Source organism: Flavobacterium lindanitolerans (genome assembly GCF_002846575.1).
Classification (GTDB): Bacteria; Bacteroidota; Bacteroidia; order Flavobacteriales; family Flavobacteriaceae; genus Flavobacterium; species Flavobacterium lindanitolerans.
In genome coordinates this window covers 2,016,307-2,073,782 of sequence record NZ_PJND01000007.1, presented here as the reverse complement: position 1 = coordinate 2,073,782, position 57,476 = coordinate 2,016,307, and the positions used below count along the sequence as shown (strand labels likewise).

55 protein-coding genes and 5 tRNA genes (1 of these 60 running past the window's edge) are annotated in these 57,476 nt (G+C 37.8%); 25 read left to right on the top strand and 35 right to left on the bottom strand.

Annotated elements, in window-relative coordinates:
- The first annotated feature begins 255 nt into the window (after positions 1 to 255).
- Together B0G92_RS09245 and B0G92_RS09240 are read left to right on the top strand one after the other, a co-directional pair.
- Positions 256 to 1,272, top strand: coding sequence for a DUF3667 domain-containing protein (locus B0G92_RS09245; RefSeq protein WP_101471892.1), 1,017 nt, complete (start codon positions 256 to 258; stop codon positions 1,270 to 1,272).
- Between the two features lie 26 nt (positions 1,273 to 1,298).
- Positions 1,299 to 2,300, top strand: a complete 1,002-nt coding sequence (locus B0G92_RS09240; RefSeq protein ID WP_101472063.1) for a M28 family metallopeptidase — start codon at positions 1,299 to 1,301, stop codon at positions 2,298 to 2,300.
- 50 nt (positions 2,301 to 2,350) lie between these two features.
- Here B0G92_RS09240 and B0G92_RS09235 read toward each other — a convergent pair whose 3' ends face one another.
- The 6 genes from B0G92_RS09235 to B0G92_RS09210 all read right to left on the bottom strand — a co-directional run bounded on the left by B0G92_RS09235 (position 2,351) and on the right by B0G92_RS09210 (position 5,564).
- On the bottom strand, positions 2,351 to 2,680 hold the full coding sequence (locus tag B0G92_RS09235; RefSeq protein WP_056071062.1) for a YegP family protein: 330 nt from the start codon (positions 2,678 to 2,680) through the stop codon (positions 2,351 to 2,353).
- 121 nt (positions 2,681 to 2,801) lie between these two features.
- Positions 2,802 to 3,065 carry a hypothetical protein gene (locus tag B0G92_RS09230; RefSeq protein ID WP_056071059.1) on the bottom strand — a complete coding sequence of 88 codons (264 nt, stop codon included), beginning with the start codon at positions 3,063 to 3,065 and terminating at the stop codon, positions 2,802 to 2,804.
- A 114-nt stretch (positions 3,066 to 3,179) separates the two neighbouring features.
- A tRNA-His gene (locus B0G92_RS09225) sits at positions 3,180 to 3,255 on the bottom strand.
- A gap of 63 nt (positions 3,256 to 3,318) precedes the next feature.
- Positions 3,319 to 4,035 (bottom strand): bacillithiol biosynthesis deacetylase BshB1, encoded by a 717-nt coding sequence (bshB1, locus tag B0G92_RS09220; RefSeq protein ID WP_056071057.1) that lies wholly within the window; start codon positions 4,033 to 4,035, stop codon positions 3,319 to 3,321.
- Positions 4,036 to 4,077: 42 nt separating this feature from the next.
- Positions 4,078 to 5,139 carry an isochorismate synthase gene (locus B0G92_RS09215; protein ID WP_310793706.1) on the bottom strand — a complete coding sequence of 354 codons (1,062 nt, stop codon included), beginning with the start codon at positions 5,137 to 5,139 and terminating at the stop codon, positions 4,078 to 4,080.
- On the bottom strand, positions 5,136 to 5,564 hold the full coding sequence (locus tag B0G92_RS09210) for a hotdog fold thioesterase (RefSeq protein WP_056071051.1): 429 nt from the start codon (positions 5,562 to 5,564) through the stop codon (positions 5,136 to 5,138). The genes B0G92_RS09215 and B0G92_RS09210 overlap by 4 nt, the downstream gene beginning before the upstream one ends.
- 191 nt (positions 5,565 to 5,755) lie before the next feature.
- On the opposite strand from B0G92_RS09210, the gene B0G92_RS09205 reads away from it, so the two are divergent.
- The 3 genes from B0G92_RS09205 to purL all read left to right on the top strand — a co-directional run bounded on the left by B0G92_RS09205 (position 5,756) and on the right by purL (position 11,874).
- On the top strand, positions 5,756 to 7,300 hold the full coding sequence (locus tag B0G92_RS09205; RefSeq protein ID WP_101471890.1) for a hypothetical protein: 1,545 nt from the start codon (positions 5,756 to 5,758) through the stop codon (positions 7,298 to 7,300).
- Positions 7,301 to 7,385: 85 nt separating this feature from the next.
- Entirely contained in the window at positions 7,386 to 8,033 is a 648-nt protein-coding gene (locus B0G92_RS09200) for a DUF1579 domain-containing protein (protein ID WP_101471889.1), read from the top strand.
- 145 nt (positions 8,034 to 8,178) lie between these two features.
- A complete protein-coding gene (gene purL / locus B0G92_RS09195) occupies positions 8,179 to 11,874 on the top strand; it encodes a phosphoribosylformylglycinamidine synthase (RefSeq protein WP_101471888.1) in 3,696 nt (1,231 codons plus the stop codon).
- Positions 11,875 to 11,919: 45 nt separating this feature from the next.
- Here purL and B0G92_RS09190 read toward each other — a convergent pair whose 3' ends face one another.
- A complete protein-coding gene (locus B0G92_RS09190; RefSeq protein WP_143395011.1) occupies positions 11,920 to 12,207 on the bottom strand; it encodes a hypothetical protein in 288 nt (95 codons plus the stop codon).
- Between the two features lie 148 nt (positions 12,208 to 12,355).
- On the opposite strand from B0G92_RS09190, the gene B0G92_RS09185 reads away from it, so the two are divergent.
- Together B0G92_RS09185 and B0G92_RS09180 are read left to right on the top strand one after the other, a co-directional pair.
- Positions 12,356 to 12,745 carry a ribosomal maturation YjgA family protein gene (locus tag B0G92_RS09185; protein ID WP_101471886.1) on the top strand — a complete coding sequence of 130 codons (390 nt, stop codon included), beginning with the start codon at positions 12,356 to 12,358 and terminating at the stop codon, positions 12,743 to 12,745.
- 93 nt (positions 12,746 to 12,838) lie between these two features.
- Positions 12,839 to 13,762: an AraC family transcriptional regulator gene (locus tag B0G92_RS09180; protein WP_101471885.1), complete on the top strand. Its 924-nt coding sequence runs from the start codon at positions 12,839 to 12,841 to the stop codon at positions 13,760 to 13,762.
- Here B0G92_RS09180 and B0G92_RS09175 read toward each other — a convergent pair.
- The 3 genes from B0G92_RS09175 to B0G92_RS09165 form a co-directional block, all read right to left on the bottom strand.
- A complete protein-coding gene (locus B0G92_RS09175; protein ID WP_101471884.1) occupies positions 13,755 to 14,129 on the bottom strand; it encodes a DUF779 domain-containing protein in 375 nt (124 codons plus the stop codon). The two genes, B0G92_RS09180 and B0G92_RS09175, sit on opposite strands and share 8 nt — an antisense overlap.
- Positions 14,130 to 14,178: 49 nt before the next feature.
- Positions 14,179 to 15,240: a 2,3-butanediol dehydrogenase gene (locus B0G92_RS09170; RefSeq protein WP_101471883.1), complete on the bottom strand. Its 1,062-nt coding sequence runs from the start codon at positions 15,238 to 15,240 to the stop codon at positions 14,179 to 14,181.
- 67 nt (positions 15,241 to 15,307) lie between these two features.
- Positions 15,308 to 16,813 (bottom strand): aldehyde dehydrogenase family protein, encoded by a 1,506-nt coding sequence (locus B0G92_RS09165; RefSeq protein ID WP_101471882.1) that lies wholly within the window; start codon positions 16,811 to 16,813, stop codon positions 15,308 to 15,310.
- A 222-nt stretch (positions 16,814 to 17,035) separates the two neighbouring features.
- On the opposite strand from B0G92_RS09165, the gene B0G92_RS09160 reads away from it, so the two are divergent.
- Both B0G92_RS09160 and B0G92_RS09155 read left to right on the top strand, forming a co-directional pair.
- Positions 17,036 to 18,814 carry an AMP-dependent synthetase/ligase gene (locus tag B0G92_RS09160; RefSeq protein WP_101471881.1) on the top strand — a complete coding sequence of 593 codons (1,779 nt, stop codon included), beginning with the start codon at positions 17,036 to 17,038 and terminating at the stop codon, positions 18,812 to 18,814.
- 216 nt (positions 18,815 to 19,030) lie between these two features.
- Positions 19,031 to 19,480 carry a VOC family protein gene (locus tag B0G92_RS09155; RefSeq protein ID WP_101472062.1) on the top strand — a complete coding sequence of 150 codons (450 nt, stop codon included), beginning with the start codon at positions 19,031 to 19,033 and terminating at the stop codon, positions 19,478 to 19,480.
- Positions 19,481 to 19,542: 62 nt separating this feature from the next.
- Here the strand turns inward: B0G92_RS09155 and B0G92_RS09150 are convergent, their stop codons facing one another.
- From B0G92_RS09150 to B0G92_RS09120, 8 genes are all read right to left on the bottom strand, one after another.
- Complete coding sequence (locus B0G92_RS09150; RefSeq protein WP_101471880.1) at positions 19,543 to 20,091, bottom strand: 3'-5' exonuclease; 549 nt, start codon at positions 20,089 to 20,091, stop codon at positions 19,543 to 19,545.
- Positions 20,092 to 20,149: 58 nt separating this feature from the next.
- A complete protein-coding gene (locus tag B0G92_RS09145) occupies positions 20,150 to 22,390 on the bottom strand; it encodes a hypothetical protein (protein ID WP_101471879.1) in 2,241 nt (746 codons plus the stop codon).
- Positions 22,391 to 22,632: 242 nt separating this feature from the next.
- Positions 22,633 to 22,749 (bottom strand) — tRNA-OTHER (locus tag B0G92_RS16680).
- A gap of 172 nt (positions 22,750 to 22,921) precedes the next feature.
- Positions 22,922 to 23,242, bottom strand: coding sequence for a hypothetical protein (locus tag B0G92_RS09140; protein ID WP_056071011.1), 321 nt, complete (start codon positions 23,240 to 23,242; stop codon positions 22,922 to 22,924).
- Positions 23,243 to 23,347: 105 nt separating this feature from the next.
- Positions 23,348 to 23,420, bottom strand: a tRNA-Leu gene (locus B0G92_RS09135).
- A gap of 10 nt (positions 23,421 to 23,430) precedes the next feature.
- Positions 23,431 to 23,502, bottom strand: a tRNA-Pro gene (locus tag B0G92_RS09130).
- A 5-nt stretch (positions 23,503 to 23,507) separates the two neighbouring features.
- Positions 23,508 to 23,581: transfer RNA gene (locus tag B0G92_RS09125), tRNA-His, on the bottom strand.
- Between the two features lie 1,171 nt (positions 23,582 to 24,752).
- A complete protein-coding gene (locus tag B0G92_RS09120) occupies positions 24,753 to 26,174 on the bottom strand; it encodes an RtcB family protein (RefSeq protein ID WP_101472061.1) in 1,422 nt (473 codons plus the stop codon).
- A 229-nt stretch (positions 26,175 to 26,403) separates the two neighbouring features.
- Between B0G92_RS09120 and B0G92_RS09115 the strand changes: the two genes are divergently transcribed.
- From B0G92_RS09115 to B0G92_RS09100, 4 genes are all read left to right on the top strand, one after another.
- Positions 26,404 to 26,607, top strand: a complete 204-nt coding sequence (locus tag B0G92_RS09115) for an ArsR family transcriptional regulator (protein WP_101471878.1) — start codon at positions 26,404 to 26,406, stop codon at positions 26,605 to 26,607.
- A gap of 4 nt (positions 26,608 to 26,611) precedes the next feature.
- Entirely contained in the window at positions 26,612 to 26,974 is a 363-nt protein-coding gene (locus tag B0G92_RS09110) for a VOC family protein (protein WP_218971849.1), read from the top strand.
- A 385-nt stretch (positions 26,975 to 27,359) separates the two neighbouring features.
- A complete protein-coding gene (locus B0G92_RS09105) occupies positions 27,360 to 28,382 on the top strand; it encodes a helix-turn-helix transcriptional regulator (protein WP_101471877.1) in 1,023 nt (340 codons plus the stop codon).
- Between the two features lie 47 nt (positions 28,383 to 28,429).
- Positions 28,430 to 29,263 (top strand): helix-turn-helix domain-containing protein, encoded by an 834-nt coding sequence (locus B0G92_RS09100; RefSeq protein ID WP_101471876.1) that lies wholly within the window; start codon positions 28,430 to 28,432, stop codon positions 29,261 to 29,263.
- 91 nt (positions 29,264 to 29,354) lie between these two features.
- On the opposite strand, the gene B0G92_RS09095 is transcribed toward B0G92_RS09100, so the two are convergent.
- From B0G92_RS09095 to B0G92_RS09085, 3 genes are all read right to left on the bottom strand, one after another.
- Positions 29,355 to 29,849, bottom strand: a complete 495-nt coding sequence (locus B0G92_RS09095) for an SRPBCC family protein (RefSeq protein ID WP_101471875.1) — start codon at positions 29,847 to 29,849, stop codon at positions 29,355 to 29,357.
- Positions 29,850 to 30,022: 173 nt separating this feature from the next.
- Complete coding sequence (locus tag B0G92_RS09090; RefSeq protein ID WP_101471874.1) at positions 30,023 to 31,426, bottom strand: carcinine hydrolase/isopenicillin-N N-acyltransferase family protein; 1,404 nt, start codon at positions 31,424 to 31,426, stop codon at positions 30,023 to 30,025.
- Between the two features lie 74 nt (positions 31,427 to 31,500).
- Positions 31,501 to 32,607, bottom strand: coding sequence for a helix-turn-helix domain-containing protein (locus B0G92_RS09085; RefSeq protein WP_101471873.1), 1,107 nt, complete (start codon positions 32,605 to 32,607; stop codon positions 31,501 to 31,503).
- Positions 32,608 to 32,749: 142 nt separating this feature from the next.
- Here B0G92_RS09085 and B0G92_RS09080 point away from each other — a divergent pair, with 142 nt between their 5' ends.
- From B0G92_RS09080 to B0G92_RS09060, 5 genes are all read left to right on the top strand, one after another.
- Positions 32,750 to 34,321: a Na+/H+ antiporter gene (locus B0G92_RS09080; RefSeq protein WP_101471872.1), complete on the top strand. Its 1,572-nt coding sequence runs from the start codon at positions 32,750 to 32,752 to the stop codon at positions 34,319 to 34,321.
- Positions 34,322 to 34,537: 216 nt separating this feature from the next.
- Complete coding sequence (locus tag B0G92_RS09075; RefSeq protein WP_056070982.1) at positions 34,538 to 35,011, top strand: MarR family winged helix-turn-helix transcriptional regulator; 474 nt, start codon at positions 34,538 to 34,540, stop codon at positions 35,009 to 35,011.
- A gap of 9 nt (positions 35,012 to 35,020) precedes the next feature.
- Positions 35,021 to 37,411: a 3-hydroxyacyl-CoA dehydrogenase/enoyl-CoA hydratase family protein gene (locus B0G92_RS09070; protein ID WP_056070980.1), complete on the top strand. Its 2,391-nt coding sequence runs from the start codon at positions 35,021 to 35,023 to the stop codon at positions 37,409 to 37,411.
- Positions 37,412 to 37,433: 22 nt separating this feature from the next.
- A complete protein-coding gene (locus tag B0G92_RS09065) occupies positions 37,434 to 38,615 on the top strand; it encodes an acetyl-CoA C-acyltransferase (RefSeq protein ID WP_101471871.1) in 1,182 nt (393 codons plus the stop codon).
- A 210-nt stretch (positions 38,616 to 38,825) separates the two neighbouring features.
- Positions 38,826 to 40,631, top strand: coding sequence for an acyl-CoA dehydrogenase family protein (locus B0G92_RS09060; protein WP_101471870.1), 1,806 nt, complete (start codon positions 38,826 to 38,828; stop codon positions 40,629 to 40,631).
- Positions 40,632 to 40,707: 76 nt separating this feature from the next.
- Here the strand turns inward: B0G92_RS09060 and B0G92_RS16610 are convergent, their stop codons facing one another.
- From B0G92_RS16610 to B0G92_RS09050, 4 genes are all read right to left on the bottom strand, one after another.
- Positions 40,708 to 40,878, bottom strand: a complete 171-nt coding sequence (locus B0G92_RS16610; protein ID WP_121366417.1) for a lmo0937 family membrane protein — start codon at positions 40,876 to 40,878, stop codon at positions 40,708 to 40,710.
- Positions 40,879 to 40,924: 46 nt separating this feature from the next.
- Positions 40,925 to 41,086, bottom strand: a complete 162-nt coding sequence (locus B0G92_RS16605; RefSeq protein ID WP_121366416.1) for a lmo0937 family membrane protein — start codon at positions 41,084 to 41,086, stop codon at positions 40,925 to 40,927.
- A gap of 27 nt (positions 41,087 to 41,113) precedes the next feature.
- Positions 41,114 to 41,707: a DUF4142 domain-containing protein gene (locus B0G92_RS09055; protein WP_101471869.1), complete on the bottom strand. Its 594-nt coding sequence runs from the start codon at positions 41,705 to 41,707 to the stop codon at positions 41,114 to 41,116.
- Between the two features lie 127 nt (positions 41,708 to 41,834).
- Entirely contained in the window at positions 41,835 to 43,037 is a 1,203-nt protein-coding gene (locus tag B0G92_RS09050; protein WP_101471868.1) for an NAD(P)/FAD-dependent oxidoreductase, read from the bottom strand.
- 220 nt (positions 43,038 to 43,257) lie between these two features.
- Between B0G92_RS09050 and B0G92_RS09045 the strand changes: the two genes are divergently transcribed.
- Complete coding sequence (locus tag B0G92_RS09045) at positions 43,258 to 44,457, top strand: LETM1-related biofilm-associated protein (RefSeq protein WP_101471867.1); 1,200 nt, start codon at positions 43,258 to 43,260, stop codon at positions 44,455 to 44,457.
- 29 nt (positions 44,458 to 44,486) lie between these two features.
- On the opposite strand, the gene can is transcribed toward B0G92_RS09045, so the two are convergent.
- The 4 genes from can to B0G92_RS09025 form a co-directional block, all read right to left on the bottom strand.
- On the bottom strand, positions 44,487 to 45,122 hold the full coding sequence (gene can, locus B0G92_RS09040) for a carbonate dehydratase (RefSeq protein ID WP_101471866.1): 636 nt from the start codon (positions 45,120 to 45,122) through the stop codon (positions 44,487 to 44,489).
- 60 nt (positions 45,123 to 45,182) lie between these two features.
- Positions 45,183 to 46,856, bottom strand: a complete 1,674-nt coding sequence (locus tag B0G92_RS09035) for a SulP family inorganic anion transporter (RefSeq protein ID WP_101471865.1) — start codon at positions 46,854 to 46,856, stop codon at positions 45,183 to 45,185.
- Positions 46,857 to 46,940: 84 nt separating this feature from the next.
- The gene (locus B0G92_RS09030) at positions 46,941 to 47,234 is read right to left on the bottom strand and encodes a hypothetical protein (protein WP_101471864.1); all 294 of its coding nucleotides are present in this window, start codon (positions 47,232 to 47,234) and stop codon (positions 46,941 to 46,943) included.
- Positions 47,235 to 47,388: 154 nt separating this feature from the next.
- Positions 47,389 to 47,868, bottom strand: coding sequence for a Dps family protein (locus B0G92_RS09025; RefSeq protein WP_056070953.1), 480 nt, complete (start codon positions 47,866 to 47,868; stop codon positions 47,389 to 47,391).
- Between the two features lie 119 nt (positions 47,869 to 47,987).
- On the opposite strand from B0G92_RS09025, the gene B0G92_RS09020 reads away from it, so the two are divergent.
- Entirely contained in the window at positions 47,988 to 48,935 is a 948-nt protein-coding gene (locus B0G92_RS09020; RefSeq protein WP_056070950.1) for a hydrogen peroxide-inducible genes activator, read from the top strand.
- A gap of 39 nt (positions 48,936 to 48,974) precedes the next feature.
- Here B0G92_RS09020 and B0G92_RS16780 read toward each other — a convergent pair whose 3' ends face one another.
- From B0G92_RS16780 to B0G92_RS09000, 4 genes are all read right to left on the bottom strand, one after another.
- Positions 48,975 to 49,172, bottom strand: coding sequence for a hypothetical protein (locus B0G92_RS16780; RefSeq protein WP_056070947.1), 198 nt, complete (start codon positions 49,170 to 49,172; stop codon positions 48,975 to 48,977).
- A 153-nt stretch (positions 49,173 to 49,325) separates the two neighbouring features.
- Positions 49,326 to 49,985: a tRNA (5-methylaminomethyl-2-thiouridine)(34)-methyltransferase MnmC2 gene (gene mnmC2, locus B0G92_RS09010; protein WP_101471863.1), complete on the bottom strand. Its 660-nt coding sequence runs from the start codon at positions 49,983 to 49,985 to the stop codon at positions 49,326 to 49,328.
- Positions 49,986 to 50,003: 18 nt separating this feature from the next.
- Entirely contained in the window at positions 50,004 to 50,459 is a 456-nt protein-coding gene (locus B0G92_RS09005; protein ID WP_101471862.1) for a hypothetical protein, read from the bottom strand.
- Positions 50,459 to 51,097 carry a DUF4920 domain-containing protein gene (locus tag B0G92_RS09000; RefSeq protein ID WP_101471861.1) on the bottom strand — a complete coding sequence of 213 codons (639 nt, stop codon included), beginning with the start codon at positions 51,095 to 51,097 and terminating at the stop codon, positions 50,459 to 50,461. The genes B0G92_RS09005 and B0G92_RS09000 overlap by 1 nt, the downstream gene beginning before the upstream one ends.
- 290 nt (positions 51,098 to 51,387) lie before the next feature.
- Between B0G92_RS09000 and B0G92_RS08995 the strand changes: the two genes are divergently transcribed.
- Positions 51,388 to 52,455, top strand: a complete 1,068-nt coding sequence (locus tag B0G92_RS08995; protein WP_056070939.1) for a branched-chain amino acid aminotransferase — start codon at positions 51,388 to 51,390, stop codon at positions 52,453 to 52,455.
- 34 nt (positions 52,456 to 52,489) lie between these two features.
- On the opposite strand, the gene B0G92_RS08990 is transcribed toward B0G92_RS08995, so the two are convergent.
- Complete coding sequence (locus B0G92_RS08990; protein WP_101471860.1) at positions 52,490 to 52,873, bottom strand: pyrophosphohydrolase domain-containing protein; 384 nt, start codon at positions 52,871 to 52,873, stop codon at positions 52,490 to 52,492.
- Positions 52,874 to 52,953: 80 nt separating this feature from the next.
- Here B0G92_RS08990 and B0G92_RS08985 point away from each other — a divergent pair, with 80 nt between their 5' ends.
- A complete protein-coding gene (locus tag B0G92_RS08985) occupies positions 52,954 to 53,142 on the top strand; it encodes a hypothetical protein (protein ID WP_101471859.1) in 189 nt (62 codons plus the stop codon).
- 50 nt (positions 53,143 to 53,192) lie between these two features.
- Here the strand turns inward: B0G92_RS08985 and B0G92_RS08980 are convergent, their stop codons facing one another.
- The gene (locus B0G92_RS08980; protein WP_101471858.1) at positions 53,193 to 55,226 is read right to left on the bottom strand and encodes a dipeptidyl-peptidase 3 family protein; all 2,034 of its coding nucleotides are present in this window, start codon (positions 55,224 to 55,226) and stop codon (positions 53,193 to 53,195) included.
- A 130-nt stretch (positions 55,227 to 55,356) separates the two neighbouring features.
- Between B0G92_RS08980 and B0G92_RS08975 the strand changes: the two genes are divergently transcribed.
- From B0G92_RS08975 to B0G92_RS08965, 3 genes are all read left to right on the top strand, one after another.
- Complete coding sequence (locus B0G92_RS08975) at positions 55,357 to 56,508, top strand: SRPBCC family protein (protein ID WP_101471857.1); 1,152 nt, start codon at positions 55,357 to 55,359, stop codon at positions 56,506 to 56,508.
- Positions 56,509 to 56,620: 112 nt separating this feature from the next.
- Positions 56,621 to 57,163, top strand: coding sequence for an RNA polymerase sigma factor (locus B0G92_RS08970; protein WP_101472059.1), 543 nt, complete (start codon positions 56,621 to 56,623; stop codon positions 57,161 to 57,163).
- Positions 57,164 to 57,193: 30 nt separating this feature from the next.
- Positions 57,194 to 57,476 carry the 5' portion of a hypothetical protein gene (locus tag B0G92_RS08965; protein WP_056070923.1) on the top strand. 128 nt of this gene lie beyond the right edge of the window, so 283 of the gene's 411 nt are visible here — the first part of the coding sequence; the start codon lies at positions 57,194 to 57,196; its stop codon lies beyond the right edge, outside the window.

The following is a 57,476-nucleotide window of genomic DNA, read 5'->3' as shown; positions in this document are numbered from 1 at the left end:
ATTATAGTGTAATTTTATAGTTCAATTCATCCGAATATAAATTTCTGAATTGGCTATCAGTACATTTTGATAGAAAATAACACGAATTGCAATCACGTTAATTTAGAGTAGCTTGTAATTCATGTGCAAGGCTTTAGCATTGAGAAGATGTTGAAGCCTTGCTTTTTTTTGAAGTTTCTTAAAATCTTTCCCAAATGTTTTGGATTTTTTTATAGTTTTAGCTTCCATAAAAAACAGAAGCATTCATCTTAGAAAATGGGACACCAAAAACTACGGGAAAACAAAACCTGCCTGAACTGCAATTATGTAGTTGAAAATAAGTTCTGCCCTAATTGCGGACAGGAAAACACCGAAACAAGACAATCATTTCATTATCTGTTTACGCATTTTATAGAAGACCTTACCCATTATGACGGCAGCTTCTGGAAAACCATAAAAGGCCTCTTATTCAAGCCCGGTTATTTGACAAAAACTTATCTGGAAGGCAAAAGAAAAAAATTCGTACCTCCGGTAAAGCTTTATATTTTCATCAGTTTTGTAACCTTCTTCCTTCCTACGCTTTTGCCTGGCCCATCGCTTATAAAGTTTAATGAAAAGAAAGATGTCGAAAAACAAGAGGTAAAAACAACAAAGGAGGAAGTAAATAAAGAAAGTGAAAAGGGACTTAAAGAAATGAATGACGAGGTGGAAGAGGAACTTTCAGGAATAGACCTTCCTAACAGACCCCGCATCAAAAACCTCACACAGTTAGATTCCATTCAAAAAAACTCTCAAAAAGCAGAAAAGCTCTCAGACTTTGAATATAATGCCACTAAAAAAATCATAAAAATTCTAAAGAGCAAAAACAGGGCTGAACTTTGGAACAAGGCTATGGAATCCTTTGTCCATACACTTCCAAAAGTCTTGTTTTTATATATGCCGATATTTGCTTTTTTCCTTTGGCTGATGCACGACAAGAAAAAGTGGTATTATTTTGACAGTGGGGTGTTTACCCTGCATTATTTCTCATTCCTTTTGCTTGTTATAACGATTGGAATGCTTTTTAACTGGATTATGGACCTGATCCCGTATGGCAGCATCTTTTCCAACCTTTATAATCTTGCTGCCATGTTCTATATGTTTTTTTACTTTTTTAGAGCCCACAGCAACTTTTTTGGAGAACACAAAGCCATTTCAAGACTAAAGGGCTTTGTACTGTTTTTTATAAACATGCTCCTTATCAGTATTTTTTCAACAATACTATTTCTCTACAGCCTATGGAATTTACATTAAATTCGTATTTTTATAAAAATTTGAAGATGAAAAAAATGTTTGTTTCCGGTTTTATGCTTTCGTTATTCCTGGTTAGCTGTTCTTCAGTCAAGCCAACAAAATATATGGAAGCCATATCTGCTTCTGATTTAAAAACTAATCTCTATGTCATTGCAGGAGATGAAATGGAAGGCCGAAATACTGGCGAACCCGGTCAAAAAAAGGCTGGAAAATACCTGATTTCCCAATATGAAAAAATAGGTGTTTCCTATCCAAAAGGGGCCACCGACTTTTACCAAAAAGTTCCTGCGGCATTTATGTCACGGGCATTTAGTCCTAAACTAAACGATTCCGAAAATATCTGGGCGTTTATTGAAGGTTCTGAAAAACCGGATGAAATTTTGGTCATCTCTGCGCATTACGACCACGTAGGAATGAAAAACGGACAGGTGTATAATGGTGCTGACGATGACGGTTCCGGAACTGTTGCCTTGCTGGAGATTGCTAAAGCATTTATGTTGGCAAAGAAAGACGGACACGGGCCAAAACGCTCTATTCTATTTCTCCATGTAACCGGTGAAGAGCATGGATTACACGGTTCAAGATATTATGTCGAGCATCCGCTGTTTCCATTAAAAAATACAATTGCCGATTTGAATATCGATATGATAGGCCGTCGTGATGACAAACATAAAGACAACGGAAATTACGTTTATCTGATAGGTTCTGACCGTTTGAGTACAGACTTGCATAAGATATCAGAAAACGCAAATAAAGAATATACCAAGCTGGAATTAGACTATAAATACAACGACAGGAATGACCCGGAACGAATCTATTACCGTTCCGACCATTATAACTTTGCAAAAAATGGAATTCCGTCACTATTCTATTTCAACGGAGTTCATGAAGACTATCACAAAGCAACCGATACGCCGGACAAAATAGAATATGATCTGCTGCAAAAAAGGGCCCAACTCGTTTTCGTTACCGCCTGGGAATTAGCAAACCGAAAAGATAGACCTGTTATTGACAGGGATGGAAAATAAATAAAAAAAGCTCCGATATCGGAGCTTTTTTTATTTATTAAGTTTTACAACTACAAATCTTCTTTCACATCTGCGTCTGGCGCATTCTTTTTTACAGACTCGATTCCGTTATCGCGTCCTGAAGCAGAAGCATACATCTGGCTTGACCCAATAATCTGTCCGTTTGTAGCTTTTAGGTTAAAATATAATTTGCCATTTGAAGCTTCCTTTTTATCGAATTTAGAATCGTCCTGTGAATTTTTTCGTACTGATTCGATACCGTTCGTACATCCGGCTTTGCTTGAATAGCCTTCACTTGTCAATATGACTTCTCCGTTTCCGGCTTTCAGTACAAATTGAAACTCGTCATTTTTTCTTTTTGAAATCAAGAATGTCCCCATAAAATTTAATTTAAAAGTTATACTAATTTGAGCTTATGCAATTCCATAGAATAATAATAGCCAAAATATAACATTTTTATCAAATTTTATAACAATACCGGATTATTTTTTCTTAATAGAATCACGAATTGAGATTCTCGTTTTTTACAATCTGGATTTTTCCCAATTCCACACTGTCCGTTTCATCCTGAACAAGCAGTACTCCAAAAACATTGATTGGAATTTCAATTGTTTCTTCGTGTGAATGTTTTATCTCTTCAATCAAACTTTTATAATTGAGCGGATTCAGCACAATACAATCACCTTTATTGACTTTATGATTAAAAATATAATCCCGGATGGACTTGAAAGAAATCGGATTTCCTATAATTATTTGCTGTGACATGGTCTTTTTTCTCTCTAATTTAGAAAATAATGACCACAGACACAGCCAATTTAAGTTTTAATTAGCAAAGAGAAGAAATAAAAAAAGCCCTGGAAAATCCAGGGCTTTAAAAATGGGTGGCAGACCGGGTTCGAACCGGCGACCCTCGGCACCACAAACCGATACTCTAACCAGCTGAGCTACAACCACCATTTGTTTAACGAGTGCAAATATACTGCAAAAGTTGATTCCTGCAAACAAAAAGTTCAAAAAATTAAACTAAATCCCCTAAGCTATTGACTGCCAAATATCTTTCTACGGTAAATCCTTCTGCATATTCCGAGTTTATCAATCTTCCTAAATCCTGAGCACGGTATAAGATGCTATCTTTAAAGTTTTTTGTAGCTATTGGCGTGGAAGGCTCATTGGAATTTGGGTCATAAAACTGGGATTTGTACTCCATTAGAGAGGCTACTTTCTTATCCATGAAACCGCTGACATCAACCACAAAATCCGGTTTAAGATCTTTCCATTGGATGTAATGATATACCAGTTTAGGTCTCCAGGCGGCCTGGGCTATGCCATCAATTTCAGTTTCAATCTTAATCAGCCCGGATAAAAAGCAGGCATCAGAAACCAATTTGCTGCCTTTGCCATGGTCAATATGCCTGTCATCAATAGCATTACAGATTACGATTTCGGGCCTGTATTTTCGAATCATTTTAATGACTTGCATCTGATGGGCCTCATCATTGATAAAAAAACCGTCACGCATCTTAAGGTTTTCACGTATTTCAACCCCTAAAACAGCAGCGGCATTTTTTGCCTCTTCATCACGAATTTCAGCAGTGCCACGTGTTCCCAATTCTCCTCTGGTCAGGTCGACAATACCAACCTTCTTTCCTAACGAGACTTCTTTAGCAATAGTGGCACCACAGCCCAATTCAACATCATCGGGATGCGCACCAAAAAAAAGTATGTCTAATTTCATTGTTTGTGTTTGTTTGTTTTTTAAAAATACGAAGAATAATTATTACCCAAGGATATTCTTCAGCGTTAATGACTTATTCACAGTTTCTATAAATTCCTTCTCCGGAATACTATCTTTTGTAATCCCGCAGCCTATGTATAAATTGGCTTTTCCATTTTGCAGCTTCATACAACGGAGATTGACGAATAAGTCGGAATTCTCCGGTTTATCTTTTGCGAAATCCCGATTCAGTTCTCCTAAAAACCCTGAATAATACTCGCGGTTGTAACCTTCGTTTTCGAGTATAAATTTTTTGGAAGCTTCTTTTGGAAGTCCGCATACAGCCGGAGTTGGATGCAGCATTTTTATTATTTTTTCTAAATCCTGCCTGTCATGCAAACGTGCTTCGATATCAGTTTTGATATGTACAATATTTCCTGCCCTGAAAGTATAAGGTTTAGAACTGTTTTTTTCGGCTGCATAATCTTCAAGACCTTCAAGAATAAATTCCGTAACAAATTCCTGTTCTTTCTGTTCTTTAATTTCCCATTTTATTTCTCCTTCATGATACACCTGTGTTCCGGCAAGCGCCACAGTCTTGATACGGTCTCCCGAAGCTTTTAATAACTGCTCCGGAGTTGCTCCAAGCCACATACCTATCTCCGGATGGAAAAAACAATATTTAAAAGCTGTCGGATAAGCCGAAAGCAGTTTTTTAAACAACTCAAAAGGAGTGACATTTTCTAAAGAAACCGTTTCTTTACGTGACAGAACAACCTTTTTGAAATTGCCTTTGCAGATAGCATCTACCCCATTCTGAACCAACTGTTCAAAGTTTTCTTTGGCTGCAACATCTGCTCCAAAAACTGTATTGTTATTTTCAATTGCAATTCGGGTATATGCTTCCGTAAAGACATCCGATTTCTCTTTTGGTAACAGTACAAATTGCTCACCATGAAATGGGGCAAGTACAAATCCTTCTTCCTTAAAATCGGTTGTAAAGTGTAAAGAAGCATCCTTTTGAAAAATCCCGACAGCAACAGTTTCTCCGGGCTTGGAGTACAATGCGAAAGGAAGTCTGTTTTTGAACTGCTCTTCCGCTTTTTGGTATAATCCGGACATCATTTCTTTGTTCTTTCCAAAACAATATTGGTAATCTTGCATAGTGATATCAGCATATCATTTTCATCAGTTATCCTGATTTCCCAAAGATGTACCATACGTCCTTTATGGATAATTTTTGCCGTTCCGTATACCATACCCGCCCGTTTACTTTTGACATGGTTTGCTGAAATTTCAATACCGCGAACTTCATGAGTTTCCGGATTAATAAACATAAGTGAAGCCGCACTTCCTACACTTTCCGCAAGGGCAACAGAAGCACCGCCATGAAGTAGTCCCATTGGCTGGTGGACTCTTGGATTGACCGGCATCTGGGCTTTTAAATAACCTTCTCCGGCATCAATAAATTCTATTTCTAAAGTCTGCATCAGGGTATTTTCACACCATTTCTTGCAGTTTTCAAGCATTGTATTTCTATCGAAAGCCATTATTAAAATTTGTTTTTCCAAAATTAAGGAAATTAATACGGAACACAGCAGTCGATTATTGTCAGAAAAGTTAAAAGACACATACTAATTTTAACATTTTTGAGTTAACTGATGCAAGACATAACTCAATTTAAAAAAATTAACCTGTCTGACAAATCAGATTTTTACTATTTTTACCAAAATTCAAACCGATGCGCAATACCTTTATATTTTTATTCATAATTGCTGTTATTTCACTGACTTCTTGTCGAAAAGATTTTGATTTTGAGCCTAGCAGCGGTAATCTTGGATTTTCAAAAGATACGGTTTTTCTCGATACTGTTTTTACGAACATCGGCTCCAGTACTTATACCTTAAAAGTATACAACCGCAGTGATAAAGACATTAGCATCCCAACCATACAGCTTGCAAAAGGAATGAATTCAAAATACCGAATGATGGTAGACGGAATGCAGGGAACCGGAGGTAAAATTTTCAATAATGTAGAACTTCTGGCTAAAGACAGTTTGTTTATTTTCATAGAGACGACTATAGACTACAATGACTTTGCCAATCCGGATGCAGAATATCTTTATACAGACCAGATTCTATTTGACAACGGAACTAAACAGCAAAAAGTTCAATTGGTTACTTTGGTAAAAGATGCCATTTTTCTCTATCCTAACCGTGATAATGAAGGCAATTACGAGCAGATTCCTATTGGAGTCGATGAAGAAGGAAATCCTATAACAGGAAGAGGTTTTTTCCTTGATGATACTGAAAGACACTGGACTAAAGACAAACCTTATGTTATTTATGGCTATGCAGGTGTTCCAGCCAATGAAACGCTCACAATAGATCCAGGCACACGGGTGCATTTTCACTCCGGCTCTGCCCTGATTGCATATAATGGCAGTTCAATCAAAATAAATGGAAGCCAATCGTTTACAGACCAATTAGAAAACGAAGTTATTTTTGAAGGTGATCGGTTAGAACCGGCCTTTTCTGATTCACCAGGACAATGGCTGGCTATCTGGCTTACAAACGGAAGCACCGGACATGAATTTACTAACCTTACTATCAAAAATGCAACTGTGGGGATTCTGGTTTCCGGAAATTCAGGAATAAACAACCCTACTCCTGACTTAAAATTAAAGAATGTACAGATTTACAACTCATCTAATGCGGGAATTCTGGCACAAACAGGATATGTTGAGGGTGAAAATGTAGTTATCAATTGGGGTGGCTCTTCAAGCTTTGTAGGCAGCTATGGTGGAAAATATGACTTCAAACATTGTACATTCAATAACAACTGGTCGGGCTCCAGAAAGTACGCTGTTGCACTTGACAATTACATACAGGGAGCAACACCGGAAGTACAACCATTGGAAGCCAGCTTTAAGAACTGCATTATTTTCAGTTCCAACCAATCCGGATTGCTTCTCAATAAAAAAGAAGGTTCGGATAATTTCAATGCAACATTTACGAAGTGCCAAATCAAGCTTAGCAATTCTATCAATACGACCAATAATATCTATTCCTTTGTGAATGATAATACCAATATCATCCGAAATGGAAATCCGAACTTCCTGGACATCAACAAAAACAAGCTGATGATTGGCGAAGAATCAAGCGCAAATGGTTTTGGAGATCCTGGTGTTGCTGCTCAGGTTCCTAACGATATCAAAGGAACAGCAAGAAATACGGCAAGTCCAGACCTTGGCGCTTATGAATCTATTACTTTTGAAGAACGCTAATCATTTTTGAAAAATCACCATTAAAAATAAGATTAAATTATTTTTTTTCATAATTTTATGCGAATCAAACAAAATCAATACAATTATGAAAACAAACTACATTTATCTGGGTGCTTTGCTTCTGTGCCTGACGGCCTGTAAAAAAGAAGTCAAGGTTGAAACGACAACAACAGTACCAAAAGATTCTGTTCCAACAGAAACCGTAAAGTCTGAACCAATGGATTCGATTGCCATGCAAAAAGCCTGGCAGGAATACATGACACCGGGCGAAATGCACAAAAAAATGGCTGCTGACGTAGGAACCTGGGACGAAGAACTTACCTTCTGGATGGGACCTGACGATAGGTTGCCACACAAAAGCAATGCTACTGCCAATACCAAAATGATATTAAACGGTCTTTATCAGGAATCGGTGCATACCGGAAACATGATGGGACAGCCTTTTGAAGGGCGCAGTACTTTAGCCTATGATAATGCCTCCAAGCAATACGTTTCAACATGGATTGACAATATGGGAACGGGAATTATGGTTATGAGAGGAAATTATGACGAAGCTTCAAAAACAATTAAAATGGAAGGTGAAGTTACTGACCCGATGACAAAAAAAATTAAAAAAGTTCGTGAAGTCATTACCGTTGTCGACCCTAACACTCAAAAAGTGGAAATGTATGACATGACACCGGACGGAAAAGAATTTAAAAGTATGGAAATCATGCTGAAAAGAAAGAAATAACACCTAAAAACAATGCGAAAAAGGCTGTCGGAAGACAGTCTTTTTTATTAACAGAGATTGTTTACGAACTTTTGGCGTAAGGCTTTTGACTTTAGGACTTTTTGAACTAAATTTGCGCCACAACAACAACTAAATATAAGAACTAATGATTCATTTCTTCGGAAACGAAAGCAATACTGTTTTTGCCGTTCAGACGCAAAACGAACTTTCTGCTCAAGACATTTCAAAATTAAACTGGCTTTTTGGCAACACCCATAAAATTGAAAAATCCGTACTAGCGGATTTTTTTGTTGGCCCACGAGCTGCAATGATTACTCCTTGGAGCACGAATGCCGTAGAGATTACTCAAAATATGGGTATCGAAGGCATTATCCGTATTGAGGAATTTAAAAAAGTCACTACTGATTTTTCTGATTTTGATCCGATGCTTTCTCAGAAATATTCTGAATTAGGACAGGAAATATATAGCATAAATATACAGCCGGAACCTATCCTTGAAATTGAAGATATTGCAGGCTTCAATACAAAAGAAGGACTGGCATTAAGCAAAGAGGAAGTTGACTATTTGGAAAATTTGTCCAAAAAACTAGGCAGAAAACTAACCGACTCTGAAGTATTTGGATTCTCACAAGTAAATTCAGAACACTGCCGCCATAAAATATTCAACGGAACCTTTATCATTGATGGAGAAGAAAAGCCTTCTTCCCTATTCAAGCTGATTAAGAAAACTTCCGCAGAAAATCCGAATGATATTGTTTCGGCCTATAAAGACAATGTAGCTTTCTTAAAAGGACCAAAAGTGCAACAATTCGCACCTAAATCCGCAGACAAGCCTGATTTTTACGAAACAAAAGATTTTGATTCTGTTATTTCGCTTAAAGCGGAAACACATAACTTCCCGACAACTGTTGAGCCTTTCAATGGTGCGGCAACCGGTTCCGGAGGAGAAATTCGTGACCGTCTGGCTGGCGGGCAAGGTTCTTTGCCTTTGGCGGGAACAGCAGTATACATGACCTCTTATTCCCGCCTGGAAGAAAACCGTCCATGGGAAAAAGCAATGGAAGAAAGAAAATGGCTATACCAAACGCCAATGGATATCCTAATCAAGGCTTCAAATGGAGCTTCTGATTTTGGGAATAAATTCGGACAGCCGTTAATTACGGGTTCAGTCCTGACATTTGAACACGAAGAAGAAAATAACCCTTCCAGCGTTCAAAACTCTGGCAGGGTTGACAAACTTGGTTACGACAAAGTCATCATGCTAGCCGGAGGAATTGGTTATGGAAAACAAGACCAGGCTATTAAGCAAAAGCCAAAAACCGGCGATAAAATCGTTATACTGGGTGGTGAAAATTACAGAATTGGTATGGGCGGTGCTGCAGTTTCTTCTGCAGATACCGGTGCTTTCAGTTCCGGAATCGAGTTGAATGCTATACAACGTTCCAATCCGGAAATGCAAAAACGTGCTGCAAATGCTATCCGTGGCCTTGTAGAAAGTGATGCGAATCCTATAGTTTCCATCCATGACCATGGAGCCGGAGGCCATTTAAACTGTCTTTCGGAATTGGTTGAAGAGACAGGAGGTCTGATTGATTTGGATAAACTTCCTGTAGGCGACCCTACACTTTCTGCCAAGGAAATCATTGGAAACGAATCTCAGGAAAGAATGGGATTGGTTATTGGCCAAAAAGATATCGATACTTTACAAAGAATAGCAGACCGTGAGCGTTCACCTATGTATCAGGTAGGTGATGTAACCGGAAACCACAGATTCACTTTTGAGTCGAAAACGACAGGAGCAAAACCGATGGATTTTGCTTTGGAAGATATGTTTGGAAGTTCACCTAAAATGGTAATGACCGACACTACTGTAAATCGAAACTATACCGAATTAGAGTATACTCAGGAAAATTTTAAAAATTATCTGAACCAGGTCTTGCAATTGGAAGCTGTGGCTTGTAAAGACTGGCTTACCAATAAAGTAGACCGTTGTGTTGGCGGAAAAGTTGCCAAACAACAATGTGCCGGACCATTGCAATTGCCTCTGAATAATGTTGGGGTTATGGCTCTGGATTATTTAGGAAAAGAAGGAATTGCAACCACCGTAGGCCATTCTCCTGTTGCCTCCTTAATTGACCCTGCTGCAGGAAGCCGCACGGCAATTGCAGAAGCATTGTCTAACATTATCTGGGCACCAATAAAAGACGGCTTAAAAGGAGTTTCACTTTCTGCCAACTGGATGTGGGCCTGTAAAAATGAAGGTGAAGATGCAAGATTATATGAAGCCGTTCAAGGGTGTTCTGATTTTGCAATAGAATTGGGCATCAACATCCCTACAGGAAAAGACTCCCTTTCAATGAAGCAGAAATACCCTAACGGAGATGTTATTGCTCCCGGAACGGTAATTATTTCGGCGGCAGGTAATTGTACCGATATCCGAAAAGTAGTCGAGCCAGTTCTGAAAAAAGACGGTGGCAATATCTATTATATCAACCTTTCAGAAGATGCTTTCAAATTGGGAGGTTCATCTTTTGCACAGGTTTTAAACAGAATAGGAAACGATGTTCCTACAATCAAAAATGCAGCCAATTTCAAGACTACTTTTAATGTCTTGCAAGACCTGATTAAGGAAGGAAAAATCCAGGCCGGACACGATATTGGAAGTGGTGGATTAATTACTACTTTACTGGAAATGTGTTTTGCAGATGTGAATCTGGCAGCTGATTTCGACCTGAGCAATCTGAATGAAAATGATACTGTAAAAGTTCTATTCTCTGAAAACATTGGAATTGTTTTCCAGGCAGATGCTTCTGTTGAAACTGTATTGGCGCAAAATAATATTTCTTTCTTCAATATTGGAAAAGTAAAAGATGGCAACACCGTAACTATCAAAAACGGAAGCCAAAATCTATCTGTAGATGTGGCTGAAGCACGTGACACATGGTACAAGACTTCGTATCTGTTAGACAAAAAACAGTCGGGAGAACTGAAAGCAAAAGAACGTTTTGAAAACTATAAAAAACAGCCTTTGCAATTTAAGTTCCCTGAACATTTTACAGGAAAAAAACCGGTAATTGACGCTTCAAAACCAAGACCAAAAGCCGCTATCATACGCGAAAAAGGAAGTAATTCTGAGCGTGAAATGGCCAATGCTATGTATTTAGCTGGTTTTGATGTAAAAGATGTCCATATGACCGACTTGATTTCGGGCCGTGAAACTCTCGAAGACATCCAATTCATTGGGGCTGTTGGAGGTTTTTCCAACTCCGATGTTTTAGGTTCTGCCAAAGGTTGGGCCGGTGCATTTTTATACAATGAAAAGGCAAAAACGGCTTTGGATAATTTTTTCAGAAGAGAAGACACGCTGTCTGTTGGAATCTGTAACGGGGCTCAATTGTTTATGGAATTGGAATTAATCAACCCGGAACATGAAGTACATGGAAAATTAAGACATAACGACTCTCACAAGCACGAAAGTGCCTTTACATCTGTGAGCGTTTTAGAAAATAATTCCGTAATGTTAAGCACATTAGCCGGAAGCACTTTAGGAGTTTGGATTTCGCATGGTGAAGGAAAATTTGATTTGCCTTATACTGAAGACAAATACAATGTTGTTGGAAAATATGGTTATGAAAATTACCCGGCTAATCCTAACGGTTCTTTCTTTAATATTGCCATGTTATGCGACAAAACCGGAAGACACCTGGCTATGATGCCGCATATTGAACGTTCAACTTTCCAATGGAACTGGGCAAATTATCCGGAAGGCAGAAACGATGAAGTTTCGCCTTGGCATGAAGCTTTTGTGAATGCAAGAAAATGGATTGAAAATAAAATCTGATTTTAAACAGAAGAATCCTTTCCCAGTGGAAAGGATTCTTTGTTTTTATCGTTTCCCTTTCATCATTACAGACCCGATTCCGGTAACTATACCCGAAGCGGCAAAGGCAAACATTCCTGAAGCAATCATTTCCTGACCGGCAAACAGTGCATTTTGTGTAATTGCATCATGGAACAATGACCCACCTACTCCGCCTGCAATTATTCCGATTACTGACAAAACAGAAAAATCTCTCCAAGGTTCAGGGTCTGGATGCGGAGGCACTGGAAAACGCCACCAACCCGGAAACTTTGTACCACACCAGCCCATTGCTAAGTAAAATAACATTCCCATACTGATTCTATTTTATATAATGCCTACTCTTTTTGCTTTTCGGCTTACGCATAAACCAAATGTAGAAACAGTTATTTTACTGACTATAAGGCTATTCCCTGTTTTTATTAAGTAAAAACACTGTATTTTAGAGGGCAGAAATTATAGTATGAAAAGACAATCCCGGTTATTATACTTTTTACTCTTATCAGGAACAATCGTTCTGGGACTGTTATCCCGATTTATAAAAACGATTCCCCTGTTTATAGGCGACATGCTTTATGCCATCATGATATACTTTCTGGTACGGTTTCTTTTTCCAAAAGCCAGAACCAAAACAACGGTTTTAATTTCACTTTTGGTTTGTTATATTATAGAGACGTTGCAATTGTATCAGGCCGATTGGATAGTCAGTATCCGTGCTACCACTTTAGGTCGTCTTATATTAGGGCAAGGATTTTTATGGAGCGATATTCTTGCCTATACTTTTGGAATCGGGATTGTTTTTATGATTGAAAATATTTTAAAAAGTTCACGCAACCGTCAGCAAAAACGTTAATATTCATTGCCCGAAGAAAAAAAATCTTTACTTTTATAGGAATGACTTTTCTTATAAAGTGAAGTCATTACTTTTTAAAACTTTTTGATGGTTATGGCTTTAAAAAACGGAATAATTCTCAATGCTCCCGAACTTTCCAAAGAAAATTCTTTAAAGACACTGGTTGAAAACCGGACAATACATACTTTGAATCATTGTGAACTGAACCTGTTTGAAACTTATCAGGAAGCTCAGCTGGTTCCTTTAAAATTTAATGATTTGGTTGTGACCAGCATGTTGAGAGGCAAAAAGGTAATGCATCTGTTTGATAAGGAAGGATTTGATTATCTTCCGGGTGAAACCGTTATTGTTCCCTCCAATGTAGAGATGAAAATTGATTTTCCTGAAGCTTCCAAACAAAATCCAACCCAATGCCTTGCCCTCGCTTTAGATCATTCCAAAATCAGCGAAATATTAAATCTGCTTAATGAAAAATACCCTAAAGGTCAGGATGAATACTGGCAGCTAAATGCCAATAATTATTTTTTCTATAACAATATAGAATTGGCAGCTTCCATACAAAAACTGATTAAAGTTTGCCTAAGCAATTCTGTAACCAAAGACATTATAGCCGATTTGACCTTACAGGAAATGCTGATTCAAATCATACAGCTACAGACCCAAAAAGGAGCCCAGGACAACACTCTTACAGATTCCAATCCGACACTTTCTCCCATTATAGCCTACATCAAGGCAAATATCAATAACAATATCAATATGAAAAAACTATCGGATGTAGCCTGTATGAGTACAACTGCCTTCCATCGTTTTTTCAAAAGAGAACTGGGAATCACTCCTGTTGAATTTATCCTCCAGGAAAAAATAAAAATGGCAAAAGCCCTTTTAAGTGGGCAGAATATCCATGTAAATGAAGTTTCGTATGAACTGGGTTTTGAAGACAGCAATTACTTCATACGCCTGTTCAAAAAACACGAAGGAATTACCCCAAAACAATATCAAAAACTTACCGTTAATTAAACCGTTCTACGGGTTCCAAATCTTTGGCTTCTTCTTCTGTATACAATCGGGAATGGATAAAAAAGCCGACATCCAAAACGGATTCAAGGGAAAAACTGGCCGCCCTGCCTTCCATAGCATCCAAAGTGAGTTGGGTATGCTTCCAATATTCAAACTGGTCGCCAGCCATATAAAACTTACAACCTTCAATTTCTCCAATGCACACATCGTTGGAACCAATCAAAAAACCGCCTTTTTCAAAACAATGCGGATAGGAACCTTCACAACAGCCTCCGCTTTGGTGAAAAATCAATTCACCATATTCTGCTTTTAGCCGTGCTATTACTTCTTTGGCTTTTTCGGTAGCCAGTACTCTTTTTGTAGCCATAACTGATTAAGAAATGAGCTCCCAAAAACAGGAAAGCTCATTTACTAAGTTAATTATTAATGTCAACTAATATTTTTACTTCGGATGGATTGGTCACAAGAGCTTCAAAACCATCTTTCACTATATTGTCGAGTTTTATTTTACTGGTTACTAATTTTTCAACCGGCATCCTTCCAGTAGCAATAAGATTTATTACTTCCGGGAAAATATTTCTGTAGGCGATAATTCCTTTAATAGTAATTTCTCGGACAACCTGTGTAAAGGCATCATGGCTTACCGGTTTTCCAAACAAAGCAACCAAAACAGCCGTTCCCCCGTTTTTCAAACTGGCCAGTCCGGCGTTAAATGTTGCCTGTACACCTGCCGCATCCAGAAAAATATCGGCACCTCCATTTGTCAGGTCTCTTACTTGCTGCGGAATATTTTCGCTTTTTCCGTTAATTACATAACTGGCTCCTATAGAAAGTGCTTTTTCCAAACGTTTTTCAGCCACGTCAACCACCACAACCGTTGTTGCTCCTGCCGCAATTGCCGCCTGCACACATAAAAGGCCAATAGGTCCTGCTCCAAAAATAACACAGGACTGCCCTATTTTAAGACCGCTTTGCAAAACCGCATAAACCGCCACGGCCGCAGGTTCTACTAATGCTCCCTGCTCAAAGCTCATAGAATCCGGAATTTTATGCACCATATAATCCTCGACAACCGTATATTTTGCAAAACCTCCATTAGAAGTCAATCCAACAAACCCGAGTGGTTCTGAAAGATTATACTGTCCATTCGCTATAAAAGGACTTTCGGGATTTTTAAAAATAGGTTCGACTACAACCCTGTCACCTTTTTTTATGTTCTTCACATTTTCGCCCACTTCGTTTACGATTCCCGCAAACTCATGACCCAATGTTGTCACTCCCTGATGTCCGTTAAGCGGATAAGGCTTATCAAAAGGAATCAACATTGGTCCGTGTGTATATTCATGGAGGTCGGAACCACAAATTCCCGCAAATTGCACTTCTATCTGTACCTGATTCTTTCCGGGTGACGGCACTGTTGTTTCTTCTACCCGGATATCTTTAGCCGCATGCCAGCGGGCTGCTTTCATATTTGCCATAGTATATATTTTTATTTTTTGGAGAATAAAAACACCGCATTTAAAATGCGGTGCCAACAATTAAATATTAAAAGAATCCTAATTTCTTTTTATCGTAAGAAATCAGCATGTTTTTAGTGCTTCTGTAATGGTCGAGCATCATTTTATGGTTTTCGCGTCCGAAGCCTGATTTTTTATAACCGCCAAACGGAGCATGAGCCGGATAGGAATGGTATTGGTTCACCCATACACGTCCTGCCTGAATAGCCCTCGGAACCTGATACAACTCATGGGCATCGCGGGTCCAGACACCTGCTCCTAATCCATACAAGGTATCGTTTGCTATTTCTATGGCTTCTTCAACCGTCTTGAATGTAGTCACGCAAACTACCGGACCAAAAATTTCTTCCTGAAAAATACGCATCTTGTTATGTCCTTTGAAAATTGTAGGCTCAATATAAAATCCACCTTCCAAATCACCTTCCAAACGATTTATTTCACCTCCTAACAGTACTTCGGCTCCTTCTTCTTTTCCTATTTTCAGATAGGACTGTATTTTTTGGTATTGCTCGTTGGAAGTCTGCGCTCCCATCATACAAGACTTATCCAAAGGATGCAGGGTTTTAATTGCTTTGGTACGTTCAATTACTTTAGCAATGAATTTGTCATAAATGTCTTCGTGGATTAGCATTCTTGACGGACAGGTACATACTTCACCCTGATTTAAGGCAAATAAAACGGCGCCTTCGATGGCTTTGTCAAAAAACTCGTCGTCTGCATCAGCTACCGATTTAAAGAAAATATTAGGCGATTTTCCTCCTAATTCCATAGTGGAAGGAATAATGTTTTCAGCTGCATATTGCATGATCAATCTTCCCGAAGTGGTACTTCCCGTAAAGGCTACTTTAGAAATCCTTGAAGATGTTGCCAATGGTTTTCCGACTTCGATTCCGTAGCCGTTAACAATATTCAATACGCCGGGAGGTAAAATATCACCTATCAGTTCCATTAAAATCATAATTGAAACCGGAGTCTGTTCTGCCGGTTTTACAACCGTACAACAACCAGCAGCGAGAGCCGGAGCTATTTTCCAGGTTGCCATCAAAAGCGGAAAATTCCACGGAATAATCTGTCCCACGACACCAATAGGCTCATGCAGTACAATACTAACAGTATTTTCATCATGTTCTGCAATCGTACCTTCATCTCCTCTGATTACTCCTGCAAAGTATCTGAAATGGTCCACAACCAAAGGCAAATCTGCCGCTAATGTTTCTCTGACAGCTTTTCCATTATCAATTGTTTCAACAATAGCCAGATATTCTAAATTGTCTTCTATAACCTGGGCAATTTTCATAAGCAGATTGCTTCTGTAGGTAGGTGAAGTCTTACTCCACGATTTAAACGCTTCATGGGCCGCGTCCAAAGCCAATTCAACATCTTCTTTGCTGGAGCGTGCTGCCTGTGCAAATACTTTTCCGTCAATCGGGGAAACATTGTCGAAATATTTTCCATGCACAGGAGGTACAAATTTTCCTCCTATATAATTATCATATCTTTCTTTAAACTGGGGTCTTTTTAGAACATCGCTCATAATTTAATATTTTTAGTTTTATCAAATTTGAGTATTACTAATTACGAATTATAGCATTATTCTATCAAAAAATAGCACAATTCTAATTTTAAGAAGAAAATAACTAAATAAGACATACAATAAAGACATATTACTAAACTTATATTAAAATAGTATATCACTATTTGAAAATATTGGCATTCTTAATATATTTTTTATAATTTGCAGATAAAATTTACCTCAATGAACAAAATAACACGCTTGTTTGATTTTCCTTACCATCAACAGGAAAAATACAGCATTCCCGATTCGTTGGTTACAAAGTATGATGGAGAATGGGTGAAGACTTCTACTGACGAATATATTTCAAAAGCAAACGCCATTTCAAGAGCCCTTTTGAGAATGGGAGTACAAAAAGATGATAAGATTGCGGTCATTTCATCAAACAACAGAACCGAGTGGCATATTGTAGACATTGGGATTCTGCAAACCGGAGCGCAAAATGTTCCTATATATCCTACTATTTCTGAAGAAGATTATGAGTATATCCTGAATCATTCCGGTTCTATTTACTGCATCGTTTCTGATGAAGAAGTTCTAAAGAAAGTAAATGCTATTAAAAATAACGTTCCCAATCTAAAAGAAGTTTTCTGCTTTAATACCATCTCCGGATGCAAAAACTGGACAGAATTACTGGAATTAGGTAAAGACGAAAGCAATCAGAGTGAAGTCGAAGCCAGAAAAGAAACCGTAACCACTGAAGACCTGGCAACAATCATCTATACTTCAGGAACTACCGGAAAACCGAAAGGTGTAATGCTATCTCATAAAAATATTGTTTCCAACGTATTGGGAAGCGAAAAAAGAATTCCGTTTCAAGCCGGAAAAAGTAAAGCGTTGAGCTTCCTTCCTATCTGTCATATTTTTGAAAGAATGGTTGTATATCTCTACCAGTATTATGGTGTGGGAATTTATTTTGCCGAATCGATTGACAAATTAAGCGATAACCTGAAAGAAACGAGACCGCATGTTATGACAGCTGTCCCAAGACTTTTAGAAAAAGTATATGATAAGATTTATGCCAAAGGTGCCGAACTTACCGGAATCAAGAAAAAGCTATTTTTCTGGGCGATTGAGCTTGGACTGAAATTTGAGCCTTACGGAAAAAATGGCTGGTGGTATGAATTCCAATTGGGAATTGCCAGAAAACTGATTTTCAGTAAGTGGAAAGAAGGTCTGGGTAACAATCTTGAACTGATGGTTTCCGGTAGTGCTGCATTACAACCAAGGCTGGCAAGAGTTTTTGCTGCTGCACAAATTCCTGTTATGGAAGGTTATGGACTAACCGAAACTTCTCCTGTAATTGCTGTAAACGATATGCGTAACCACGGATTCAAAATAGGAACCGTAGGCAAAGTGATTGATAATGTGGAAGTCAAGATTGCAGAAGACGGTGAAATCCTTTGTAAAGGTCCAAACGTAATGATGGGCTATTATAAAGACCCGGAGAAAACTGCCGAGGCAGTCAAAGACGGCTATTTCTATACAGGCGATATTGGATTGATTGATAAAGACGGTTTCCTGAAAATTACCGACAGGAAAAAAGAAATGTTCAAGACTTCAGGAGGAAAATACATCGCACCCCAATTAATTGAAAATGCAATGAAACAGTCCCGCTTTATTGGTGAAATTATGGTTATTGGCGATGGTGAAAAAATGCCGGGCGCTTTCATACAGCCTGATTTTGACTTCGTAAAACAATGGGCTGCTAAAAAAGGATTGTCTATTGGCTCCACAAACAAAGAGATTGTTGCCAACGAAGAAGTCAAGAAACGTTTTCAGGAAGAAGTGGATGACATCAACAAAAAATTCGGGCACTGGGAAATGATAAAGCGATTTGAACTGACGCCGGAAGTTTGGTCGATTGACGGAGGAGAACTTACCCCTACTTTAAAATTAAAACGTAAAAACGTCAAGGAAAAATACCAGAATTTGTATGATAAAATATACAGAGATGCTTAAAAATAGTACAACCGCAAATTTTCAGTTTGCGGTTTTTTGTTTTAGTGAAGGATTATTATTAGCAAAAAACATAAACTTATTGAGATTAGTTTTTAGTATAAGGTTTCAGATAATCAATTAATCTTACACAATAGTCCTATAAACTTTTATTATAACAAAGTTCTTTTAATGCCTTTAAGAATGGCTAATTTTGGTTATCTAAAAATTACTATTCTTATGATAACCGGACTATACGAAACCCATATTCAAGTCAGTAACCTGACAAAAGCAGTCCAATTTTATACCGAAACACTGGGATTACAATTGGCTCATTATGATGAAACCAGACCCATAGCCTTCCTTTGGATTGGTGAAGGAAAAAAAGCCATGCTGGGACTTTGGGAGCAAAAGGAATCTTTACAGACACGACATTTTGCTTTTACCTGTGATATTGAATTTATATTACAACAGTCAGAGGGCTTTTTAAAGAACAACCAGCTCCAGCCTTATAATTTCCTTAAAAACGGCTCATCAGAACCTATGGTTTTTGCCTGGATGCCGGCACTGGCTATTTATTTCAATGACCCTGACGGAAACCAATTGGAATTCATATCGCTTCTGGAAGGAAACGGACAGCCTGAATTAGGAGTTTTGTCGTATGATAGATGGCTGGAATTGAAGAAATAATAAACCGATAAATAGTGCTTAAATATATAACCATGAATCGGGATGATTCATGGTTATTTTTATTATTGGTTTTTAAGGCACCAATGCAATACTTTAGCAATATTCTTTGCGTCATCAATACCTCTGTGGTGCGTTCCTTCAAGTGGTATTTCAAGAATATGCAAAGCGCCATTCATGCCTGTTGGTTTTGACAGTCCTTTTGTTTCGGCAAACAAAACCTTCACATTAATATGGTCGTTACTCATTGGATAATTTACGCCAAAGGACATGCATTGTCTTTTGAGCATGTTTAAATCATATTGGCCATAGCTCGCCCAGGTATACAAATCCGGATTGTATTCGTCAATAAGCTTTTCAATTGCTTCTTCAAACAATACACCTTCCTTATCCAATAAATCCTGGGTTATTGTTGTAAGCTCCGTACAAAACGGACTTACTGTGGAACGCTGTGGCTTGATTAAAATACCCTGATTTTTAGAAATTTCTCCTGTAACCGTGTTTAACAGGCTCAAGCCTATTTCTATAATTTCATTAACTTCCCCATCGGGAATTTTACCTTTCCAGCACGTCGCTTCAAGGTCTATAATTATAATTTTATCTGTTGTTTTCATTTTTGTTTTACTTTTTAAAAACCACGAACTCATTGAAAATAAAATTCGTGGTTTTGATTTAATCTATTAATAACTGCGTCACGGCAGCTGCATTTATCGCCCATTGAGCATCATAAACTTCGTCCGCATTTAAGGATTCTATAATTTCTAAACCCTGGGCTTCTGCTTTAAGCTGCAACAAACTACCAATATTTAATTTACTGCTCAATTTTGATAATAATGCCTGAACTCCTTTATAGTCCAAACCTTGAACAAGCTGACCTCCAAAAGTCATCTCTAACCAAATGATTTCTTTTTTGGCAATATCCAGCACACCAAAAACCAAACCTTTAGCCACGTTTTGAGTTACTCTTACCTGATGGTCAACACAAGACGGATCATAAGCCACACCGGTTCTTTCCGATATTTTCATCGGATGTTTGCTATTCATCCATCCCACAACAAGATTTGGAGTAATGCTTCCATTGCTATAAGCATTACAGGTAAAGGTTACAAACTTTGCACCTGCCTTTTTCAGCTCATCAATATTGATGTTGATATATTCTGCTGTACCAATTTTATTAGGTATGCTCCTGATATCCCCGCTATGTTTGCAGCCGATTGTATTTAATCTGCTGAACGAGCACATATCAAAGTTGTTTTCATAAGCAATATAACAGCTCAAATCCATATCCAAATGCTGGGCAGGCAAATCTTTACCCCATTGCATGAACAACCTCACTTCATTACCTTCAACCGGGTAACGTGTACCCATCAAGGCAACAGGCAAATCCTGAACCGTATCACTTCTATCTCCAATAGAAATAGGAATGTTGAATAATTGCGGGGCGATATACATCGTCTTGTTATTATTTGCAACAGCAGCAAATCTTTTTTTCATTGCCAGAATACACAACTCTTCAATCTGGCTTTTCATTGCCTCTAATTGTTTTTCATCATATAGATTCAATAATCCATTGGCTTTAATTCTTTTATTAGTTCCCCCCAATGGCTTTACGCTTCTTTGTATGTTTTTATCAAAATAATTTTGGGCATACATGTTTAGTGTGAATAGCAACCTTGCAGGAATCTTATCAATAATTTCCGTAAAGTGTGCAATTGTTTCGTCTGAACCAAACCACAGCATATTTGAGAATAAAGAACGTGCAAACAGACCCGGACGTTGCTTCAACAAAGCAAATGTCTTTTCGGCATCCATTTTTAAGCGGTAACGGTTTACGTCTGCCTGCCAAACATCATAAGTTTGGTTATAGAAAACATCCAACAATTCGCTTAGCTTTTCAAAGTCTTTTCTCTTACTATATTCTGCCAAACGTAAAGCCCTGATAAAACGGATCCACATTCCTCTTTTAGGATGCATGGTTTCACACATGGCCTGTACATCCATATCCAGATTGTTTAACCAATTAGCTACCATCATACATTCTTTTCGAGAGTATTTAAGCTTCAAATCCTTTTTGGCAATCAATTTAGATTGCGCGCTATTATCTGCCGGTAAAAAAATATGCTTTCCGGTTTCTTCAACTCTTTTTATGATGGTTTTAGGCTCTATGATTTGTAGAAAACCTGTTTTCTTGAACCATAAATATCGTAGGATATCTGTTGGTGACTTGAAATATAGGACTGCTTTTTCTTCTTTATCTTCCTCAATCAGAGTATCAATTACTAAAACCAAAGTTTCTTTTATTCCGATTTCAACTTTTGGCAAAGGCAAATAATGAAGCAATACTTTCAGACTTTCCACTTGAGTAGCGTCAAGTGCTGTCTTAGATTGCAGTAACGAATAGAAATAATCATTCAATTGTTTTTCTGTCCACAATTCCAATACTTTTAATTTGCTTCCTTGTTCAAAGTTTTCAATAGTACCGAATTCAAATGGAGTACCGCAAAACGGACATCCATTGTATCTTTCTAAGGGAAAAGTATTGTTTGGAATGATGTGGCCGCATTGCAAAGTAGTTCCTTTGTTTGTCTTGAAAACATTAGCAATCATCGCAACAATATGATCAAAGGTAGATTCACCGGTTGGAACATTCCATTCCTTAACCAACGGAGTCCAGTTTTTATCGATACCTAAAACTGTTTTTAAAGTTTCTAAAACTTCTATTTTATAGCTTGGGTTAGCATTATTCAAACCATGTAATAAAGTTTCTGAAAAAGTGAATCCCAGTTTCGAGACATTCGCAGATAATACTGCAGTTGGAGCAGACAATATTTTATTATTGTTTGCTATTAATTCATTCGGAATAAAGATTGCATTTTGGCGCAAACTGATTTTTAATAGTTCTTTTGTTTTCATTTTGTTTTTGGTTTAAATTAGATAATTGTGTTTCTGGTTCTACCTAAAAGAGTTTTGAAGTAAGAAACACTTGACCTTATTTTATTTTGAAGATAATGGATTAGCTATGTCAATGTAATTTGGTGGGCATCCCCTGGAGTAAGCTAATCTTGACCTTCTAAATTAATGGTGATTTAAAAACTTGCCGGATTCGAACCGGAATACCAATTTTCTGAAGTAAGTTTTTATTGACCGTTAATTTGTGGAGCAGGCGGGATTCGAACCCGCGACATGGACATCAAAAGTGTAAGAAGTAAGTTTTTGTTGACCTTTTCAGATAATTCAAAAACTGACCTGCTCTACCACTGAGCTACTGCCCCATAATTTTAAAAAAGTTAGCCGGTAATTGGGCAAGTGTTATCTTGGAAGGTTATTCGAAGTAACTCACGCTTGACCTTGCTAACTTATTTTATATTTCAATGAACCTGTTGTTTTATTACGTGACAAAGATTTCAAAACCACTGCGCAATTATTCTGCGCAGTGAATTTAATTTATAAAAGTCCCAGTCTTTTCTGATGTTCCCGGTCTCTTTGTTCGATTGCTCCAAAAGGACTTCCTTTGAAATAGCCTATATTAACAAAGCCATTTTCTTCAGTTATGAGCGACTCTTTTTTGGTAACCGCTCCTGTGTATTTGGAACCATAATTACCTGTGAGCTTTTTTGTAGCCGGATCCAGGTCACCCCATTCCGGTGTTTTTCCGTTATAGATAGGCTCAACAAAATAAATAATACCGGTTATCCTGGATTTCATCAGGAACCGCCCTGTTTCGTCCGTATTGGTCAAAAACCTTTTTAAGATGTCTTGTCTCATAATTATCATTCTTGAAATTAAACATTGTGGAACAGATTCGAGTTGAACGAATACCTTTAGTGTTTCAAACTAACGTGCATACCACATACACTACTATTCCTTTTGTACAGGAAGAGAGATTCGAACTCTCAAAAAACAGATCCTAAATCTGCCGCGTATACCATTCCGCCATTCCTGCAATTAATATGTCTGGGAAGCAGGATTCGAACCTGCGACCTCCCGCGTCCAAGGCGGGCAAACAACCTCCGTTATCTTCCCAGTTTTTTGGGGTGCTTTCGGGAATCGAACCCTGTTCTTCAGAACCACAATCTGAGGTTTTACCTAATAAACTAAAAGCACCATTTCGGCTCATATCAGATTACTTGCAACTTTCTCCAAGAGACAGTCGGGAAGGTTAGCCAGTAACCCCAATGAGCCAGTTCCTTTCCAGAACTTATGTGACCACGATGGGATTCGAACTTACGACCGCCTGCTTAGAAGGCAGAAGGTCTATCCCATCTCTTTTAGGCATAAAAAAAGCACCTCGTTAAAGGTGCTTCATATCATACTATCAGGATAAGATTATCCTATCAGCCTGTAATGATTATACACCTGTGTTTTATAAAATCGGCTATCGAGACTTGGGAAAGCTATATCTGTGTTATGTCGTCTAAAAGCAAACACTTCTTTATAGTTGATAGCTGTTAGTTGATAGTCTATAGTTGTCATATCTTAAATCTTAATTTTTTCTTCGGCAAAGATAAAGTCGAAAAAATCAAACTTACAAATTATTTTTAAATTTATTTTATTGAAAATCAAATAGTTAAACTAAATTAAAACAAAAGAAATCCTGTCCGCTATGAAGCAGATATTTTGAAATATTCAAATGACTGTCTCTCATTTGGTTAGTTTCCAATTTTTATTTTCTATTTTTTATATCAGGCATGAAACATTTTTTACTTTTTTTAGGCTGTGTCTTGAAAAACACATGTTTTTTTATCATTTTAATTGTTTTTTTTATTTCCAAAACCTTTCCTGATTTGTCTTATCAGTTTTCAAAATAGCGGTAAAACAAAAAAGCGCCCTGATGTCAGGACGCTTTTTATATAGTTTTGGATTTACCAATTACAAATTGTACTTGAAATCTTTACAATACATACCACATCCCTGGCGCCTCGCCTGAAGTTTAGCTCCATTGTGATCGCTTACAAGTCTGAATGACGGAGCACTATGTTGGTATATTGTATTCATTTCGAGGGCAAATGTAATTGTTTTTTTGAAATAGTGATAGTTTGTAAGGAAATATACGATTCAGGAATACAAGTTTTTCCGGATATTAATCAAAGTTTCTAATGCTTTTTTTTCATTTGGATACTCTGGCAGGGTTGATCTAGTATTTTATCAATCATAGTAAGTAATCTTTCAACTTTAATACATTTCGTTACACCTCATGAAACCGCTTTTCAGAAAATAAGGTCATTGGAAAAACAAATTTATAAAAGAATAGCAGGCTAAAAATTGCCTGCTATTTTTAATCTTCTCTGCTTCCATCGTCTGCCATACGTACCATTTTAGGGGTAAATTTCGCTACTACATCCACCAGTTCCTGTTGTGATGCCATAACCTGATTAATATCTTTATAGGCCATTGGCGCTTCATCCAACCCGGCACCAATTAGCGTTACGCCATGATGATTTAGGACGGCCTGCATCTCAATTTTGGTAATCGTCCTAAAAGCCTGACCTCTGCTCATCTGTCGTCCGGCACCATGCGAAGCCGAATTGATGGCATTTTCTTCTCCTTTTCCTCTAACCAAAAATCCCGGTGCGGTCATACTTCCCGGTATGATTCCCATCACGCCTTTTCCGGCCGGAGTCGCTCCTTTTCTATGAACGATAACTTCTTCCCCATTCCAGATTTCTTTCCATGCAAAATTATGATGGTTCTCCACTTTCGCTAATACCTCAGCACCTAATGCCTGCTGCATCTTGTTGTGGATGATTTCATGACAAGCCGAAGCGTAATCTCCCGCCAAATTCATAGCTATCCAATATTCTTGTCCTATCTCTGAATTCATATCCAGATAAGCCAGGTTTCTCGCCACTTCCGGTAACGGGCACAGTTCTTTTGCAATTTTAGTATAATGCCCGGCAACAGTTGCTCCAAAACCTCTGGAACCCGAATGTGTCAGTAAGGCAACATATTTTCCTTTAGAAATACCTAAAACGGCATCATCCGATTCAAATTCTAAAATACCAAATTCTACGAAATGGTTTCCTCCTCCGGAAGAACCCAATTGTGACCAGGCCTTATCTTTTAAATTTTTGATAAAAGGATTGCTTTCAAAATTAGGATTCTCCAATACGGCATGGTCTGCTCTGTATTGTCCCTGAAAACCATGTCCGGCTCCAAATTTAGAATGGGCTATCAGTTCTCTCTTAAATTTATGTTCGTTCTCATAATAATATGCTTCCGGAATATCATAAACCGACAAGGCCATTCTGCAACCAATATCCACGCCTACTCCATAAGGAATAATAGCATTTTGCGTAGCCAATACACCTCCAATTGGTAGTCCGTAGCCTTGATGTGCATCCGGCATCAGGGCACCTGCAACCGTAACAGGCAATTGCATAGCAATTTTCATCTGTTCAATAGCACCTGCTTCAATATGGTCTAATCCATAAGATGAAAAAGCTTTTGGGTTTGGATTCAGGGCAATAAAATCTTCTGGTTTTTCTGCTAACTTTTCGATTAATGCAGTAGCCAGTCTCCCAAAAAGCGCATCGTCTATATATTCCTCCGGGGTCTCCAGTACTTTTTTATACAATTCCAGCATCTGCTCTTTTGTATGGCCAGTTCTCTTTTTGTTTACTTTTAAAGCAATCCCGATGACGCTTCCCTGAGGGTATCCTAATTCCAGCAAATCGGTTCCGTTGATTGGTGTTTTCATGTTTTCCATTTTTTGATGGTACAAAGCTGAAATCAAAGTACGCAATTATTTTGCGCAGTTATTTTTTTTGTTATCTTACTGCTTAAATTGTTGATTCTATACAAAATAAAAGGATATAAAAAAGTATGACTAATATCACTTTTCTATTTTTAAACTTTATTTAATTTTGATTATAACAATCCTAATATTAAAGAGAAAAAACAGTTGGAAATAAATTAAAAATAAGAAAATGGACAAAACATTAGACAGAAAGCCAGCCAAGAAATGTTACGAACATATTGGAGGAAAGCTTGGAATGCTTTTATTAGAACAGTTTATAGCAAAGGGCTGGTTAGCAAAGGAAAAACCGGATGACAAAAATTTTTATATCACTGATATAGGAATACTTCAGTTTACAAAATTAGGCATTGACCTATCACAAATTAAATCTTGATTTTATGAATATAAGTGACTTCGATAATTTTTTTCTTCCTGCCAAAAATCTTGATGAGGCAAAGGAATTCTATAAAGACAAACTCGGACTTGAGATTAAGTTTGATTTTTCAGATAAAGGTATGACAGCCTTTAAAGTAGGTCAAAATGAGCCGGCAATTATTGTAAGTACTATGCAAAATGCAAAACCGGCTATTTGGTTTACTGTAGATAACGTACAGGAAGCCTACGAGATTCTAAAGCAGAAAGGAATAACGTTTTTGAGCGAACCATTTGAAATAATGACCGGCTTGGCCGTAGAATTTAACGACCCGTTTGGCAATAAACTAGGATTAACCGATTATTCCAAGCTAAACAAAAAGGAATGAAAAAATAAATCCGAAACAATACAACTTAAAAGACTAAACCAATCAAAATGATTCTGATTGGTTTCTGAATGTAACCTTGATGAGATTCGAACTCACATTCCCTCTCGGGCATTACGGCTGCAAATACGCTTCCCTACTTTCCCTCACGATTTCGGTGCTTCTGTAAATTCTACCCATTAGTCCGCGCAGGTCTAACCAGAATATCCGTAAACTCAATGGCCAGTAAATTTTGCCACAGGCTTTTCCCTTTAAGCTACAAGGCCATTTTGATAGTACAAAGATGACAGTATTCCTACGCAATTATTTTGCGCAGTAAAAAGGAATTTTTATTTTTGATTAAACCAATAAATGCCTCTTTGTCACTTTCTATTTAAAATCTGAAAAAATGTCTCAAAACAAAAATGCTCTTATCCGTTATAAAACCATTGACAAATGCCTGCAAAACCAGTACAGGAAATGGACTCTGGAAGATTTAATGGAAGCCTGTTCTGAAGCATTGTTTGAATATGAAGGCAAAGAAAGTTCCGTAAGCAAGAGGACAACACAACTCGACATCCAGCTTATGCGAAGTGAAAAACTGGGCTACAATGCGCCTATTGTCGTCTATGACAAAAAGTATTACAAATATGAAGACGAAGAATATACTATTACCGACATCCCATTAACTGAAACAGATATCAATGTATTGACCGAAACCGTTTCCATGCTCAAACAGTTTAAAGATTTTTCTTTGTTCAGCGATGTATCCGATATATTACAGCGTCTTGAAGATAAGATTTATGCGGAGAAATCGCATACGCAACCCGTTATTTATCTGGACAAAAACGAAAACCTAAAAGGATTGCATTTTCTTGACATACTCTACCAGGCCATTATTAAGAAAGTTGTAGTAGTACTTAATTATAAATCGTTCAAATCCAGAGAACCACAGCAGTTTATCTTCCATCCATATATATTAAAGGAATTCAACAACCGCTGGTTTCTGGTTGGTAAGAAAAAAGTATCCCAGCCTATTGTTAACCTGGCATTAGACCGCATTGAGGCAGTAGATTTTGATTTTGCTCATCCGTATGCGGAAGAAAATTTCAATGCCGAAAATTTTTATAAAGATGTCATTGGTGTTACGGTCAACCAGGGACAGCGAGTCAGAACTATTCGTTTATGGATAGATTCCGATAATGCACCGTATGTAATAACAAAACCATTCCACCACTCCCAAAAGATAGAAGAACATCGGGAAGACAGAAGCATTGTAATCAGCTTGATGTTAAAAATCAATTACGAATTCGAAAGACTGATTATGGGATTTGGGGAAGGAATTGAAGTACTGGCACCCGAAAGCCTAAGACAGCGAATCAGTGACAAACATAAAAAGGCATTGAGAAAATACGATTTGCCCGTTAAATAAATCCCAACACCTATCGTCTATATCAGATAAAAACAGAACTTAGCATCATGCAGCTACAGTATTTCAAGCCCAAAAGTAAACTCCTTTCCCAATATCTCGAAGGTTATTATTTCTTAGAAAAAGAAAGAAATGAACCTACTGTGGAGTATTTTACTTTCCCAAACAATTTTAGTATTGTATCCGTGCTTGACAATACCCGATTAGTGATGGATAATAATGGTGCTTTTGCCAAAGAAAAAAAAGGAGTTCCTTTTATTTCCACACTTATCTGCCATTATAAAAAACCTTTCAAAATACATTATGAAGGTAAAATCAGAGAAATTACTTTTTACTTCAAGCCATTAGGACTGAATGCCTTTATTCCAAAACAGTTGAAATATTATCTTGAAAACTATTCCAGTTCTTTTATTCCTTTCGAAGATTATGAAACGACCTTTAAATCAATCTTAAATGAAAGTAACATGGAAGAACAGCGAAACCAGATTGAAAAATACTGGCTATCCAAACTAATCGGTTTTGAAAATCCTTTAATACAGGATGTGGCGCTGGAACTGACACAAAATGCTGAAGCAGCTTCTATTGAACAGCTTGCAGCAAAACACCACACGAGCCGGCAAAATATTGCAAGACAGTTCCATATCCATTTAGGCAAGACACCTTCAGAATTTAGAAAAATCCAACGATTCAGGGAAACGATGGCTAAAAATACCGGGCTTGCCAATAACGATAAAAACAAAGGAACCTTGAATTACGACAGCTCTTTTTATGACCAGTCACACCTTATCAAAGATTTTAAAGCCTTTACGGGATTAGCTCCCAAAGCATTTTTTAAGTCGGTTTCTTTACAGGAAAATGCCACGATAAACTGGCTGTTTCTATAAGGAGCAAAAGTTTTTTACTAAACTTAGAAACATATAAAAAAGGCTGCCGGTTGGTATTGGCAGCCTATGATATGCTTTATAAAAAATCGTATTACGATGCCAAAAGCGCATCCAGATTTTCCAATCCGGCAGTAAATCCTTCTTTGAAGCCCATTGCTATTATCTTTTCAAGGTCCTCCAAACTTTTATACACTATTTCGATATTGACAATCGTTGAGCCGGATTGTTCCTTAAATGTATTAGTCCAGAACGACCTTTCGAAACTGGTATCTACGGTTCCGTTTTCATCACAGAAAGCATCAAACGTAGAAAAACTTTCCAATTCCCTGATTTTTTCAAAGTCTGCCCTTGCCCAATGTTTTGAACCATCTGGACCAACCATAGCATAAAGCCAAAATCCTCCGTCACTGAAATCCATGGCCTTAGTTTCCGCTTTCCATGGTTTTGGTGCCCACCATTGGTCTAAAAGTTCACTTTTGGTCCAGGCAGCCCATACTCTGTCACGGGTTGCTGCAAATTCTCTTTCTACCCTGATTTTGTTATTTTCCTTATCAACGGTAAAATTCATTAAAAGATTGTGTCCCATTTTTTTTGATTTAAGTTATTCAATATTATCCAGTTAGCAAAACACTTTATACAAAATTTAGAAGATTGCTTTATTCTATTATTTATTAGCAACCATTCAGTTGCAAATATAAGCAACTTTTTGGTTGCACAAAATATTTTAGTGCTTTTTTGAACAATACTAATGAAAATGAGTTACCAAACGTAAAGAATAGAGTAAATGTAAGGCCCGGAGCCTGTGTATAATAAATTAAGCTGATCCGCTAAATAAATTCCATTGACAATGAATTTATAATGGTATTCTCCTTTTGGAAGCGTGACTGTACATGCCCATCGGTCATTTATCCGCTGCATTGATATTGGTTTCCATTCGGAGAAATCACCTGATAAGAAGACCTCTTCTGCTCCTTCAAAATCGTTCATTTGAAACATTACAGTTTGGTCCTGTTGTTTTCCAAATAAAGTGGCGACATAATTTTCAGGATCATTATCAAAAACTTTGGTAAAATAGTGATTGCTTTCTTCTAATCGTCCTTCTTTTCTATTAGCAACACCCAGCCATGTATCAATTTCTTTATTCTCAGGTTCATATTTTTTTAGGCATTCAAGAAAACGGATACCATCATTTGCCTTACCAATCGCTATGGCTTGTATTGCCAGTTCAATTACTTCATGGTTATTAAAATTGTATTCTTTTGAGTGATTTTGCCGTAAAGAATCATAGGCTGAAATAGCACCATCAATACCATCTGTACTATACTTATCAATTATTATCTGATAAATACTCTTAGGGAAATAGGTAGCCATATCCTGAAAATGTTTTCCTTTTTTTAATTCTTCAGCCAATGAAATAACAACTGGCGTTTTAAAATCATTTTTATAGTACAGGTGAAAATTTTTCTTTTTTAACTCCACAGCCATAGAATAATTGGTTATAGTATTACTTGGTTTCTTTTGAGCCGTTCGTTGGAGGATAGTGATAATATCCTGCAAAGCATAAGTACCTTTCTTCTTTAAATAATCATTGGCTACATCTCTGCGCCAGCATGTTTCATAATGCCCATTTTTAATGCAATAATTAGTCAGAGCAAAGTTGTCAGTTGCTTTCGTCTCAATAAAACTTCCGTGAACAGTGGCATAATCACCATTGGCATCACCAATAAAAAGCTGGGCTCCCGTCAATCGTACCAGGTTATATTTTGAAATAAATTTCAGGGCTTCTTTGACAGTTTTACAGTTTTTCAGGATATAGGTAACTACTTCTTCTTCCCTATTTTTCTTTTTAGGGTCATGAGAAACAGCTATTGCATCAATTGCCGTATAATCCAGAAACAAGCCATGTTCATTCATACCGCCTTGCGGATTTTTATACATCAGACCATTTATTTTTTCATCATCCGATAATTCCGTCCAAATCATATAACCGTATGATTTCCCTGAAACGGGAAAATACCATAACCGATAAGAAAGAGAAGTATCTTCATCTTCATTGTTTCCAATCCAGACGTTTCGTCCGTCATTGGCCATAAAAATTGTACAGGCATTTGATAATTCTATGCCGAAAAAAATGAGTACTAAAAAAAATAGAGTGGATTTCATAAATAGGAGTTTAAAAGGCCAAAATTAGCCTGAAAAATATACCTGCCTGTTCGTGTTTATCCAGCCGAACCGATTTATTTCTTTATATTTTGCTTCTGATATTGGCTGGGTGACAAACCAGCCCATTTTTTAAAAGCCGTATTAAAAGTGGTCTTTGAATTAAAACCCGAAGCAAAGGCAATACCCAACATATTCAGTCCTTCTGACTTGTCAGACAACAGTAGCCGTTTTGCTTCTTCAACTCTTTTACTATTGATGTAGTTGTAAAAATTATTGCCTGTTACTTCATTAATCAGATAAGAAGTATCATGAATACTGATTTTGAGTTTGTCAGCCAGAATCGGGAGACTTAATTCATTGTCTAAAAAAATCTTTTCGTCCGTCATCAGTCTGTCGAGTTGTTCCGATAGTATTTCAACTTCATTTTTTTCCAAACGCGCCGATTTTTTTGAATCGTCATTTTGTGGTGTTTCAAAAAGCTCTGAAATGTCCTGCAACTCTTTTTTGTCAAAAGCGAAAATGGTTCGCTGTCTGATCGAAAAATACGCCAGAAAAAAAGCAGAGATAGCATAGGCTACTGGCATTACTTTTAGCATAAAAGACATTCCTACCAAAGCATCATTTATCCAGAATAGTAAAACAAGAGCCAGAATCAGTAAAAAATACCGGAGCCACTCGAGATTGATTTCTTTGACAGAGGCTGTTATCAATCGTAGGTTCTTTTCGTGACGTGCTAAGGCAAAATAACTCAAACCAATATATAGCAACAGCTGTACAGGCAACAAATCACGGACAAGGAAATCGGCATATCCAATGCTAAACATTTTTTGTCTTATCAGGCTTCCGTCACCAGAAAAAAGAAAGCATTCAATAAGTACATAGAATAGAAAAGGAAAAAAATGCAGCCCATCTTTTGGTGTAAGAGTTTTGGTCGGATTTACAAAATAAAGTGTTGCCAGCAAAAGGCTTGGCGCCATCAGAAATTGTATTGCATTTAGAAATAGAATCAGATAACCGGTTGCTTCTCCAAAACTGATTCCTAAAAAAGAACTGCCCATAAGGACTACAAAAAAGGCAAGCCATCTATTTGCTTTGCTGTTTTGTTTCAATGGATGAAAAAAAAGCAAAAAGCTCAGAAGGAAGCACGATCCCGTAGAAAAATACATTAGGGCAAGATTCATTTGGAAAAAATTTAGTTTTTCGACTCTCAAATCTATGAAAACATTATTAATTCTTAAAAAACATAACTACCACTATTAACATACTTTCATGCTAATGTATGTGGCTTATCAAAATTTATATATTTGTATCAAAACAAACCCAATGCTGCACGAATTTCCTTTTTATCTTGCTGTTATCCTAGCCATTATTTTTTTAGTAATGCTGGCCAACAAAATCAAAGTTGCTTATCCTATCCTATTGGTATTGGCAGGTCTTGCCATCAGTTTTATTCCGGGTATTCCATTAGTCAAAATTGACCCCGAATTAATCTTTATTATCTTTTTGCCACCGCTTTTATATGAAGCGGCATGGTCTACTTCATGGAAAGAGCTTTGGCGATGGCGCAGGATTATTGGCAGTTTCGCCTTTCTGATTGTTTTTCTTACGGCTCTTGTTGTTGCAGTTGTTTCCAATCATTTTATTCCCGGATTTTCCCTGGCGCTTGGTTTTCTTTTGGGCGGTATTGTTTCACCTCCGGATGCCGTGAGTGTTGGCGCCATTCTGAAATTTGTAAAAGTACCCAAACGATTGGCCTCCATGCTTGAAGGCGAAAGTCTGCTCAATGATGCATCCAGCTTAATTGTTTTCCGTTTTGCCCTGATAGCTATCGGGACGGGACAGTTCGTATTACAGGAAGCCGCCATCAATTTTAGCTGGATGGTATTTGGTGGAGTAGCTATTGGCGTGTCTATAGCTTTTGTATTCTTCAAAGTACACAAGCTCCTGCCAACAGATGTCAATATGGATATAGTACTGACACTAGTGGCTCCTTATATTATGTATATGCTTGCGGAAGAACTGCATAGTTCCGGTGTATTATCTGTTGTTAGTGGTGGCTTATTTCTTTCTAAAAGAAGTCACCAGTTTTTATCCAGCAGCAGCCGATTACGGGCCGTAAATTTTTGGGAATCCTTAGTATTTGTGCTCAACGGACTGGTATTCATGTTTATCGGGCTTGAACTTCCTGAAATTGTGGACGGTTTGGGTGCTATAGGCCTTTCAACCGCTATAGGCTATGGAGTACTGATTACAGGTGTACTTATTGTTGTACGGATTCTCTGTGCTTATGGCGCTGTTATTGTCACATTGATTGCCCGTAATTTTATTACCGTAGCCGAAACAAGAAATCCTGGCATAAAAGGTCCCTTCGTTTTAGGATGGGCGGGCATGCGAGGCGTGGTGTCATTAGCAGCTGCCTTGTCGATTCCGGTTCATCTGGATAACGGCATGCCTTTTCCGCAACGTCACCTTATACTGTTTATCACTTTTGTAGTCATCCTGCTTACTTTGGTATTGCAAGGACTTACATTACCATTCATTATCCGGAAATTTAACCTGCCGGAATACGACCATCCGTTAAGCGATGAAGAATCGTACCATCAAATGTATAAAAAGCTTACGCAGCAAAGTCTGGAACATTTAAAAAGTAACTTTTCAAAAGAACTCGAAGAACAGGCTGTTTTACAACAAATGGCCCGCAAATGGGAAGACGCTAACTATCTGCCGGACGATGCTTCAATGATAGTCGAATGTAAAACGGTGTATCTTTCTATACTCGACCAGCAACGGCAGTGGCTTCGTGATTGGAATCAGGACCATCATATCAATGAAGAAGTCGTGCGCAGGCATTTACGCCGATTAGACATTGAAGAAGAAAAAATGTCATTTCAATAATTTGTATCAATAAAAGAAATAAATCAGCCAGGGTAGCCTGGCTTTTTTTATGCTTTTATCCAAATCAAACCTCATGCCTGATGAGCTTTATTGAACATTGCGTAAAAGTTAGAAAAAGTTTAAAATCATTTTTTTTCTGTTAAAAAATAAAAATAAACTCATTTACTATGCGTGCATAATATTTTATTTTGTATATTTGAAATAACCTAATACTTTATGAAAGATAAAACTATAGACTATATACTAAGAGCGACCTGGCAAGCCGTCTCCAGAATGTATAATGAAGAAGCCGCAAAATATGGTGCCACTATGGCCACAGGATTTGCCTTGCTAAGCCTTGACAAAGATAAAGGTTCACCATCAACAACCTTAGGTCCTAAAATGGGTATGGAGCCTACAAGCCTTACCCGGACACTGAAATCGATGGAAGAAAAAGGATTGATAACCCGAAAGAAAAATCCTGTTGATGGACGTGGCGTATTGATTCATCTTACAAAGTTCGGAAAAGAAAAAAGAGAGCTTTCTAAGAACACCGTACTTAAATTTAATGAAAAAATAAGGGAACATATACCGGAAGAAAAACTGCTGCATTTTATTGAAGTGGCTGAAACTATCAATACACTAATCGCAGACAAAAATATCTTCTCGGACATACCCGAAGAAAAACAGATGCAAACAACAAACAAATAATAGTAAGGAATGAAACGACTGATTAAAAAAGTTGCTGTCATAGGGTCAGGAATCATGGGGTCAGGTATTGCCTGTCATTTCGCTAATATCGGAGTAGAAGTACTTTTACTTGATATTGTTCCTCGAGAATTAACCGAAGCAGAACAAAAAAAAGGACTCACGCTTGAAAGCAAAGTAGTCCGAAACCGAATCGTAAACGAACACTTGGCGAATGCCTTGAAATCGAAGCCCTCGCCTATTTACAATATAAAATTTGCCGACAGGATAACTACCGGAAATACTACAGACGACCTGTCAAAAATAGCAGAAGCCGACTGGATTATCGAGGTTGTTGTAGAACGACTTGATATCAAAAAACAGGTTTTCGAACAAATTGAAAAATATAGAAAACCGGGCACCTTAATTACTTCAAACACCTCCGGAATCCCGATTCATTTTATGAGCGAAGGAAGAAGCGAAGATTTCCAGAAACATTTCTGTGGAACGCATTTCTTTAATCCGGCACGATATCTTAAACTTTTTGAAATCATACCAGGTCCAAAAACCTCAACAGAAGTATTGGATTTCCTGAATAATTATGGAGAACAATTCTTAGGCAAAACATCGGTCATAGCCAAAGACACTCCGGCATTTATTGGAAACCGTATCGGAATTTTCGGTATCATGAGCCTTTTCCATCAGGTCAAGGAGCTTGGCCTTACCATAGAAGAAGTAGACAAATTGACCGGACCGGTTATTGGCCGGCCAAAATCAGCTACGTTCAGGACCGTAGATGTTGTAGGGCTTGACACATTAGTGCATGTAGCCAACGGACTTTATGAAGGAGTTCCGAATGATGAAGCCCACGAACTCTTCAAACTACCGGAATTCATCAGCAAAATGATGGAAAACAAATGGTTGGGAAGCAAGACCGGACAAGGTTTTTATAAGAAAGTAGACAAAGACATCTTATCGCTTGATTTAGATACTTTAGAATACAGAGCGCCTAAAAAAGCATCTTTCGCAACTCTGGAACTCACAAAAACAATTGATAAACCAATTGACCGCTTTAAGGTTCTGGTAAAAGGAACAGACAAGGCAGGAGAATTTTACAGAAAGAATTTTGCCGGAATGTTTGCCTATGTAGCCAACAGAGTTCCTGAAATTACTGAAGATTTCTATAAAATAGACGATGCCATGAAAGCCGGTTTTGGTTGGGAAAATGGCCCATTCGAAATCTGGGATGCTATTGGTGTTGAAAAAGGAATCGAACTGATGAAAGCCGAAGGACACGAACCGGCAGCCTGGGTTACAGAAATGCTGGCATCCGGAAATAAATCGTTCTATACCATCAAAGATGGCGCGACTTATTTTTATGACAGGGCTTCCAAATCCCAGAAAAAAGTTCCGGGACAGGATGCTTTTATCCTACTGAACAACATCCGCGAAAGCAAAAAGGTATGGAGCAACAGCGGAGCTGTTATTCATGATTTGGGCGATGGAATCCTGAATCTGGAATTCCAGTCCAAAATGAATACTATTGGTGGTGACGTACTTCAGGGAATTAATAAAGCCATCGACCTTGCTGAAAAAGAATATAACGGATTAGTTATTGGAAACCAGGGGGCTAATTTCTCTGTGGGTGCCAATATCGGAATGATTTTCATGATGGCTGTTGAGCAGGAATATGACGAACTGAATATGGCTATCAAATTATTTCAGGACACTATGATGCGTGTTCGTTATTCCGGTGTTCCTGTAGTGGTAGCACCACACGGAATGACTTTAGGAGGCGGCTGTGAAATGAGCATGCACGCAGATAAGGTCGTTGCAGCGGCAGAAACCTACATTGGTTTGGTAGAGTTTGGAGTAGGTGTTATTCCTGGTGGAGGTGGTTCTAAAGAAATGGCCTTGAGAGCTTCTGACCTTTTCCGAAAAAATGACGTAGAATTAAATGTACTTCAGGAATATTTCTTAACGGTTGCTATGGCTAAAGTTTCAACTTCGGCTTATGAAGCTTATGACTTAGGCATCCTGCAGCACGGAAAAGACGTAGTGGTTGTAAATAAAGACCGCCAGATTGCGGAAGCCAAGAAACACGCCCTGATTATGGCAGAAGCCGGATATACACAGCCTGTAAGACGCAAGGATGTAAAAGTTTTGGGAAAACAGGCACTGGGAATGTTTCTGGTTGGAACAGACAGTATGGAAGCCGGGCATTACATTTCTGAACACGATAAGAAAATTGCCAACAAACTGGCCTATGTTATGGCTGGAGGTGATTTGTCTGAACCAACATTGGTTACTGAACAATATCTTTTGGATATTGAAAGAGAAGCCTTTTTATCATTATGTACCGAAAGAAAAACTTTGGAAAGAATCCAGTACATGCTGACCAAAGGGAAACCATTGAGAAACTAATCGAGATTAAAGAGACTAGAAAATGAAAACAGCATATATCGTAAAAGCATACCGCACAGCCGTTGGAAAAGCGCCAAAAGGAGTATTCCGTTTTAAGCGCCCTGACGAGCTTGCCGCAGAAACCATTCAGTATATGATGAATGAGCTGCCAGACTTAGATAAAAAAAGAATCGACGACGTTATGGTAGGTAACGCCATGCCAGAAGCCGAACAGGGATTAAATGTTGCCCGTCTGATTTCTCTTATGGGATTAAAGATAGACGACGTTCCGGGAGTAACTGTCAATCGTTATTGCGCTTCCGGTTTGGAAACTATTGGAATGGCAACGGCTAAAATTCAATCCGGAATGGCAGACTGTATCATTGCAGGTGGTGCCGAAAGCATGAGTTTTATTCCAATGGGAGGTTATAAACCAACACCGGATTACGCTGTGGCAAAAGAAGGCCATGAAGATTATTACTGGGGAATGGGACTCACAGCAGAAGCTGTTGCAAAACAGTTCAAGGTTTCCAGAGAAGATCAGGATTTGTTTGGCTATAATTCCCATCAAAAAGCATTAAAAGCACAGGCAGAAGGCAAATTCGACAAACAGATAGTGCCAATTACTGTTGACCAGACCTACATTGATGAAAACGGAAAAAAAGCAACCAAATCTTATACCGTTACCAAAGATGAAGGTCCAAGAGCCGACACTTCATTAGAAGCTTTGGGCAAACTGAAACCGGTCTTTGCTGCAGATGGTAGTGTTACTGCCGGTACTTCTTCTCAAATGAGTGATGGTGCCGCATTTGTAATGGTCATGTCTGAAGAACTTGTAAAAGAATTAAACCTGCAGCCCATTGCAAGATTGGTAAGCTACGCTGCTGCCGGAGTGGAACCGAGAATTATGGGAATCGGGCCTGTCAAAGCCATTCCAAAAGCTTTACAGCAAGCCGGAATGTCATTAAACGATATCGAATTGATTGAATTAAACGAAGCATTTGCATCACAATCATTAGCCGTTATTCGTGAGTTGGGAATCAATCCTGATATCGTTAACGTAAACGGTGGTGCTATTGCATTGGGTCATCCGCTAGGTTGTACCGGAGCTAAGCTTTCCGTTCAACTTTTTGACGAAATGAAACGAAGAGGCAACAAATATGGTATTGTCACTATGTGTGTAGGTACCGGACAAGGTGCTGCTGGAATTTATGAAATACTATAATAGTTGAAAGTGGATAGTGGATAGTTGATAGGAAACATCATCTTAAAAAGTTGAAAGTTGATAGGAGGCATCATTTTAAAAAGTTTAGAATTTAGCAAACAGCTATGAATTTCCAAAATTCTTTGCAGTCCTATTCTCTACAAACTATCCACTTTCAACTATAAACTATAAACTATTATCTCAAAAGTCTAACAAAAAACAAAAAATACAATGGCAGATACTATCGAAAAAGACGTTACCCGTGGCGGGCAGTTTTTGGTAAAAGAAACAAAATGTGAGGACATTTTTACTCCGGAAGATTTTTCGGAAGAACAATTAATGATGAAGCAGACGGTAAAAGAATTCGTGGATAAGGAAATCTGGCCGAACAAAAACCGTTTCGAAAATAAAGACTATGCCTTTACGGAAGAATGCATGCGTAAAGCAGGTGAGTTAGGACTATTAGGCGTTGCAGTTCCTGAAGAATATGGCGGATTGGGAATGGGATTTGTTTCTACCATGCTGGTTTGTGACTATATTTCCGGAGCAACCGGGTCATTCTCCACTGCTTTTGGTGCCCACACCGGAATTGGAACTATGCCTATTACCTTATACGGTACCGAAGAACAAAAGAAAAAATACGTTCCAAAATTAGCTTCCGGCGAATGGTTTGGCGCATACTGCCTCACTGAGCCCGGTGCCGGTTCTGATGCCAATTCAGGCAAAACCAAAGCAGTATTGTCTGATGACGGTACGCATTATAAAATCACAGGACAAAAAATGTGGATTTCGAATGCCGGATTCTGTAGTCTCTTTATTGTATTTGCGAGAATTGGAGACGACAAAAACATTACCGGATTCATCGTTGAAAACGACCCGTCCAACGGAATTTCAATGAATGAGGAAGAACACAAATTAGGAATCCGCGCCTCCTCTACCCGTCAGGTATTCTTCAACGAAACAAAAGTTCCGGTTGAAAATATGCTTTCTGAAAGAGGAAACGGCTTTAAGATTGCCATGAACGCTCTTAACGTTGGTCGTATCAAACTAGGTGCTGCCTGCCTTGATGCACAAAGAAGAGTTACATCCGGAGCTATAAAATATGCTAATGAAAGAATACAATTCAATACACCTATTTCTAATTTTGGCGCTATCCGTTCCAAAATTGCTGAAATGGCAACATCCTGCTATGCGGGAGAAAGCGCTTCTTACCGTGCAGCAAAATCCATTGAAGACCGAATCAATGCACGAGTAGCAGAAGGTTCTTCACATCAGGAGGCAGAACTGAAAGGTGTAGAAGAATTTGCAATCGAATGTTCTATTCTAAAAGTGGCTATTTCTGAAGACATACAAAACTGTTCTGATGAAGGAATCCAAATTTTAGGTGGTATGGGATTCTCTGAAGACACACCAATGGAAAGTGCCTGGAGAGATGCCAGAATTGCCAGAATCTATGAAGGAACAAACGAAATCAACAGAATGCTTTCTGTTGGAATGTTGGTTAAAAAAGCCATGAAAGGTCACGTAGATTTATTAGGACCTGCTATGAAAGTAGCAGAAGAATTAATGGGAATTCCTGATTTTAATACTCCTGATTATTCTGAATTATTCGCCGAAGAAAAAGAACTGATTGGCAAATTGAAAAAAGCATTCCTAATGGTAGCCGGAAGCGCTGTACAGAAATACGGTCCGGATTTGGATGCCCATCAACAATTGTTGATGGCTGCTGCCGATATTCTTATCGAAATCTATATGGCAGAATCTACTATTTTAAGAACAGAAAAACTGGCAAAATCAAAAGGTGCTGAAAATGTAAAAGAGCAGATTGCCATGGCACAATTATACTTATACAAAGCCGTTGACATCATCAATACCAAAGGAAAAGAAGGTATTGCTTCCTTTGCCGAAGGTGATGAACAGCGAATGATGATGATGGGACTGAAACGTTTTACCAAATACACTAACCTTCCTAATGTAGTAGCGTTGCGGGAAACTATCGCTTCCAAACTAATACAGGAAAATCAATATTGCTTTTAGTTACGTTTTAATAGTTGGTTAATGAAAAAGCCCTGACAAATGTCAGGGCTTTTTTTGTTTTTGGCAGATTCAAAACTTATAGCGGTTTTCTTCCTTGAATAATTCTAAGCAATACGATAATGACCGCAATCACTAACAAAATATGTATCAACCCATTTGTTGCAATTCCTTCACCAAGAATTCCGAAGAATCCTAATGCCCAGATAATTACTAAAATTACTGCAATTGTATAAAGTAAATTTCCCATGATAGTGTTTTTTATTGGTTAGACTATTTGTTTTTTATGAAAGAGACTACTCTAAAGGCTTTCTTCCCTGGATTACTCTTAAAAGCACGACAATGATGGCAATTACCAACAAAACATGAATAAGATTACTGGTAACCATTCCGCCTAAAAAACCGATGGCCCAGACAATGACAAGAATTACGGCAATTGTATAAAGTAAATTTCCCATGACTGTAAATATTAAATTGGATTATTATTATTTCTTAACTAATGTCGATTGCAACTTTTCCACTTCATCATGATGGTTTTTCAAAGTACTAATCATGCTTTCCAGATAAGCTTTGATTTCAACGCTCTTTGTAGCTTGTGCATCCTGTGTAAAATCATCTATGGCATCATGATGTTCTTTGTACACACGGTCAAGATACTCTTTGTCAAAGTTTTTGACATCAACCTTACTTAGTCTGTCATATTCTTTCTGACCATCTTCAGTAATTGCTGTAGGGATAGAAATCTGTTTTTCCTTAGCCAAAGCAGAAAGCTGGGTAAAAGCCTCGTTATGATGTTTTTCCATCATTTTACCTAAATCCTTAACTGCTGCCGAAACACCTCTGGATTGGGCCAATTTGCCCAGTTCTCTTTGTTCCAAATCAAAATCAGCGGCATCCACAAGAATCTCAGCATCTTTTTCTGCTTCTTTAGTATTGTCAAATTTTGCTTCGTTTTCGTCTTCAGCAACCTCTTTCGGGTCTTCTGCTTTAGGTTCATTCTTACAGGAAACTGTTCCTAAAGACAATGTCAAAACACCCAGACTTAAGATTGCTTTTCCAAAAATTGTTGGCTTTTTCATACGATATAAATTTTAGTTGGTTCGTAATTTTTTCGAGTTTATCTAAATTACCCAATAAAAAAAATACCGTACTTACAGAATTAACCTATAATGTTATACGATTCAGATAAAGTAATTCCTGTTCGGATTATACCCTGTCAAAAGAGAAAATAGAAGCATCTTTGTTTTCCTTGCCCAGCAAAAGGTCTCTTATAATTTCTGCAGCAATCAGACTGAAAGTAATTCCATTACCTCCAAAACCAAGGGCAAAATAACTGTTGGGTAGTTTATCATAGACACCTATAAACGGGAGCCCGTCTTTTGTGGCTCCAAAAGTCCCTGTCCAACTAAATTCAGGTTTAAAATTCAATTGTGGAAATAGCGTGTTGATGTCTTTTGTTAGCTGTTTGGTCTTTTTAGAAATCAGCTTATTTCTTTTATCCGGATTGTGGAAATCTTCATCTCTCCCACCTACAAGCACTCTCCCATCGGGTGTAGTCCGCAAATACAGATAAGGATTGGCTGTATTCCAGATTAGAACTTCGTCTTTCCAAAACTTCCTTTCATTATACTGTTCGCTCACCACCGCATAGGTTGATTTCAGGTCGACAATTTTCTTGTCAATAAATTCCACAACTTCATAACCTGTAGCATACACTACCTTTTTGGCTTTTATTGTGCAACCGGATTCGGTTTTAAGAACGGCCCCGTTTTTTTGGGTATTAATTTTTACAATAGGGCTGCGGTCATAAATATCAAGATGACTGCCTTTTTTGACCTGCAATAATTTATGCGTAAAAGCATAGGCATTTGTCTGAGCGGCATTAGCAGAAAGTATAGCCAAGGGCGCCTTAAACCCAAACTGCTTATAAATTTGCTTTTCATCAAGGAGACTCACGTCAAAACCTGCTTCTTTTCTGGCCTGGAATTCCTTTTCCAACATTAGAACATCTTTTTTATAGGCAGCATAAAAAAGGCTTTTTTTCTTTTCGAATTCGTCAAGTTTTAGCTCTTTGGCAATCTTCTCCAGTTTATCAATTGCATAATTGCACAAATGATAGGCCCGTTCTGCTTTTTCTTTTCCAATTTTATCGATTAGTTTATGGAGTGGCGTGTCTATTTCATATTGCAAAAGTGAGGTACTGGCAGAAGTACTCCCTAAACCTATTGTTCTGGCATCAATCATCACGCATTGGATTCCTGCATTGATTAGATAATAACGTACCAATGCGCCTGAAATACCGGCTCCTATAATAATAACATCTGTCTCGATATCCTTATCCAGTTTTGGAAAAGTATGAGGTAGTCCATCTTTAATAAGCCAGAAAGGCATTCCTGATTTTAGATTCATACATTGCTATTTATTTTATTAAATATAAGGATAAAGCCACAAAAAACCTTCAGCATTATAAGTAATTTAAGTTTTTTCAGCATACTATTATGATTTGCGGTGCTGTGCCTTTGCGTGAAAAAATTACTCGCAAAGACGTTGAGGCGAAAAATTTACAACAGTCATCAATTATTTTTGACTTCATAATAAAAAACATAGCTTTGCATCAGAAATTTGAATCATGATTAACCCTTCGGCACATGGCTGGATCGACAAGTTTTTTGCAGAACAAAAGTACCTGCAATTTCCTGTTGCGGACAATCCGTTGGAGTTTTACAAAAACACACGCAATACCGGCTTTATCTACGGGCATGTAGTGTCATTTGATACACCACAGCCTATTGATACAAAAGGTTGGATTTCTGAGGAATTTTCAAAAGTTGCTCTTTTGAATACGCTGTATCGCGTTTACGGACTGGTTACACATGACACCGACCCTAAAAACTTTATCGCAAAAGTTATTGCCTTTTACAAGGAAATGCATCCAAAAGGCTTTAACCTACTGGATAAGATGTTGCCCGAAAGCATACCGTCCCATAATCTGGAAAAGATTATAGCAGAACGAATACAAACCAATGAGGATATCATCAGTAAAAACTTTTCGCATATCCTGACCAATGCATTGCTATTCATGGATGTGCTGGCTTTCCAGCAATATCTTATGAACCATTCTATTCCGGATAATTATTTGAAAAAACTGGAAGAAACCATCGTAAGCATTATTTCTTTAGCCTTAAAAACAAAACTAAAGAAATCGAAATATGATGATTTGCTGATAAAACTGTTTGAAGCCTCTGTGCGCTATACCAAATTTTCTAAAGTCAACGTACAGGATATGGAAGCATTAGGGTTGGACATTTTCACAAAGCAGCTGGAAAAACTATATCTGATTGACATGGCCGGAATGGCGCTTTGGAGCGATATGGAGATGGAAAGCAATGAAGCCTACTTTTTATATGAACTGGCAAAAATCATGGATGTTCCGGATAATTTTGTTGCTGAAAGTATTGTCTCTACGGATGATTTCATCAACAAGTACAAAAAACAGATTCCGTATTTCAATTATTCCAATCCGGTCAGGCATTTTTATGACCAGGCCACACAAAATGTGAAAATACTGATTACAAGAAACAAAACCCGATTGGTTAAAGAACTCTCCAACAACGGCGACCTTATGCTCCTGCTCACACAATCCACACATCGCAGTCTGGATGCCAAAGAAAAGAAAAAGGTAAAAAAGCAGCTTTTGGAAATCTGCAAGACCATTCCGTCATTGACTATTTTCCTTTTGCCGGGCGGCAGTCTGCTTTTACCGATTTTGATAAAATTTATTCCGCAACTATTGCCATCCACATTCAACGAAAATCTGGATGAAGAATAAAAAAGCCTCTTTTTCAAGAGGCTTTTTATTTAGAATTTCAATTGGTATACCTGATCTAAATCTTCATTACCACATAGATTCACTTCCAGGTCTTTTACGATTCCTGAATTTAATCTGTAAACCCATCCGTGAAGGCATAAATCCTGTCCATTTCTCCAGGCTCCCTGAACAATTGAAGTTTTAGCCAAATCATAAACCTGCTCCTTAACATTCAATTCAACAAAAGCATCGAAACGTTCCTTTTCGTCAAGGATAGAATCCAGGTAATGGTGATGGTGTCTGTAAACATCTTTAATGTGACGAATCCAGTTGTCAATCAAACCGATAGAATCGTTACCCATAGCCGCTTTTACCCCACCACATCCGTAGTGTCCACATACAATGACATGCTTCACTTTCAAAACGTTTACGGCATAGTCCAAAACGCTTAGCATGTTCATATCAGAGTGCACCACCATATTAGCGATGTTTCTGTGTACAAAAACTTCTCCCGGTTGTGCTCCAATTACTTCATTCGCAGGAACGCGGCTGTCTGAACATCCAATCCATAATAACGGTGGTGACTGGCCTTCAGCTAGTTTTTCAAAATATTTTGGGTCCTGGTTAATTTTAGATTCTACCCATTTCCTGTTTCCGTCAATTATTTTTTTATAAAAATCGCTCATTGTTTTTTTATTAATAGTTTTTAAATTTTCGTCAGTTCTCCTGACATTTTTTTGTTTTTCTTAATTCTCTTTCGATTTTTCTACTAATGCCATGCATCGGTCATAATCTGCTTTGGCTTGCTTTCTGGCTCTGGCTTCTTCATAGTTTTCAAAGAAAACATGATTAGCCTTGTCATCAATATCATTCAGTTCATATGCCTTTTTAAAGCCTTTAAGTTTCACCTTAATGTTTTCATCAGCTGCCCTGATGGTGGCAAACTCATGAATCAAATCCAATACATCATGGGCGATATAAACCGTATCTGATGCATTGATTACTACTTTAGAATTTTCAGGTATTTCAGCCAAAGTCGTCTTTATTGCTGCCTTATTCAGGAAGGATACTTCTTGTGCCAGGTCTATTCTGATAACATCACCATCTTCAAATTTTTCTTTTCTGAAACGGTAGGCTCTTTTCAGGTTTCCTCTCAGGATAAACACAACACTGATAGCGATACCCAAAGCAACACCTTTTAGCAAATCCAGGAAAACAACTCCCAGTAGGGTTATAATGAAAGGAACAAACTGATACTTGCCTTTATGCCAGAAATGCATAAGCACGGTAGGTTTTGCTAATTTGTATCCTACCATCAAAAGAACGGCTGCCAGGGTTGCCAAAGGAATTTTGTTCAACAGAACCGGAATCGACAATACACTGATTAGTAATAAGACACCGTGAATAATGGTAGACATCTTGGATTTAGCTCCTGCATTTGCGTTTGCTGACGAACGGACTACAACCGAAGTCATAGGCAATCCTCCCAGGAATGAACTCAACATATTTCCAATTCCCTGAGCTTTCAACTCTACGTTAGTATCTGTATAGCGTTTTTGCGTATCCATCCTGTCTGATGCTTCAATACATAAAAGTGTTTCTATAGAAGCCACAATAGCAATCGTTGCACCCACAACCCAAACTTTGGGATTCATAAATCCGGCAAAGTCAGGAGTGACAATGATATTTTTGAAATCATCAAAAGATTGCGGAACCGGTAAAGAAACCAAATGCTCTTTAGAAATAGCCAGTGAGCTGCCGGAAGCCGTAAAAATTTCATTCAGCACTACACCTACTATAACAGCCACTAAAGCTCCCGGTACCAGTTTCATTTTTTTTAAGAAACTGAATTTGTCCCATGAAATCAGGATAGTCAAAGATATTAGCGTAATCAGAATGGCTCCCAGTTGCAGGTGTCCTAATGAATCCATTAAAGATTCCAGAGCATTGCCGCCACCTTTTTCCACGAAAGTTTCATCACCTTCAAAATCACTGTCGTAACCAACAGCATGTGGAATTTGCTTTAAAATAATGATGACACCAATACCCGCAAGCATACCCTCAATAACATTGGTAGGGAAATAATTTGAAATACTTCCCGCTTTGATAAAGCCTAATATTAATTGAAGCAAGCCGGCTATTAGTCCTGCCGTCAGGAATATATTGAAAGCACCCAAATCAGTAATAGCTGTCAAAACAATTGCAGTCAGGCCGGCTGCAGGGCCGGACACGCTGATATGTGACCGGCTTAAAAACCCGACAACTATACCCCCAACGATTCCAGCAATTATACCTGATAATGGTGGCGCTCCAGAAGCCAGGGCTATACCCAAACACAATGGCAATGCTACCAAGAAAACCACTAAACCAGAAGCAAAATCTGATTTAAGGTTAGCAAAAAGATTGATTTTTTTTGTCATACCTAAAAAAATTTAATACAAGGATTTTAGTCGCATTAAAAAATACGACCTCAGATTTTGAAGTATTCAAAATCCTAAATTGTATTAAACCTGTTCAGGTGGTGGAGAAAAGATAGTCGAAGCCGCATTATCATGTTTCAAACTGTGCTGTGAAATGATAAGGCTTGAAGAACTTTCTGTATAGTGAGAGAAAGTGAGGTAATCTGTAACTTTAAAGTCGGCTTTTAATTCTTTACAGCTATTGTGATTGTGCTGTTCTTCTTCCGACATGCTGTAAACCATAGATGTGTCAACGTCTTTTTTTATCAATCCTACAATGGTAGGAGTAACAATAAAAGTCATAAACATCAACAATACTATTTTAACAGCCAGTTTCATATGCGCGAAATTAGAGATTTAATTCTTATTTAAAAACATGATAAATTAATTTAATCAAATTTTAACAACAAAAAAGAAGCAATAGCTAAAGTCGCTTAGCTGTTGCTTCTTTTCATAGAAATCATCAAAATAATTTGTTGAAAAACTAACCGGCTTATATTTTTTCTTCCAGCCAGGCTTTCATCATCCAGATTGTTTTTTCCTGTTCTTTAATAAAGTCACTCATCATAGAATTGGTACCTTCGTCATTTGCATCTGCAGATTTCGACAAAAGGTCTCTTTCAATCTTTAAGAGGTCAGACAGCGAAGTAACAATCAGATGTACTGCTTCTTCATCTACAGAAATATTCTTCCCTACTTTTAGCTTGTTGTTCTTCATATAATCTTCGAAAGTATGAAGTGGTCTTCCGCCAATTGTAAGCACTCTTTCTGCTATCATATCAATTTTTAGCTGGGCATCGTTATATAATTCTTCAAACTTCACGTGGAGGTCAAAAAAACGTTTCCCTCTGATATTCCAATGTATACCTCTCAGGTTTTGATAATACACCTGAAAGCTGGATAACAATATGTTTAAATCGTTTGATATTTCTTCGGTTTCTTTAACTGGCAGTCCTAAAATATTCGTTTTCATTTCTGTTATTTTTATTGGTTCGTAAAATTTATCTATTATAAAGTTACAAAAAATAAGGCAAAACAAATCATAAATAAATATTATAGTTTTTTATATTTGCATCATAAAATATTATACTAATGACAATCACACAATTATATTATGTTCTGGCAGTAGCCGAGAATAAGAACTTTACACTTGCCGCAGAAAAATGCTTTGTTACTCAGCCCACGTTAAGCATGCAAATCCAAAAACTGGAAGACGAACTCGGCGTTTTAATATTTGACAGGAGTAAAAAACCGATACAACTTACCGAAATAGGGCAAAAAATAGTAACTCAGGCCAAAAACATAGTCAATGAGTCTGACAGAATCCAGGATATTGTTGACCAGCAAAAGGGATTCATTGGAGGCGAATTCAAATTAGGGATTATTCCGACTATTATGCCTACGCTATTGCCGATGTTCCTGAATAATTTCATTAAAAAATATCCAAAAATAAAACTGATTATAGAAGAACATAATACAGAGGAAATTATCACACGCCTTAAAAACGGCCATTTGGATGCTGCGATTGCAGCTACTCCATTGGAAGATGAAAAGATTAAAGAAATCGTTTTGTATTATGAACCTTTTGTCGCTTATTTTCCTGAAAGCCACCATAGCTTCCACAAAGAAGAAATAGAAGTCGATGATATTGATGTCGATTCGCTATTGCTTTTGCAGGATGGACATTGTTTCCGGGACGGTATTTTAAATTTGTGTAAAAACGTAAACAATTCCGAAACATCGCCTTTCCAGATTGAAAGCGGAAGTTTTGAAACCCTGATTAAGCTGGCAGATGAAGGACTCGGCACTACGCTTCTTCCCTATTTGCACACTTTGGATTTAAAAGAAAAGGACAAGCTGAAATTACGCCATTTTAAGGAACCAAAACCAGCGCGTGAAGTCAGCCTTATATTTCCGAAAAGTGAGTTAAAAATACATATTATTGACGCTTTACGCCAGGTTATTGCCGGTGTTGTAAAAGGAGCAATCGTTTTTCAAAACGTGCAGATTATAAGTCCGCTATCCAAAAAGAATCAATAAAAGGAATTAAATAAAAAAGGAGCCGATTGGCTCCTTTTCTTATTTGTTAACAATTAATAGACATTGTTTCAATTCCGGTTTTTCGACTGTGTAGCTTAAAAGCCATTCCGTTAATTGCTCAATTTCATATGGAAGTAACGATCTTATCGCTTTTTCAAGCTCTTTGCAGAACAACAAGGGGTCGAAACTCACTCTTTCAAGAATAGATTTCGTATAAGCAAACATAGGTCTTGTCATAGTCAAAATTTAATTTGGAGGTTAATGCTTTTGTAAGAACGTTTGGTAAATTTACTGAAATTAAATACTCAATTCCCTAAAAAAACGTTAATTCACAAAAAGTATTGCATTAATTAACATTTAATTCTTGATTTCTAAATATTACAATCAAGCTTACTTCCTCGCCCTCAGCATTTCCCTTTTTCCGGGAGGTCCGGGCAGCTTTTCGGTTAAAAAACCTGCTTCTGTCATTGCATTTTTTATAGGACCCCGACAGGCATAAGTAACCAAAATACCGTTAGGTTTTAATGCCGCATACATCTTTTGGAAAATTTCCAGGCTCCATAGTTCGGGCTGTACCCTAAATCCGAAAGCATCAAAATAAATCAGGTCGTATTGATTGGTGTCGGTTATTTCCTGAAACTTGATGTTTTGTTTCTCTAATGAAAAATCAGGAGACAGTATTTCCCTTTGGTTCCAATCGGATTCGTGCATTTTTAAAAAAATGTCTTTTTCACTTCCTGCATCCAATTCAGTCACATAATTCATTTTAAGCACATCTTCGGCTGCAACCGGATAGGCTTCAATTCCCGTATATTCTATCTTTTGCTGAAGTTTTTGGGCTTCCAGATAGGTTATAAAAGCATTGAGTCCGGTGCCAAAACCTATTTCTAAAATGGAAACGGACTGACCTTTAAATAAGGAAAGTCCGTTTTGTATGAATACATGTTTGGCCTCTTGTATTGCTCCGTGTTTTGAATGGTAGGTTTCGTTCCATTCGGGAAGCAGAATTGATGTCGAACCATCCGAAGTCTGGATAATTTCTCTTTTCATTATAGCCGCATGAATTTATTATTCTATAAACAATTTTTTGATTCTCGGAATCGGTCCGCTGCATTTCACCTCATGGCAGGTAACGCAAGCCGATACAGCTTTGTTGAAATGAGCCTTGGCATTCTTAGGATCTTCATAAATCTGCTCCTGGGCCTTAATGAAAACGGCAGCCTGTTCTTTAAAAAAAGCATCGTTTTCAGCCTCATCCGTCATGGCTCTTTTATGAATTTCTAAGAAATGAGAAGGAAACTTGCCAATGGTATCGCCATTCTTGATACGTTCTTTCAAACGCTGGTTATCCACATACATCTGTTCCATAAGAGCCGCCATTTCAGACATCTCATACATCTCAAACTCTTTTGCTCCTGTAGTTTTTTCAGGAACTTCTTTTTTAACAACGGGCTGCGCTTCTTCTTTCTTATTACAGCTTGAAAAGGCCATAATAATTGCGGAAATCAAAAGGTATTTTTTCATTATTTGCTGATTAAAACTCCGTCAGCCTGGAAAGCATACGTAATTTTAGGCTGAGTAATTTTATCTATTTCTTCCTGAGATTTTCCACCATCTTTTGCGTAGTGCTTTAACTCGGCAACAGAGATTTCGTCAACAAAAGCTCTTCCGCTAACGATTGCTTCCTGACTGTCAGCATTTAATGGAACAAAAAAACCGTAATCTTTGAAACGCACAAAAGATTCTGCCTGACCCGGTAATTCCATCTTCATCCAGCATCCTTTTTTCTTGCAGACAGAGTTAATTTTCGATTTGAATTTCACCGCTATCGTGTCACCTTTTTTCATTGACTTGTATTTCTGGAACATCTGCTCTTTACTTAAAGCCTTGTCAGCTAAAATCTTATCTCCAAATGATGCATACTCAACTTTTATTTCCTTAGCCGGAGTAACTTCAATTACTTCATCTCCTTTAGCCGCAGTTTTAGCATCAACTTCAGTAGTTTGTGTTGCTTCTACAGGTGCTACGGCAACTGAATCTGTCTTAGGCAGACTATCGGCCGGTGTCTGAATCGTTTCTTCTGTTTTTTCTGTTTCTTTATTTTTATCGGCACAGCTTGCAAAAATTGCCAGCGAACAAGCCAAAACAAATATATTTTTCATGATTAGGGTATATTTTTTTAATTCGTTACAAAAATAGAGAGTTTCCTCAAAAGTAACGCCCTCCTGATTAATAAATTTTAAGTTTCATTGCTAATTATACAAGATTTTGAATCTGGTGCAATCAATTCACAAAAAGCAACAGACAAGTTGGAATATAATTGCCTTTTTATCCAAAAACTTTCCAATTTTTATTAATTTAGCATTGATTATAACTATTGAAAATCAGCATTAAACCATTAACAAAAACAGCTGATTTTCAATTATTTAAAACCTAAACCAACCTCACACCAATGAATCTAAAAAATAATCCCGAAATTGACATTATCAGGGCATCATCAACCAAGATTAATGATGTTGATTTCGAAAATCTTGTCTTCGGAAACATCTTTACTGACCATATGCTGGTTTGTGATTATAAAGATGGGAAATGGCAAAAGCCTGTCATCAGGCCTTATGAGCCATTCCTTCTGGATCCTTCGGCAAAAGTCTTCCACTACGGACAAGCTATATTTGAAGGTATGAAAGCCTACAAAGACAATAATGATGACGTTTGGCTTTTCAGACCGGACGAAAACTTTGACCGATTTAATAAGTCGGCAGTAAGAATGGCCATGCCTGAGGTTCCTGAAGAAGTATTTTTAGGCGGGCTTCATGAAATTTTAAAAATAGAAAAAGACTGGGTTAAAAAAGGTAAAGGCAATACGCTTTACATCCGTCCGTTTATGATTGCAACGGGTACAGGTGTAGTCGCTGCTCCGTCATCACAATATCGTTTTATGATTATCCTTTCTCCTGCAAAATCCTATTATTCCGGAGAAGTAAAAGTAATCATCGCCGAACATTACAGCCGTGCAGCTAACGGCGGTATTGGCGCAGCAAAAGCAGCCGGAAATTATTCAGCTCAATTCTATCCGACACAATTGGCCAATAAGGACGGTTTCCAGCAGATTATCTGGACAGACGATGCCACGCATACAAAACTGGAAGAAGCAGGAACTATGAACGTTTTCTTCAGAATTAACAACACCCTGTTTACGGCACCAGCCAGCGAAAGGATTTTGGACGGTGTAACCCGAAAAAGCCTTATCACTCTCGCTGAAAAAGAAGGTATTGACATACAGGTACGTTCCGTTTTGGTTTGGGAATTGGTGGAAGCAGCTAAAAATGGTACTCTGAAAGAAATCTTTGGCGCAGGAACCGCCGCTGTAGTTAATCCGATTGTTGGGTTCTCTTATAAAGGCGAATATTTCGAGCTTCCAAAAGTAGAAGACTCCATTGCTTTGCAATTAAAAGAAAAACTGACCAATATTCAGTACAAACTGGCTGAAGATCCTTTTGACTGGACGGTAAAAATCTAAAATAAAAAATCCCGAAACTATTTCGGGATTTTTTTTATTTCAATATCAGGGAGAAATCAGGCTTAAAATAATTCGGGCCTTTCATCACTTTTCCGTCTTCACGGTAAATCGGCTTTCCGTCCTCTCCCAACTTGCTCATATTGCTGCGTTGGATTTCATCAAAAACCTCTTCAATTTTATGCTGTAATCCGTGCTCAATAATGGTTCCGCATAAAATATAAAGCATGTCACCCAAAGCATCGGCAATTTCAATTTTATCATCATTCTGAACGGCTTCAAGATATTCCTCGTTTTCTTCTTTCATCAAATTGTAGCGTAGCCTATTTTTGCTTTCGCCTAAATCTCCTTTTGGAGTTTCACTTACGCCCAGGCCAAATGCCTGATGGAATTCCTTTACTGCGTTGAGTTGTTTCTGCATTATTTTCAAAAATTAAATGGTAGTGCAAAATACTGACTTTTGGATACAAATAATTACTTTTGCACAAAAACTTATCCACTATGTTTACTCAAGGTCAATGGACTTTTGCCGGCTTCTTTGTTATCGCATTTATTGTAGCAATGATTTATGCCTACCGAAAAGATTTGAAACTGCACAAGCTATTTTACAAAAGAAGTTATCTGGTTTTATTAGGCTTTTTGGCTTTTATCGGATTGCTTTTTGTGATAAAGGTTTATTTGAAGCATTAAAAAAAACGCCTCGATTTCTCGAAGCGTTTCTTATTTATAAATCTTTTATCCTAGTTTTCTTCAGGCAAGAAACCATATGTTTTAGAATAATACAACATCTGTTCTGCAAAAGTTTTAGGTTGTTGGATTTCAAAAGAAATGATTTCTCCTTTGGCATCTGTTTTAGGAACCAAAACCGGATTTACAAATCCGCTGTAAGGTGCCGATTTGAATTTCTTGTTTCTCTCCAAAACTTCCTTATGCAATTTCTGGTCTACTTTTACACCATAGTTTTCTACTAATGCTTTTCCTGCTGCAAAATCACCTTCCGATTTGATTCGTTGCGTTTCTCTCAAAAGCTGACCAAAAAGTTCGTGAAGTTTTTCGTAGTTTGTAATATTAAAATACGTTTTGCCGTCACGCGTAATCTTCTCGATTACATTATCTTTTTTACCTTTTTCAAAAACCCAGGCACTCACCCACTGGCGGTTTCTCATGTGCGCTTCTTCAATGTCAGCTCCCGGCTCCAAACGAATCAACTGTGTCATCAATCCGTTTCTGATATAACCGTCATAAGCTGCCATACCTACTTTTTTCCAATCGTCAACCAGGCCTAGCTCTTGTAGTTTTGGATTGTACAGATAATACAAACCAACCAGATCAGCTCTTCCTTCTTCCAAAGTCGAAGCATAACTTTTTAAAGTTTCTTTTGGCGTTCCTACACCCGGATTGATTTGTCCGGAAGCATGTCCTACCACTTCGTGCAATGCCGTATGCAATTTGTCTGCAACTTCACCATATTTTTCTTCCAGTTCAATTTCTTCCTTATCGTTTGCAAATTCTTTCAAACGGTCAGAACCACCTGCATGGTTATAAGAATCTACAATATTTCCTAATGAAACCGATTTAGAACCGTGTTCAGCACGAATCCAGTCCGCGTTTGGAAGATTGACACCAATTGGAGTACTAGGTGAAGAATCACCTGATTCGCCAGCTACGACAACCACCTTGTAAGATACACCTACAACATTTTTCTTTTTATGTTCCGGCATTAGGGTTGAATTGTCTTCAAACCATTGTGCATTGGAAGAAATCACTTCCATTTTTTTAGACATATCGAAGTCTTTAATCTGTACAACCGATTCGTAAGAACCTCTGTAACCTAGCGGGTCGTTATATACTTCAATAAATCCGTTGATGTAGTCAATATTTCCTTCCGTAGCTTCCGTCCAGGCGATGTTGTAATCGTCCCATGTTTTTAAATCTCCGGTTTTGTAATATTTAATCAAGAGGCCAATCGCATCACCTTGCTTTTTATTCTCAGCAACTCCCTGTGCTTTTTCCAACCAGTAAATAATTTTATCGATAGCCGGTCCGTACATACCACCGCTTTTCCATACTTTTTCTTCAATCTGGCCACTGGCATTACGCACTAATTTTGAGTTCAGTCCAAAAGAATACGGTCTTTTAGCATCCGGACTTTTCTTTGTTTTATAGAAATCTTCAGCTTCTTTATCTGTAATTCCCTTATCATAAAAGTTTACTGCAGAACCGGCAAGCAATCCTTTTGATTCGTCCAGGTTTACTTTTTTAGCATCCTGATTGTTAAACAGGATTTCTACTATTTCCGGAGCAAGTGTCGTTTTTGTTTCCGACAGTAATTTTTGGAAATACTCCTTTGTAAAAGCAGGCTTAATCTTATCGCTTGAATAATGGTGGTGGATTCCGTTAGAAAACCAAACTCTTTTCAGATAGATTTCAAAATTTTTCCAATCTTCCGAAGCCTTATCTCCTTTATAATTCTCATAGATGTTTTCTAAGGCTTTTCTGATTTTTAAATTATGCTTGTAGTTTTGATCCCAATGAATATCACGGCCCGCCATACCAGCCTGCGTCAGATAATAAACCAGTTTTTGCTCCTTGAGGGTAAGCTTTTCCCAACCCGGAACCTGATAACGCAATACTTTTATATCTGCAAACTGCTCGACTTCATATTGAAAATCTCCTGTGTTTGCCGCGACTTCTTTCGGCTCTTCTTTGTCTTTTCCGCAAGAGACAAGAAATGCCGATGCAAGAAACATTCCTGCAATGGTTTTTAATTTCATATGCTCAGTTTTAGTTACTAAAAAACAAATATAATGATTTCCTAACGGAACTGAAGCGAGATATTCTACCAATCGATATCAAACTATTTTTCTTACTTTTGTATTGCGAAAGTGCCTAATAAAAAACCTTATGAAAATACTGAAATACATATTGCTCCTTATTCTTCTTGCTGTTATCGGATTGACTGTTTATATAGCAACCCAGCCCGGTGAATATGAATCGGAACAAAGCAGAATAATCAAGGCGCAGAAATCTGTTGTCTTCAGTTATGTCAACGATTATAAAAACTGGGAAGATTTTGGTTCCTGGAAAGATGATGACCCTAACATGCAGTTTACTTATTCTGACACAACTATAGGGAAAGGTGCTTTTTATACATGGAAAGGCAGTTCCGGTGAAGGAAAAACCGAAACAGTATTTGAAAAAGAAAACGATAGTATTGCACAAAAAACCACTTTTTCAGGTAACGAAGGCAAAGCCTATCTTACATTTAAAGACACCGTTGGCGGTACGAAAGTCACATGGCACTCTCAAGGTAAGTTGAGTTTCATGGATAAAGCCTATGCAATATTTAAAGGTGGTGCAAAAAAGATGGTAGGCGATATGCAGGAACGTACTCTTGCCAAGCTGGATAAGGTCATCTCTTATGAAATCAACACCTACTCAATACAGGTGGATGGTGTTGTACAGAAATCAGGAGGTTATTATTTCCAGCAAAAAGTGACCTGCAAAATTTCAGAAGTCCAAAAAAATGTAGGAATCATATTGCCGAGCATGCTTCGCTTTTTTAAAGATAATAATATTGCGCTAACAGGTAGTCCTTTTATTCTTTACAACACCTACGACGTCCCAAATAACAAGGCAAGTTTTTCCGTATGTCTTCCAATGCGCGAAGAGATTTTTACGGCAGAAGGAAGCGATTATACAAGCGGTAAGTTAGAACCCTTCCAGGCTTTGAAAACAACCTTAAAAGGAGACTATTCGCACGGAAAAGAAGCCTGGGATAAAGCTCTGGCCCATATCAAAAAGAACAACCTGACTGAAAATAAATCAGGAAGCTATATTGAGGTTTATGTAACTTCTGCCGCACAGGTAAAGAATCCTTCGAAATGGGTAACAGAAATTTATGTTCCGGTTGGACAATCTGCCCCAACGGAAGCAGTTACACCTTCTGCCGTTAGCGGAACTTCTGCAAAAACAACCACACCAGCCAACAGCACTACAAAAACTGTAACTCCAGCCAAACCACCGGTTGTTAAAGAAAATCAGGTCATAGAATAAAAACCAATAGATACCAAAAGCCGGACAATTGTCCGGCTTTTTTATTGGATAGTTTAATTCAGTATTAAACCTTTTCCGTTATCTTTAGTCTTACTTAAAAAAGAAATTGCTTTTGCTGGACGAACAGGCTTTCATAAAAGAATTATTGGACCCTAAAACGCAAAATAAAGCGTTTCAGACATTGCTGTCTTCTTATCAGAAACCTTTATACAGCCATATCCGTAATATTGTCCTAAACCATGATGATGCTGACGACGTATTGCAAAATACATTCTTAAAAGTATTCCAACATTTGAAAAACTTTAAAGGCGAAAGTAAATTATTTTCCTGGCTGTACCGGATTGCCACCAATGAAGCCATAACGTTTCTGAACGCAAAAGCCAGGCGGAATGGCATGACCAGTGAAAATTTCCAGCAAAAACAAATTGAAAGCCTGAAAGCCGATGATTATTTCGAAGGCGATGAAATACAGCTAAAGTTACAGAAAGCCATAGCAACACTTCCTGAAAAGCAGCAGTTGGTTTTTAAGATGCGCTATTTTGAAGAATTAAAATATGAAGAATTATCTGAAATCCTGGATACTTCTGTAGGTGCCTTAAAAGCCTCATACCATCATGCGGTAAAGAAAGTAGAAGAATATATGCTCAAACATTAAACCTTTTCAGATTTATAAAGTCAAAAGAATATGAACTCATTTAATTTAGAAAACGGACCAAAAATAAAGCCGGGATTCAAAACTCCCGATAACTATTTTGAAAACTTTTCGGAACAGATGCTAGCCAGGATTGACTCCAATGAAAAACCGGTACGCTCAATTTTCCAGAGAAGGAAAAACTGGTTTATGGCTGCAGCGGCTGTGCTTATAATTGGATTTGCAATTCCTTTTCTAAACAAACCTGCCAACAATGCTGCTATCGATGGTGAAAGTTTAGAAAATTACCTGGCCTACCAATCTACTATAAGCCAAT

Bases quoted from the DNA above. Each gene is read 5' to 3' on its own strand.
- B0G92_RS09245 (WP_101471892.1), top strand. From the start codon at position 256: ATGGGACACCAAAAACTACGGGAAAACAAAACCTGCCTGAACTGCAAT.
- B0G92_RS09240 (WP_101472063.1), top strand. From the start codon at position 1,299: ATGAAAAAAATGTTTGTTTCCGGTTTTATGCTTTCGTTATTCCTGGTT.
- B0G92_RS09235 (WP_056071062.1), bottom strand. From the start codon at position 2,680: ATGGGGACATTCTTGATTTCAAAAAGAAAAAATGACGAGTTTCAATTT.
- B0G92_RS09230 (WP_056071059.1), bottom strand. From the start codon at position 3,065: ATGTCACAGCAAATAATTATAGGAAATCCGATTTCTTTCAAGTCCATC.
- bshB1 (WP_056071057.1), bottom strand. From the start codon at position 4,035: ATGAAATTAGACATACTTTTTTTTGGTGCGCATCCCGATGATGTTGAA.
- B0G92_RS09215 (WP_310793706.1), bottom strand. From the start codon at position 5,139: ATGATGTCCGGATTATACCAAAAAGCGGAAGAGCAGTTCAAAAACAGA.
- B0G92_RS09210 (WP_056071051.1), bottom strand. From the start codon at position 5,564: ATGGCTTTCGATAGAAATACAATGCTTGAAAACTGCAAGAAATGGTGT.
- B0G92_RS09205 (WP_101471890.1), top strand. From the start codon at position 5,756: ATGCGCAATACCTTTATATTTTTATTCATAATTGCTGTTATTTCACTG.
- B0G92_RS09200 (WP_101471889.1), top strand. From the start codon at position 7,386: ATGAAAACAAACTACATTTATCTGGGTGCTTTGCTTCTGTGCCTGACG.
- purL (WP_101471888.1), top strand. From the start codon at position 8,179: ATGATTCATTTCTTCGGAAACGAAAGCAATACTGTTTTTGCCGTTCAG.
- B0G92_RS09190 (WP_143395011.1), bottom strand. From the start codon at position 12,207: ATGGGAATGTTATTTTACTTAGCAATGGGCTGGTGTGGTACAAAGTTT.
- B0G92_RS09185 (WP_101471886.1), top strand. From the start codon at position 12,356: ATGAAAAGACAATCCCGGTTATTATACTTTTTACTCTTATCAGGAACA.
- B0G92_RS09180 (WP_101471885.1), top strand. From the start codon at position 12,839: ATGGCTTTAAAAAACGGAATAATTCTCAATGCTCCCGAACTTTCCAAA.
- B0G92_RS09175 (WP_101471884.1), bottom strand. From the start codon at position 14,129: ATGGCTACAAAAAGAGTACTGGCTACCGAAAAAGCCAAAGAAGTAATA.
- B0G92_RS09170 (WP_101471883.1), bottom strand. From the start codon at position 15,240: ATGGCAAATATGAAAGCAGCCCGCTGGCATGCGGCTAAAGATATCCGG.
- B0G92_RS09165 (WP_101471882.1), bottom strand. From the start codon at position 16,813: ATGAGCGATGTTCTAAAAAGACCCCAGTTTAAAGAAAGATATGATAAT.
- B0G92_RS09160 (WP_101471881.1), top strand. From the start codon at position 17,036: ATGAACAAAATAACACGCTTGTTTGATTTTCCTTACCATCAACAGGAA.
- B0G92_RS09155 (WP_101472062.1), top strand. From the start codon at position 19,031: ATGATAACCGGACTATACGAAACCCATATTCAAGTCAGTAACCTGACA.
- B0G92_RS09150 (WP_101471880.1), bottom strand. From the start codon at position 20,091: ATGAAAACAACAGATAAAATTATAATTATAGACCTTGAAGCGACGTGC.
- B0G92_RS09145 (WP_101471879.1), bottom strand. From the start codon at position 22,390: ATGAAAACAAAAGAACTATTAAAAATCAGTTTGCGCCAAAATGCAATC.
- B0G92_RS09140 (WP_056071011.1), bottom strand. From the start codon at position 23,242: ATGAGACAAGACATCTTAAAAAGGTTTTTGACCAATACGGACGAAACA.
- B0G92_RS09120 (WP_101472061.1), bottom strand. From the start codon at position 26,174: ATGAAAACACCAATCAACGGAACCGATTTGCTGGAATTAGGATACCCT.
- B0G92_RS09115 (WP_101471878.1), top strand. From the start codon at position 26,404: ATGGACAAAACATTAGACAGAAAGCCAGCCAAGAAATGTTACGAACAT.
- B0G92_RS09110 (WP_218971849.1), top strand. From the start codon at position 26,612: ATGAATATAAGTGACTTCGATAATTTTTTTCTTCCTGCCAAAAATCTT.
- B0G92_RS09105 (WP_101471877.1), top strand. From the start codon at position 27,360: ATGTCTCAAAACAAAAATGCTCTTATCCGTTATAAAACCATTGACAAA.
- B0G92_RS09100 (WP_101471876.1), top strand. From the start codon at position 28,430: ATGCAGCTACAGTATTTCAAGCCCAAAAGTAAACTCCTTTCCCAATAT.
- B0G92_RS09095 (WP_101471875.1), bottom strand. From the start codon at position 29,849: ATGGGACACAATCTTTTAATGAATTTTACCGTTGATAAGGAAAATAAC.
- B0G92_RS09090 (WP_101471874.1), bottom strand. From the start codon at position 31,426: ATGAAATCCACTCTATTTTTTTTAGTACTCATTTTTTTCGGCATAGAA.
- B0G92_RS09085 (WP_101471873.1), bottom strand. From the start codon at position 32,607: ATGAATCTTGCCCTAATGTATTTTTCTACGGGATCGTGCTTCCTTCTG.
- B0G92_RS09080 (WP_101471872.1), top strand. From the start codon at position 32,750: ATGCTGCACGAATTTCCTTTTTATCTTGCTGTTATCCTAGCCATTATT.
- B0G92_RS09075 (WP_056070982.1), top strand. From the start codon at position 34,538: ATGAAAGATAAAACTATAGACTATATACTAAGAGCGACCTGGCAAGCC.
- B0G92_RS09070 (WP_056070980.1), top strand. From the start codon at position 35,021: ATGAAACGACTGATTAAAAAAGTTGCTGTCATAGGGTCAGGAATCATG.
- B0G92_RS09065 (WP_101471871.1), top strand. From the start codon at position 37,434: ATGAAAACAGCATATATCGTAAAAGCATACCGCACAGCCGTTGGAAAA.
- B0G92_RS09060 (WP_101471870.1), top strand. From the start codon at position 38,826: ATGGCAGATACTATCGAAAAAGACGTTACCCGTGGCGGGCAGTTTTTG.
- B0G92_RS16610 (WP_121366417.1), bottom strand. From the start codon at position 40,878: ATGGGAAATTTACTTTATACAATTGCAGTAATTTTAGTAATTATCTGG.
- B0G92_RS16605 (WP_121366416.1), bottom strand. From the start codon at position 41,086: ATGGGAAATTTACTTTATACAATTGCCGTAATTCTTGTCATTGTCTGG.
- B0G92_RS09055 (WP_101471869.1), bottom strand. From the start codon at position 41,707: ATGAAAAAGCCAACAATTTTTGGAAAAGCAATCTTAAGTCTGGGTGTT.
- B0G92_RS09050 (WP_101471868.1), bottom strand. From the start codon at position 43,037: ATGAATCTAAAATCAGGAATGCCTTTCTGGCTTATTAAAGATGGACTA.
- B0G92_RS09045 (WP_101471867.1), top strand. From the start codon at position 43,258: ATGATTAACCCTTCGGCACATGGCTGGATCGACAAGTTTTTTGCAGAA.
- can (WP_101471866.1), bottom strand. From the start codon at position 45,122: ATGAGCGATTTTTATAAAAAAATAATTGACGGAAACAGGAAATGGGTA.
- B0G92_RS09035 (WP_101471865.1), bottom strand. From the start codon at position 46,856: ATGACAAAAAAAATCAATCTTTTTGCTAACCTTAAATCAGATTTTGCT.
- B0G92_RS09030 (WP_101471864.1), bottom strand. From the start codon at position 47,234: ATGAAACTGGCTGTTAAAATAGTATTGTTGATGTTTATGACTTTTATT.
- B0G92_RS09025 (WP_056070953.1), bottom strand. From the start codon at position 47,868: ATGAAAACGAATATTTTAGGACTGCCAGTTAAAGAAACCGAAGAAATA.
- B0G92_RS09020 (WP_056070950.1), top strand. From the start codon at position 47,988: ATGACAATCACACAATTATATTATGTTCTGGCAGTAGCCGAGAATAAG.
- B0G92_RS16780 (WP_056070947.1), bottom strand. From the start codon at position 49,172: ATGACAAGACCTATGTTTGCTTATACGAAATCTATTCTTGAAAGAGTG.
- mnmC2 (WP_101471863.1), bottom strand. From the start codon at position 49,985: ATGAAAAGAGAAATTATCCAGACTTCGGATGGTTCGACATCAATTCTG.
- B0G92_RS09005 (WP_101471862.1), bottom strand. From the start codon at position 50,459: ATGAAAAAATACCTTTTGATTTCCGCAATTATTATGGCCTTTTCAAGC.
- B0G92_RS09000 (WP_101471861.1), bottom strand. From the start codon at position 51,097: ATGAAAAATATATTTGTTTTGGCTTGTTCGCTGGCAATTTTTGCAAGC.
- B0G92_RS08995 (WP_056070939.1), top strand. From the start codon at position 51,388: ATGAATCTAAAAAATAATCCCGAAATTGACATTATCAGGGCATCATCA.
- B0G92_RS08990 (WP_101471860.1), bottom strand. From the start codon at position 52,873: ATGCAGAAACAACTCAACGCAGTAAAGGAATTCCATCAGGCATTTGGC.
- B0G92_RS08985 (WP_101471859.1), top strand. From the start codon at position 52,954: ATGTTTACTCAAGGTCAATGGACTTTTGCCGGCTTCTTTGTTATCGCA.
- B0G92_RS08980 (WP_101471858.1), bottom strand. From the start codon at position 55,226: ATGAAATTAAAAACCATTGCAGGAATGTTTCTTGCATCGGCATTTCTT.
- B0G92_RS08975 (WP_101471857.1), top strand. From the start codon at position 55,357: ATGAAAATACTGAAATACATATTGCTCCTTATTCTTCTTGCTGTTATC.